Below are 47636 nucleotides of genomic sequence, written 5' to 3'. Positions count from 1 at the left end.
CGACCGCGACATGGCACCGGATGCCGTCACGCGCCTGCTGGAGCAGGCTCGCAAGGCCGGCGCACACGCGCTGATCCTCGAGAACGTCTCGCTCGATGGTGCCGCGCTGCAGGCGATCCGCCAATCGCTCGCCATGCAGGACCTGGCGCCGCGCATCCTGCAATCCCACGCCCGCGCCTGCCTCGACGCCACGCGTGATGCCGACGGCCTGCTGCGCGATGCGCTCGGCGCGAAGAAGCTGAAAGAACTGCGCCGCCAGCGCAATCGCCTCGCGGAACACGGCGATGTGACTTTCCACATCGCACGCACACCGGCGGAAATCGCTGCGACCATCGACACGTTCCTGACGCTCGAAGCCAGCGGATGGAAGGGCAAGCGCGGCACCGCCCTGATGCAGGATGCCGGCGACAGTGCCTTCATCCACAGCGCCACCAGGGCGCTTGCCGAACACGGCCAATGCGAGATCGTCACGCTGCGCGCGGGCAACACGCCGGTCGCCTCCGGTGTACTGCTCAGGCATCTCGATCGTGCGTTCTACTTCAAGCTTGGTGTCGACGAGCGCTTCGCCAAACTGTCCCCCGGCGTGCAACTCACGCTCGACGTGACGCGGCATCTCTGCGCCGATCCCGTGATCACCTGCGCCGACTCCACCGCCAATGCCGGGCACCCGATGATCGACCCGATCTGGCGCGGCCGCCTTGCGATCGGCGACGTGCTGATCCCGCTGCGCAAGCACGACCCGCTGGTCTCTCTGATCCACGGTGCACTCACCTTGCGTCGCGCGATCCGCGAGCCGTTGCGACGCGTCGCCCGCTCGATCCGAAACCGTCTCCGCTAGATATCCAGGGGGTCAATCATGAACGCTGCAACTGACGTCGCGCCGGTGATCTCGGCCGCCAATCAATCGCTCAAGAACGATTTTCCGCTGAAACCGTTCGCCATCAGGCACAAGCTCGCCGGACATCCGCTGCTGACGCTGCCGCGCATCGCGCAGCTCGCATCCGAGTTACCGCGCGATCTCATCGAATACAATTCGGGCAAGGTCGCGATCAGCCAGGACCCCGATGCGATCCCGTCGGTCGATCTCGACCCGGTCGAGGTGGTCAGGCGCATCGAGACCGCCGGCGCGTGGATGGTGCTGAAGCGGATCGAAAACGCGCCGGAATATCGCCAATTGCTCGAGAACACGCTGCTGTCGGTGGCCCGTGCCCGCGGCTTCAACAGCCTGCTCGATGCCGGCTTCGAACAGCTCGAAGGCTTCCTGTTCGTCTCCTCGCCGAATTCGACCACGCCGTTCCATCTCGACAGCGAGGATAATTTCTTCGTCCAGATCCACGGCGAGAAGTTCTTCACGATCTACGACAACAACGACCGCGCCATAGTCCCCGACGACGAGATCGAGCGCTCGATGACCAAGCATCGCAATCTCAAATTTGACGACAGTTTCGCGCCGCGCGCGGTCGAGTTTCACATGTTCGATGGCGACGGCTGCTACGTGCCCTATCAGTGGCCGCACTGGGTGCGCACTGCCGAGTCCTTCTCGATCTCAATGGCCATCACCTGGAAGACGCGCGAAGTGCGCCGCGTCAACGACCTGCACTTCTTCAACTCGATGCTGCGTGGCATCGGCTTCCCGCAGAAGCCGCCCGGGCAGCGGCCGGTACTGGATATGCTGAAGCTCGCCTTCTACCGGACCGTAACCACAGCGATCAAACCGCTTCGCGGCTCGCTGGCGATGCGCAAGATGCTGCGTCGCATCGCGCTCGGCAAGAAGGCGAATTATTATCTGAAGGGCGCGTAAGGCTCAAAGCTCGTCGGTCGGGATATCGGCTAGCTTCGCCAAGTGTCGCAGAAGCCCGGTCTTCAGGAGCTGATTTCCGTGGATTGGTACGGAAAGGCGAACTGTACTGCCCATTTTTCCATAGATGTGATGACTGCCGTTGATGCGTAATAACTCCCAGCCACGACGCTCGATCAAACGAGCGAATTCGCGGCCGGTCACGGACTTCATGCAGGCAATTCCAGCATCTGCTCCACCCCACCTGCGGCGGGTGGCTCGACCTCGACGGATAGACATCCCTCGATCGCTTCGCGGAGATTTTGCATGAGATCGTCCATACTGTCGCCCTGCGTGGCGCAGCCGGGGATCGCTGGGACTTCAGCCCAGAAACCGCCTTCTTCAGCCTGATGAACGACGATTTTGATCTTCATACGATCTCTCTAACAGAAAATGCCCCATTCAAAAAGGGATCCGAGCCAGAGTTCGAATCGCCCTACTCCGCCGCCTCGGCGTTCACTTCCGCCGACACCTGACGGATCGCACGTGCGAGCTTCTCGGCATCCTGGGCGCCGGACACGGCATATTTGCCGGCGAACACGAAGGTCGGCACGCCGGAGATGCCCTTGTCGGCGGCTTCCTTGGCATTGCCGGAAATCAGCGCGACATCCTCGTCGGTGGCAAGGCGCTTGCGGATCTCATCCGCATCGAGCCCGACGTCGGCTGCCGCCTGCACCAGCGTCTCGCTCTGGGTGAGATCGCCGCCATCGCGGAAATACAATTCCATCAGCCGCTGCTTGACCTCCGCCGACTTGCCGGAGGCTTCGGCCCAATGGATCAGCCGGTGGCAATCAATGGTGTTGGGCTGGCGCTTCACGCTGTCCGGCCGATAGGTCAGCCCTTCCTGCTCCGCCGCATCGACGACACGACCGGCGATGCCTTTATAGGCTTCGACCGATCCGAACTTGGTCTCCAGATAGGTCGAGCGATCGATGCCCTCGCGCGGAATCCACGGATTGAGGAAGAATGGCCGCCAATTGACATGCACCGGCACGTCGGGGACCAGCGCCAGCGCATTCTCGATCCGGCGCTTGCCGATATAGCACCACGGACACACGACATCGGAGACGATGTCGATCTGAAGCGGCTTCAAAGTGCTCATATGGGCGTGCTCCGTGCATGTGTTCCGCCCAGAGATAGGCGCCGCGGGCGTCGCGGGCAAGGCCGCTAGTTCCCGCTCCCAGCGATCTCCCGCAGCCTCGCCGAGGTCGCTTCATCCGCCGGAAAGAACGTCTCGATGGCGATTTCCGACAGGGTAATATCCAGCGGTGTACCGAAGGTCATGGTCGTCGACATGAAGCTCAGCACGTCGTCGCCGAGCTTCATGCGGAATGGCACCACGACGCTATCGGTTGCGATCGGCGCCGACCGCGCCGGCACCGGATAGGTCTTCAACTCCTGATACAGCTTGATCAGTTCCGGATCGGCCGTCGCCTCGCATTGCCGGTGCAGGCGCTCCAGCAGATGCGCGCACCATTCGCCGAGATTGACGGTGCGCGGGGCCAACGCCTCCGGATGAAAGCTCAGCCGCAGCACGTTGAAGGGCTGCCCGAGCAAGCGCGGCGCGATGCCTTCCAGCAGCGGCATCACCATGCGATTGGCCGCGACCAGATTCCAGTGCCGATCGACCGCCAGCGCCGGATTGGGCTCATGCGCCTTCAGCACCAGATCGATGGCCTGACGCGCCGAGGTCAGCGCGGGATCGTCCAGCGCCCGCTGCGGAAAGGCCGGCGCGAAGCCTGCGGCCACCAGCAAGACATTGCGCTCGCGTAGCGGCACATCGAGCCGCTCGGCCAGCCGCAACACCATCTCGCGCGAGGGCGCGGCGCGGCCGGTCTCGAGGAAACTCAGATGACGCGTGGAAATCTCGGCATCGCCGGCCAGATCCAGCTGGCTCAGGCGGCGGCGCTGCCGCCATTCGCGCAGATGGTGGCCGATCCCGGCGGGCCGGGATGTTGCGGAGGACGCTGCAAGCTGTGTGTTCATGGCAAAAAGCTAACACGCGAATTTCGCAGCTTCCATGACCTCACAGGTAATCGATTTGGCTCTGCGCGCCGGTCATCTTCGGCATATCGACAACGACCAACCGAAGGACATCGACCATGATCAATCCCTCTCTCCTGCTCCGCCGCGCCATCCAGATCGACGCCGTCGTCAGCGGCGCCATGGCGCTGCTGCTGACCTTTGCCGCGGCGGTGCTGGCACCGCTGCTGCATCTGCCTGAAGCACTGCTGCTGGAATCCGGCCTGTTTCTGATCGCCTATGCGGCGCTAGTCGGCTGGCTCGGCACCCGCGCGACCATGCCGAAACTGCTGGTGCTGGTCATCATCATCGGCAATGCGCTGTGGACGCTGGGCAGCATCGGCCTGCTGTTCTCGGGCGCGGTGACGCCGAACCTGCTCGGCCAGATCTTCGTGGCCGCACAGGCGATCGCAGTCGGCGTGTTCGCAGAGCTGCAATATATCGGGCTGCGCCGAAGCGCAGCGGCGCAGGCGGCCTAAGCCGCCTTGCTCTTGGCCTTGCCGGCCTTTGCCTTGCTAGCCTTGGCTTTGCTCGACTTGGCTTTAACGGACTTGGCTTTAACGGACTTGGCCTTGGTCGCTGCGGCGGTTTTCTTCGCGGCGGCCTTGGCCGTCTCGCCTTTACCCGAAGCACCCTTGCCGGAAGACTTGGCCTTCCTGGCCTTATCTTTGGCCCTCTTGGCCTTCGCCTTTTCTTCCTTCTTCAGCGCCTTGCGCTCGGCCTTCTCCTTGGCCTTCAGCTTCTCGGCACGGGCCTCGGCGCGCTTCTTCTTCCGCTTCTTCTCGCACGAATCACATTTGCAACCGATCGGCTTCAGGTATTCCTTGAAATACTCCGTGCCGTAATCGTAGTTGATCTCTTCGCCCGGCTCGATCTTCTTGATCGAGCGGATGGTGATCTTCTTCTTGGCCGCATTGACGTCGGACTCGGCGTTCGGCTTGCAGGCGTGGTTGATATAGCGCGCAATGTTCTTGCGGATCGAACCATCGACGGTCCAGCGCTTGCTGATCTGGAACAGATACTTGTTCTCGATCGCGTCGTGCTTCTCGTTCTTCGAATCCAGCAGGGGCCCGAAGTATTGGATGATCTTGACGCCCTTCTTGATCGGCTGGGTGGCGAAAAGACCGAGACCGGTTTTGGAACGGCCGATGCGATATGGCTTGGCGGAAGTCGAGGCGGGCATGGGGTGAGGAACTGACGCTGCTGGAGACAAAATGACGGCTGACCAAGCTGTCTAGCGTGATTCAACCAGCCCTGTCAGCCGCTTCCGTTGAACCTTCCCCAGCTTGTGAGCGTCAAACCAGCACCTTTCCCGTGCTGGATGCCCTTGAATGCCCCGCTTGCCCGCCCTCGCTGCCGCCCTGACGATCCTGCTCGGCGCCACCTCACTCGCCGCGGCCGACAATATCGGCAGCGTCTACAGCTCCGTGGCCGACAGGGATTGCCGCGGCGTCTCCAACTTCAAGATCGATGGCGACGACTATGCGCGAGAACAGGTCTGCAAGGGCCCCGCAGGCCTCGTCGTGTTCAAGAACGAAGATGATCTCCGCGAAACCATTTCGGCCGGCACCACGGCTGCGGCCGCCAACAGCGAGCCCGCAGCGTCGCAGGGCTTCGGCCCGTTCAACTCGACGACCAATACCATCGAATGGCGCATCATCGCCGGCAAACCATTCGCCATGATCCAGCGCTGGCACATCGCCGACAACGACGATCCCGACAAGGATGGACGGCCCAGGACGAAACAGATGCTGGTGGTGACACGCCTGCCGCCGGGTGCCGTGTGCCATGTCGCTTATATCGACGTGACAGCCAATCCCGACGCGAACGAGGTCGCGCGCAAGGCCGCCGATGAACTCGCCCGCGGCTTCGATTGCAAGAACGACAAGGTCAGCGTGGCCGGCACCGGCGGCCGGGCCACGGCACTAGCGATGGCATCACGCAATATCCCGGGCCTGGCCCGGTAGGATTCAAATCGATCGCGCGGTCAAAGCTTCGGTATTTTCGCCGCGTCGATCACCGCCGTCCATCGCGCGATTTCCGACGTGACCAATTCACGCATTTCCGGCGGCGTACTGCCGCGAACCTCGCCACCGATGGCCGTTTCAAGGCGGGTCCTGATGACAGGATCGGCCAGCGAGTCCTGAATCGCTTTATTCAGTTTCGCAATGATGGCTGGTGGCGTCCCCTTCGGCGCCAGAAGTCCGGCCCACGTCCTGACATCGAAGCCCTTCAGACCTGCCTCGCCGGCCGATGGAACATTCGGCAGCAAAGCACTCCGGGTCGATGATGTGACGGCGAGGCCGCGCACCGCACCACTCTCGATCTGCGGCGCAACAAGCACGCTGGTTCCAACGATCAGGGGCACATCGCCCGCGAGCAGCGCCGTGATCGCTTGGGAGTCTCCGCGATAGGGCACGTGCAGCACGTCGATGCCAGCTGCCGCTTTCAACAATTCGCCAGCAAGGTGATGCGTGCTGCCGAAGCCGACCGATCCGAAACTCAGTGATCCCGGCTTGGCCTTTGCGAGCGCGATGAGCTCTCCCAGCGTCTTTGCTTCATAGTCGCTGCGGGTAGCGACGACGAGCGCGTAATAGACGATCGTGGAGATCATCTCGAAACTTTCGACGGGTTGATAGGACAGCGATTTGTAAAGTCCTGCAGAAATCGCATGCCCCCCGGTCACAAGGCCGAGCGTGTATCCGTCAGGCGCAGCCTTGGCGACCGCGTCCGATGCGAGATTGCCGCCTGCACCAGGCTTCGCTTCGACGATGACGGTCTCATTGAGCTGTTTCGCCAGCCCGTCCGCAACGACGCGGGAGAGCGTGTCCGCGGCCCCACCCGATGCGAAACCGTGAACGATCCGAATGACACGATTTGGGTAGGCTTGCGCTGAGGCGCCAGGCACGTCGATCGACGAGACTATAGATATAGACACCGCGAGGCATGTGAGAACTCTGCCCCGAATAGATTTCGACAGCTGGCTCATTATTTCCTCCCCTTTTATTTCTTCAGCGTTGATCGCCGTGGTGCCGATCTGTCGCTTCATGGCGGCGACTTTGTCGGCAGCGATTTTACGTCGCCTTGCGTTTGAACTCCGCGAGCTCCGGCGATGGAGCGGGCCCCCAGATATCTCGGGGGAGACCTACCCAGACCTTGGGGCGCTGCGGACGATCGCGGTGCCATGGACGCGGCTCGAAATAACCGAGCTCTTCATCGATCATCTGATCGAGATCGAAGAACAGTTCGATGAGATGGCCATCGGGGTCGCGGTGATAGATCGCGACATTGTGACCCGGGCCATGACGAACCGGTCCCCACAGGATCTGCATCTTCTTGCGTCCGAGCAGGTCGCAGGCGCGATGCATGTGCGAGGCATCACGGAGCTCGAAGGCCGCGTGATGCAATCGCCGACCCGGGCCGCGCGCGAAATTGACGGAGTGATGATCGAAACCACACCGCATGAAGACGAAGGCGTCCTCGATCCAGTCCGACACCCGGAAATTCAGTACATCACCATAGAATTTCGACGCCTTCAGCGGGTCTTGCGTGTAGAGCGCGATATGGCCGAGGCGGTCGGCTGCAATGCCGCCGACAGGCTGCTCCGCGACAGCGAATGTCGGCCCCGCAAGCAGTTCGATCTCCATTTCCTCGAAGTCGCGGAACAACACCGAACGGGACACGCCAGGAAGCGGATCGGACTGGATCTGGGCCGCAATTCCAGCGCGCGACAGTGCTGTCACCAGATCGGCGAAATCCAGATCGGGCGCCACTTCGAAGGTCAATCGCCGACAGGCCGCCTGATCGCCACGCTGCAGGACGACGGCGAGTTCGTCCGAGTCGGTGGCCAGCGATGCGCGACTGGCGTCACGCGTCGCCACGCCGAGTCCGACCACCGTTTGATAGTAGTCGATCTGCCTCTCGATATCAGGCGTAACAAACGTCACATGCCTGATGCGTTTTACCTTGATCATGTGGTCCTCCGTATCTCGTTCCAGACCGATAGCCGTTCGCCTACGGGGTCATGATGATCTTGCCGAGTGCGCCTCCGGACTCCAGCAGCGTGTGAGCCTGCCGGACCTCGGATAATTTCAGCCGTGCGGAGATAGCGGGCTTGATCTCCCCGCGCCCGAGCAGCGAGATCAACTTCCCCATGATGGCACGGCGCGCATCGCGGTCATGGTCGTAGATGTGAAAGGAGAAGCAGCGCACGGCCGGACAGACGTCGAGATACTTCCGCATCTCTCCCATCAGGTTTTCTTCGGGAAGGCCGGCGAAGGCGTTGTAGGAGACCAGCGTCCCCCACTTGCCGAGCACGCCGAGATAGGAGACGAATTCGGGACCGCAAACATGGTCGAGCACGAGGCCGACGCCGCTCCCCCCGGTCAATTCGCGCGTCCGCGCGACGACGTCCTCGTTACGATAGAAAATAACATGATCCGCACCGTTGGATTTCGCGAACCGGGCTTTTTCGGGGGTGCTCACCGTACCGATCACCGTCATGCCTGCCAGCTTCGCCAATTGCACGATCGACGTGCCGACGCCGCCAGCAGCACCAATCACAAGCACATTGCCTGCGGGATTACGCCCACCGCATTCATGCAGCAGCGCCCAGGCGACTTGGTAGTTCGCAAGGCACACGGCGTCCTGCAAATCGACAGCATCGGGTAGCAAATGGATGGCGTCGGCCGGCGCGACCACATATTCGGCATAACAGCCGCCGCGCTGGGGCAGATCGCGGGCGCTCAGCAAAACCTTCTGGCCGACCGAGATGCCGACAACCCCGTGACCGACCGCGGAGATGCACCCTGCGACATCGTTCCCCGGATTGGCCGGCAGTGGCGGCATCCACTTGTAAACGCCGCGCCGGATCAAGACGTCCGGCTGGCCGACGCCAAACGCCTCAGCCTTGATCTGCACCTCTTTCGGGCCCGGAGCCGGAATGGCGACATCGACATAATCGAGCGCGTCGGGACCACCGGGACGATGAACCAGCACAGCCTTCATTAATCCACCCTGCAGAAGCTATTTTCGAAAATATGTCCTATTACGAAAATTATTGCAATAGCGGTCCTGCACCGGCATTCTGCGACCAGCCGGCGCCATCAACCGGCGGAATCCGAGGTCCATTCCATGACTGCTTCGGCCGTCAAATCGCGCAAAGAGTTCGGCAAAACACTCGCAGTCGATATCACGCACCGACTGCGTCAGGATATCGTCGCCTGCCGGCTCAAACCTGGCGAACCGCTAAAATTCGATGCCTTGAAGCTCGCTTTCGGCGCAAGCTTCACGACCCTGCGCGAGGCGCTGACGTCGCTGACGGCGGACGGCCTGGTCGTTGCCGAGGAGCAGCGTGGATTTCGCGTAGCGCCCGTTACGAGCGACGACCTGATCGACATCACCGAGACCCGGACCCTGATCGAGATCGAACTGCTCAGCCGCTCCATCGCAAATGGCGGAGATGACTGGGAAATAGCGGTTATGTCGACCCTGCACAGGCTGGGACGCATCGAGGAAAGGCTTCCCGGCAATCACGTCGAGAATCCGGAATGGCAGATCGCTCACCGCCAGTTTCACGAGGCGCTGGTGTCGTGCGGGCGCTCCCCGACGTTGCTCGGCATTCGGGCTTCGCTGTTCGAGCGCGCCGAACGCTATCGAAACCTGTCCGCTATGTTTCGCCCGCAACCACGCGACAAGGTCGGTGAGCATCGCGCCATCATGCAGGCCGCGATCGCCCGCGACACGGCGCTGGCCACGTCCCTGATCGACCGGCACATCCGCAGCACCTCCGACAATGTCGTGAAATACGCGTCTCATCTGCTGACCGAATCCTGAAACGGGATCGCCGGCCAGCCGGCGAAGAAACAGACCGTGGGCCTAAACTCCGACGTGGAAAGTCGCCACAGGCACCGAAAGCCCGCTTGCCAGGCTTTATTTTCGAAAATATAACGAACTTACGAAAGTCCGATATTCAGGATTAAACGGAAAGGCCCCATCATGAAGCTCTTGTCCTTCAGCCATCAGCAGCGCGAGAGCTGGGGAGCCGTCGTCAACGACGCGATTGTCGATCTTGGCAAGGCGCTCCCGCACTATCCGACGCTCGCTGATTTCATCGCCAGCCCCGACTTCGCCAAGCGCGACCAGATCGTTGCCGGACACAAGCCAGACCTGAAGCTCTCGGACATCAGCTACCTGCCGGTGATCCCTCGCCCCGAAAAGATCGTTTGCGCGGTGCGCAACTATCTCGACCACCACAAGGAAGCGGTGGCTCATGGCATGGACCGTCAGATCACCGAATTCCCACCGATCTTTCTACGGGTCTGGCGCTCACAGGTTGGCCACAACCAGCCGGTGATCCGGCCGAAAGTATCCACGCACCTGGACTGGGAAGGTGAACTTGCCGTCGTGATCGGCAAAGGCGGCCGCCATATTCCCGAAAGCAAGGCGATGGACCACATCGCGGGCTATTCGATTTATAACGACGTCAGCGTCCGTGATTATCAGCGACACGCGCAGCAGATCGCGGCCGGCAAGAATTTCGTCGGCACCGGACCGTTCGGCCCGTGGCTGGTGACCACCGACGAGTTGCCGGATCCCACCAAGCTCAAGCTCGAAACCCGCGTGAATGGTGACATCGTCCAATCCTCAGACACGTCCTTTTTGATCTTCTCGATTCCCCGGCTGATCAACTACGCGTCGGAAATCTTTGACCTCGTCCCGGGTGACGTCATTGCAACGGGAACGCCTGCCGGCGTCGGCTTTACGCGCAAGCCTCCAATCTTCCTGAAGGCCGGCGACATCGTCGAAGTCGAAATCGAGAAACTCGGCATCCTCAGCAACCCGGTTATCGACGAGTAGTCGGCGGACGACTTTCTCGCAACGCTCGCAAAACACGGACTGGGTCAACCATGACATCCTATGACATTCGCAAGACCCAGACTTCCGTCGAGACGGCCTGGCATGAACGCGGGCCACGTCTGGCACTACCGCTTCGCGTCGGCACGGCACTGGCGATTATCCGCAATCCTTTTGCTGGTCGCTACGAGCCCGACCTGATGGCCTTCCAGGCGGAACTACGCGAACTTGGACGCACACTTGCGGCCGAACTCGTTCAGGCGCTCGGCGGCAAGGAAACGATCGAAGCCTACGGCAAGGGCATGATCGTCGGCGAAGATGGCGAACTCGAACATGCGGCGGTATGGCACGAAGCCGGCGGCTGGGCGATGCGCGAGATTCTCGGCCAACCCAAGGCCATCGTGCCGGCTGCGAAGACCGTTGGCGGCATCGGCACACGGCTGATGGTCCCGCTCGGCCATATCGAAGCAGCCTATGTCCGCAGTCATTTCAGCACCGCTGAAATGACCATCTGGGATGGCCCGCGCCGCGACGAGATCGCCTTCGGCCTAGTGATGGCCACCGGCGGAAGACCCCATGCCCGTATTGGCGGGCTGGCAGCTTCCGATATCTCGGTGCATGACGGACAGCGATAACTCCCGCAAACAGCTCCTGCACGCGACGCCGGCACTTCGCAAAGAGTCTCGCTACTTCGTCTCCATCGCCCTGGCGACGGTGATCTTCAGCATCTCGACGAACAGCTTCTCCGCGTCGGTGCCGTCAGGCAGGCGGCGCAGGATGTCGGTGAGACGGCCATCGAGGGTCAGCATGGTGAAACCATGCACCAGCGACCATGTCCGTGCGATCTGCGCGGCCTGCTCGATGGTCAGCGCATCGGTGGCGACATTGCCCGGATGGTTCGCACCGACCACACTGGCAAGACCGGCGAAGGATGCATTGGCTGCCTCGCGCAAACTGGGCAAGGTCATGTCGAGCCGCTCGGTACGGAACATCAGCTGATACATGCCAGGCTGCGCGCGGGCATAAGCGAGATAGGCCTTGGCGCGGGCGAGTGCGCTTTCGAGGGGCGTGGCGCCGCTCGCACCAGCCGCAGTCATTGTGGCGTTGAAGTTGCGAAAGCCGATGGCCGCGAGTTCGCTGACGAGGCCGGTGAGATCGCCGAAGTGGTGCGTCGGAGCGGCGTGCGATACGCCGGCTTCGCGGGCAACGGCGCGCAGCGTCAGGCCAGATAGTCCGTCGCGCTCCAGCACGATTTCCGCGGCTTTCAGCAGTGCACCGTGCAAGTCCCCGTGATGATAGGGAGATTCAACGCCGGCGTTTTTCTTGGCCGCGGCCTTGGCTTGCGAACTTCTTGCTGCCTTCTTGCGGCGGTCTTGCGGCACGGCGCGCGGTTTCACGGTCTTGGTCTGCTTCGTCATATCGACAATATACCGCGCAATTTTGACACTGTAAAGATTTCGCTTGACGAACATGTCCTTCGGGACCTACTCATCTAGACAACGTAAAGATAACAGTATGGGAGACGACGATGGCGCTTCTGGACCCGATCGAGGCTGCTGATGACAATCTTGCGCCGATCCCGATGGAGTGCGACGCGCCGTTCCTGACCGTCGTCGGCGAGCTGCCGCGCGAGCTCAACGGCACGCTCTATCGCAACGGTCCCAATCCACAATTCGAGACCAAGGGATCGCACTGGTTTGTCGGTGACGGCATGCTGCACGCCTTTCACATCGAGAACGGCCACGCGAGCTATCGCAATCGCTGGGTCCGCACGCCGAAATTTTTGGCCGAGCACGATGCAGGCCGCGCGCTCTATCGCGGCTTCGGCCAGAAGCTGCCGGATGCCCCGGCTTCGCTCGGCAATGACTCAGGCGCGGCCAATACCAACATCATCTTCCATGCCGGTCGCCTGCTCGCGCTCGAAGAAGGCCACGCGCCAACCGAGATCGAACCGGGCACGCTGAAGACGCTCGGCTATCAGAACTATCGCGGGCGCATCGGCGGGCCATTCACCGCGCACCCCAAGATCGACCCTGTCACCGGCGAGATGAGTTTCTTCGGCTACAATGCCCGCGGCATCTTCAGTCCGACGATCTCGTTCGGCGCGATCGATTCATCGGGCATCGTGACGCGCTTCGAACGTTTCGACGCGCCCTATGCGAGCATGGTGCATGACTTCATTGTCACGGAGAACTACCTGCTGTTTCCGATCCTGCCGATCACAGGCAGTCTGGATCGTGCGCGTTCAGGCCGCCCGCCCTATGCGTGGGAGCCGGACAAGGGCTCATATGTCGGCGTGATGAAGCGCGGCGGCAGTGCCGATGATATCAGGTGGTTTCGTGCCGAGGCCTGCTACGTCTTTCATGTGATGAATGCGTGGGAAGAAGGCGAGTGCATCGTCGCCGATGTGATGCAGTCCGAAGAGGCGCCACTGTTCAGGCATCCCGACGGCTCGCCGACCGATCCTGCGAAATCCAGTGCCCGGCTTTGTCGATGGACCTTCGATCTGGCAGCCAATACCGATCGCTTCACCCGCACTTATCTCGACGACATGACCGGCGAATTCCCACGCATCGACGAACGGCGTTCGGGTCTTGTGAGTACGCAAGGCTGGTACGCCTGCGATAATCCGGCGCCGGGAGCCAGCAGCGCATTTTCGGGCCTCGTGCATGTCGGACGCGGTGGCGCGCGGCTGGCGCAATACATGCTGCCGCTCGGCGACAGTATTTCCGAGCCGGTCTTCGTCGCGCGCGGCAAGGACGCTGCCGAGGGCGATGGCTGGCTACTCGCTGTGGTCTGGCGCGCCCGGCAGAACCGCAGCGATCTGGCCGTATTCAATGCTGCCGACGTGGCGGCGGGGCCGATCGCCCTCGTCCAGCTCGGTCACCGGGTACCGGCAGGCTTCCATGGCAACTGGGTCGATGCATCATAAGCAGCTGGTTGAATGAAGTTTATCGATCCAGGCCCTTATAATTGTGACAGTGTAAAGATTTTTGTTGACGAACCCGTTCGCGAAGCCTAGAAAGAATCTTGACACTGTAAAGATGACTTGAGCGAAAACATTGAGGCGCCGTTTCTCATCAGCGCCCCGGTTGCCCAGGCCCCGTGAAACACCATGACAAATGCGCGCTTCCGACAACAAGCGCGCGGAACCGCCCATGATCAAACTCCTCCGCAAACTGGCTATCGGCTTTCTTTCCACCATCGCCTTCTTCGCGATGTTCATGATTGCCGGAGATGTACTGATCGCCGCTCTTGTTGCCATCGCAGGTGCCGGCGCGCAGTTCGTTCTCACAAGGATCGCGTATGGCAAGCCGGACGTGATGACCCGGACGGCAAGCTGGGCCAGCCTGGCCCTTCTGCTGGTCATGACCGGAACCTCGCTCGTAGGCGTCGACATACCCGACGCGGCGGCTTCGGCGTCCCATCACGATTTCACGCCGGCCAGCAATGTCTGCCCGCTCTCGCAGCGAGCCATTTGATCGCTGCGAGATGCGTTGCGACGCATGACTCCCGCCTTAGCGGCAGCAGCGCATCAGAACGGCACGGCGCGCGGCCTCGGAAGGTCCAGATCCGCACGTCGCTGCCGATGCCACCGAGTTCACCCCCGAAACGATCCTGCCGCCATTCGCAAACCGTGCACCCAGGCTACCGGACATCGAGCGTCGCGTTCGTGCCCTACCGTCGAAGCGCAGGCTACATGTCGAAACGAGACAATTTTGACAGTGTAAAGATTTTTGTTGACGAGCCTGCCGGCGAAGCATAGAAGCAATCTTGACAACGTAAAGATAACTTTGACTGGAAACGCCATGGCGTCCTTTCTCATCATTGCCCCGTTCGGTGCTTTTGCCATGCTGATGATGGTGACGTCCGTTACGGTCAGCCTGTTCGCCGCAGCAGCGCTGTCGTTCGGCATCGTGGTCTGGGACGTGATCCGCGGCGGCTCGCTGAAGATGCTGGCGGGAGGCTCGGTGCTGATCTTCAGTGCGCTGGGCTGCTACATCACACTGGTCGACGGCAACTGGACCCCGGTCGCTGTACGCCTCGCCGTCGATGGCGGCGTGCTGGCGATTGCGCTGCTCTCGCTGGCGATCCGCCTGCCCTTCACCCTGCAATATGCCCGCGAGAGCGTCGATGCAGAGACCGTGAAACTGCCCGGTTTCAAGAGAGCGAACTACATCATCACCTGGGCCTGGACCGGCGCCTTCGTGCTGATGCTGGTGGCGGACATGCTGATCATCTACATGCCCTCGCTGCCGCTGTGGATCGGCTTTGCGGTAGCCTTCGCCGCCCGCAATTCCGCCGTTGCCTTCACCAAATGGTATCCGCAATATCGCCGTGCCAAGTACGGTGCCGCGAAGCCCGCAGAGCCGCTGAAGCCCTGATTCCGGAAGCCCGATCTCTTTCTCGATTGCAATTTTGTGCCGTCACATCTCGATTGAATTTGGAGCACTGCGATGAAGGACGTATTCGCCAAACTCGGCCAGGATTTCTTCTCCACCATCGTCTTCCTGGTGCTCTATCTCGTCACTGGTGACGTCGTGCTGGCAACCTGCGTGGCGATTGCCGGCGCCATCACGCAGTTTGTTTATGCGCGCATCAAAGGCCAGACACTCGATATGATGACCTATGCCAGTCTCGCGCTGGTGGTCGTCCTCGGCGGCGCGACGCTGCTGACCAAGGATCCGCGCTTCGTGCTGGCAAAGCCCAGTATTGGGCATTTCGCCATCGGCGCCATCATGCTGCGCAAGGGCTGGATGCTGCGCTACATTCCTCCGATCGTCAGCGACACGGTTCCTGAATATGTGATCGCCGCGGGCTATGCTTGGGCTGCGCTGATGTTCGCGCTCGGTGCCGGCGTCATTGCCGTGGCCATGACAGGCGATATGAAGCTGTGGGCATTCTATGTGTCGGTCGTGGCTATTGGCGCCAAGGTGCTGGCTTTCGCGATCCAGTATGTCGTGCTGCGGGTGATCATCGCCCGCAAGCTTCGCGCAGCCGCCGCCGCACCGCAGATGTAATGCCTAGTCGTTGGCGCGTAGTTGCGAGCTTCGCAGATGCGCCACGCCGACATCCAGCGTGAACCTTGACGATGTGATCGGCGCGTGAATCGTGTCGCCCTCATATTCGGCGGTGATCCAGCGCGCGCCATCCGACAGCGCCGAGGTGGTGAATGACGCCATGCCGGCGCGATCGAGCCCGACATGAGCCGCGAGAACCTGCTCACCATCGCGAAACGTCACCGCCCCTTTCGGCACGCCGTCAGGGCTGGCAATCGCGGCAGTCAGCGTCACAGCCGCGCCGGGTGCGCAGGGATTGTCCGAAGACGACACTGCTACGGCCGGCATGACCCGTATGATCTCGGCCACCACCGCCGACTGGCTCGGCTGCACCACGACAGGCAGATAATCCGACGTCCCCATATAGTCCGCGCGGAAGCGATGTGGACCGGGCGGCAGTCGCTCCACCACCAGCCAGGGATGGGCCACATCGACCCAGCCGAGCACGGTGAGCGTCGTCTCATCGACAAAGCGGACAATGCCGCCGGGAACGCCGCCACCGCGCTCGCTCGTCACGGAGGCCGTGAGCGTCGTACGGCCGCTCGCATCGATCGATGACGCCAGCGTGGTGCGGGTCAGTTCGGAGTGGATGATGGATTGGGCGCGGACTGCGCTCGGGCTTGCAAGCATACATGCAGCGACAACGACCAGATGAAAATTGTTCACCTGTTACACTCCGGTTAGCCGCCCCGGAGGTGAGGCGTGCGGCCGGCGAAAAGGTTCAATGCAAAAGCAGGATGTGCAGAGGCCCCATGCCGATCCGAACAATTCGTCACAGATACTGATAAAATATGATTCCATTGACCGCACTGGCCGCGGCCAGCAACGTCACCACCGTCACATTCAGCTTCAGGGCATCCAACATGGTGCGGCCTCGAGTTCTGCGGTCTGACCGCTATTGGAACAGCGCCGCCTGAGTCGTCACCGCTTTTCTTTTTCATCCACATCCTTGCGGGTCACCGGAGAATCGAGTCCCGCGCAGGGGCCAGAATTCGGCCGATCCGCTGCAAGCCTGAGTCGCGTTTTGTCGAACCAAATCTCGGGAGCGGCGACACAAAACCATGACCCGAATCGCCATCCTGATCGCCGGCCTCATCACCGCCAGCACCGCATTTGCGCAGTCCGTGACACCCCCGCCCGAAATGCCCGATTGGTTTGCGAGCGCATATGCTTTCGTGCCGCCGGATCGCGTGGCGGGTCAGGTGTTTCATGTCGACACCACCAATCCGCAAGCGCCGATCGGCTATATCGCGGTCTATCCGGCCGACGCCGATGATCCGAAGACGACGGCGAGCGCGTTCGATGCCGGCGAGATGCTGGTCGCGCAACTGGCGCGCAGCGAAGGCAAGCTGACCACCCAGTCAGCCGAGTTGCGCCCGCGCGACGTCACATTGAACAGCAACATCCCGCGCGTGCTCAGCGCCGCACGTGACGACGACGAGTATCGCAACTTGCATGCCGAATTGCTGAAGACACGCGACAAGCTTCCCAATGGCACGATGCCTTGCGATATCCACGGCTGGTCGGAGGACCGCGACCCGAACGGATTGAACGTGCGTGCCGAGCCATCGGCGAAGGCAAAGATACTTGGCACATTGCCCGCGCCATACAAATTCAAGAGCAAGGGCGACAATGTTCCGGAAGGCGGCTGGCTGACGGAATTTTCCATCATCGGCTTCAAGGATGGCTGGTTCCTGATCGACGGCGCGCAGCCGCCAGGCAAGGAATACGAAGACGAGAGCGTCTATCCGCGCAACCACCCGAAGCCCTATAGCGGCCGTGGCTGGGTCGCGGCCAACAAGGTCGGCGCACAATATGCCAATGGCGATACCCGGATGGGCGGGCTGTTTCAGGCGCCCCATGTGGACGCGCAATGGACACCGGCCAAGGGCGAAGGCGGCAGCGAGATCAGCGCTGACGGCGGCCCGAAACGCATTCTCGCCTGCAGCGGTTTCTGGGCGCTGGTGGAAAGCCACGACGGCGTCCGCGGCTGGTGGCGCCGGCTGTGTTCAAGCCAGGTCACGAATTGCAGTTGAGCTAGAACCAGATCTGCATCGACAGCCCCTGCGCATCACGCGGTGCTTCGCCTTCAGGCACACAGCCCGCGCAATCGCGCGCCGCCAGCGCCACAGCACAGGCATCGAGCACGTCGTCCCGCTTTGCGCCGGTGCGCGTGCGCCTTGCAGTGAGCCAGTCGTCGATCTCGCTGAAGCCGTTCGCCAGCAACAGGTGACGGCGCAGGGCAAGCCCCTCCTCCGTGTGTTTGGACGGCAGCGGCGCATTGCCGTTCAGGCGGAGAAAAACGAGTTCGGGATGGGCTTCGCGAATATCCAGATCGCGATGCAACCGCACGAAGCCATCGACCTCCATGATCTTCAGCCCGAGATGCCAGAGCTGACGCGAGACTTTCTTCTGCTCGCGCCTCTCAGCTTCGGCGTTGGCGAGATCCGGATCGGTGAAGTCCTGCCACAGCCAGCGACGGCCGCCGGAGAATACGCGCGAGCCATGCGGGCTGAGCTTCTTGCGTGCAAGCTGATCGCAGCTCCGCACGCCGTCATCACCGAGACCGATGGGAATATCGATGGCCGCACGGTTAAAGCGCTGCGCCGCGAGCCAGGAGATGTCGCTGATGAAATCGATGGACCGCCGGTCGCCGTCGAGGGTGACGGCGACCCAGCCTTTATTGAAACCATCGAGCCCGATGGCGATCATCGGGCGCGCTTCGCGCCCTAGCCGAGGTTCAGTTCCTTGAAGAAGTCGTTGCCCTTGTCATCGATGATGATGAAGGCCGGGAAGTCGACAACTTCGATGCGCCAGATCGCTTCCATGCCGAGTTCGGGATATTCGACCACCTCGACCTTCTTGATGCAGTGTTCGGCAAGGTTCGCCGCCGAGCCGCCGATCGAGCCGAGATAGAAGCCGCCATGCTTCTTGCAGGCCTCGCGCACCGCGACCGCGCGGTTGCCCTTGGCGACCATCACCATGGAGCCGCCCGCCGCCTGGAATTGATCGACGAAAGAATCCATGCGGCCGGCCGTGGTCGGGCCGAATGCGCCGGAGGCGTAGCCTTCGGGAGTTTTAGCAGGGCCTGCGTAATAGACCGGATGGTTCTTGAAATAATCCGGCAGCGGCTCGCCCTTCTCCAGCCGATCGCGCAGCTTGGCATGCGCACTGTCGCGCGCGACGATCATGGTGCCGGTGAGCGACAGGCGAGTCTTGGTCGGGTACTTCGACAGCGTCGCAAGCACGTCGTTCATCGGCTGGTTGAGATCGATCTTTACCACCTCGCCGCCGAGCGCCTGCTCGACCTGCGGCAGATACTGTGCGGGGTTATGCTCGAGCTCTTCGAGATAGACGCCGTCCCTGGTGATCTTGCCGAGCACCTGACGGTCCGCCGAGCAGGATACGCCGAGGCCGATGGGCAGCGACGCGCCGTGGCGCGGCAGGCGAATGACGCGAACGTCGTGGCAGAAATACTTGCCGCCGAACTGCGCGCCGACGCCGGACGACTGCGTCATCTTGAGGATTTCCTGTTCCATCTCCAGATCGCGGAAGGCGTTGCCGTCCGGCGACCCTTGCGTCGGCAGCGCGTCGAGATAACGCGCGGACGCGAGCTTCACCGTCTTCATGCAGAGCTCGGCCGAGGTGCCGCCGATGACGATGGCGAGATGGTAGGGCGGGCACGCGGCGGTGCCCAGCGTCATGATCTTCTCTTTCAGGAAGGCAAGGAGACGATCCTTGGTCAGCACCGACGGCGTTGCCTGGAACAGGAAGCTCTTGTTGGCGGAGCCGCCGCCCTTGGCCATGAACATGAACTTGTAGGCGTCATCGCCCTCGGCATAGATCTCGCACTGAGCCGGCATGTTGTTGGCGGTGTTCTTCTCTTCATACATGGTCAGCGGAGCGACCTGCGAATAGCGCAGGTTGCGGCGCAGATAGGCGTCGCGCGCGCCTTCGCTAAGTGCAGCCTCATCGTCGCCATCGGTGATGACGTTGCAGCCCTTCTTGCCCATGATGATCGCGGTGCCGGTGTCCTGGCACATCGGCAGCACGCCGCCGGCGGCGATGTTCGCGTTCTTGAGGAAGTCGAAGGCGACGAACTTGTCGTTCGGGCTGGCTTCGCTGTCATCCAGGATATTGCGCAGCTGCTGCAGATGGCCGGGGCGCAGATAGTGGTTGATGTCGCCGAACGCGGCCTCAGAGAGCGCCTTCAGCGCGTCACGCGACACTACGAGCATGTCCCTGCCAAGCACCTTCTCGACTCGCACGCCCTCGGTGGTGACCTTCTTGTAGGGCGTGGTGTCCGCGCCCAGCGGAAACAGCGGGGTGTGCTTGTAGGGCGGTACGGGCTTCGGATCGGGGAAAGCGGTGGGGGCGTTCATAGGTGGGGCCTCAAAAAGGGAGGGAATTTGAGGCCCTTGTAGGCGGTTTCCGGACTGTTTTGAAGGGTTCAAAACAGGGGGACAGGCCCGCAATCCCGGGGACGGATGCCCTCCTCCCGCCAAGATCAACGGCGCCCGCCGCGCCTTGCATAAAATGGCGTCCCGCGTTTCAGTACGGCCGGGGATTGAGGAGAATTCTGGAATGTCTTTCGACCGTCTGCGCGGTATTTTTTCGGCTGTGGCCCTTCTCGCCACCGTAACCCTTGTCGCTTCACCTGCCCGCGCCGACCGCTGCGACGATCTCGCGCGTCAGCTCAAGAGTCAGATCGACGGGCTCAGCGTCGGGCGCACCGCGGCCAATGTGATCTACCTGTCGCATCCAGCGGCCAAGCAGCTGCGGCTTGGCTGCGCCAGCCGTAATTTCAGCAACGAGCTCTATGCGGCGTCCGCGACCCGCAAGCCGGCGCCGGCTTTCACTGATCTCGTCGCCAGCGCGGCAGCCGTCATCTTCACGATCCCCAAGCCGGATACGGTAAAGGGCACCACGCGATGTCTCGGCCGCATGGGGATCTTCCGCGGCGATGACGTGAAGCTGCGCTATCGCCGGCTCGATCTGCGGTGCACCCGCAGCAAGACCTCCGCGAATATCACGATCTCGCGCGGCAAGGACGAATGAGCGCTTCGTTCCAATTGTAGCGAAGTCGCACATACGACATTCACCACAGCCGGCGGTCCAGCCTGATTGCTGCAAATTGCAGCGCCTGATTCACCACTCCTTGTTGGCACGCGCCCATGGTCCGACTGCAAGTGTTGGACACAGGGAATTTGAGATGAGCGTTTCAAGCGTAAGCAGCGCGCCGCCGGTCACACAGGTGACGCCGATCGAGGCGAAGCCGCCGGAGCCGAAGAAGAACGACGACAACGATAGCCGCACCGCGCCGCCCCCGCCGCGCGCAGCACTGCCGCCCGGCCAGGGCACCCGGATCGATCAGCTCGCCTGAATCGACATCGCGGGACAGATCAGCCACCGATCGGCCTGACGCTCTGCCTGCCATACCGCTGCCGCGAAGCTGGTATCGGATGCCTGGCCTAGGGGTTCGGCATGATCGTTCGCCTCGTGATACGGACGCTGGTCTGGTTCAGCGTGATCGGCGTGGTTTTGTTCGCTACCGCCGGGACCTGGCAATGGCCGGCGGCGTGGTCATTTCTGGTCTTCATGATCCTGCTCGGCCTTGGTGGCGGCCTGTGGCTGATCCAGAGCGATCCCGCACTGTTTGAAGAACGCATGAGGCCGGTAATACAGCCGGGACAACCCTCAGCAGACCGTGTCTTCATGGTGGCATTCTTTGCCGTGGCACTGGCTTGGCTGATCGTTGCAGGACTGGATCAGCGCTTCGGCCTTTCGCAGATGACGGCTGGCCTCCAGATCGCGGGCGCGGCACTCGCATTCACGGGAATCGCCATCTCGTTCCGGGTACTGCGCGAAAACAGTTTCGCCGCACCGGTCATCAAGCTTCAACGCGACCGCGGCCAGCACGTCGTCGATACCGGTCCCTATCATTTTGTGCGTCATCCCATGTATAGCGGCGCCATCCTGTTTTTTCTCGGCACATCGCTCTGGCTTGGCTCCTGGTGGAGTGCTGCGCTGACGCTGATCATGACCGTACTGCTCGCATGGCGCACGACGGCCGAAGAGCGTATCTTGCGGGACGGTCTCCCCGGCTACACCGACTATACGACGCGCGTCCGCTATCGTCTGTGTCCGGGGCTCTGGTAACCCCGCCGCGCGAGCTGCGCGGCACTATTTATCCAGTGCCTTGTAGTGCCGGAAGATGCCGTCCTTGTTGAAGGCAATGCGGCGGTCGCTGTCGAGATAGGCCTTGATGTTCGGGCGAACCGCCACGCGGTTATGCAAATCGATCAGGCGTGGGATCTCCCGCTCGAATTTTTTCATGCGTTTCGGAAATGCGTAACGCAGTCCTTCAACGATCTGGAACAGTGACAGATCGACATAGGTCGCCTTGCGGCCCGTGACATAGGCGCCGTCGCTGGCCTTCAATATCCGCTCGAAATAGCCGAGATATTTCGGTACGCGCTCTTTCAGGAATTCGGCGCTGCGCTTTTTGGCGGGGCCTTTCTGATCCTCGTAATAGAGCGACACACCGATCGGGTGATGGGTGTCATGCACCTCGGCGACGAAATCGGTGATGGTCAGTTGCAGCTCATGCAGCTGCAGGCGCGCCGCTTCGGACTTCGGCGCCAAGCCATGACGCACGCCGAGATAGAACAGGATGTTGGCGGTCTGGCCGATCACCATATTGCCGGCCTTGAGGAATGGCGGCGCAAAGGGCGGAATGCCTTTCTTGATCTCGAGCATCCTGGTCATCGCGGCCATGCCGCCCTTGCCGCGCGCCATGTCACGGTAATCCGCACCGGCATCCTCCAGTGCAAGGCGCACGAACTCGCCGCGGCCCTGGATCGTCGGCCAGTAATACAGCTCATATCCCATGCGGAACCTCACCAAATGTCGCGTCAGGGGCAGTCAAGGTAACGGCTCACCGCAGAATTCGTTCGCCGCGCTCGTCTGGCGAGATCCCCTCTGTGAAGCACAGGTATCGTGTCCAGCTATCGCCGCAGCCCTCGCCATGGCCGGGACAGCCCGTCCATGGCGAATGCATTGCCGCTCGTCTACCGCAATGGAACTCAATTCGTCGCGAAGCAGTACAGCAGCCCGTCGCCGCCAGTGCTCTTCAGGTCGTTCTGCGAGCAGCCACCATCAGGACCGCGCGACGGGTGCGAGGTGTTCCACGATTTCGCCGGCGGCTCTTCATTCAACCCCGTACGGTCGATATGACCGACCATGGCGGCGCCTTGCGTGCTGCTCGTCCAGTTCTTGCAGGTGCGATCCTCACCGGCGGCGAAGGCTGTGCCGTCGGCCTGCGAGCCGGTCAGCACGTCATGGCGATTGGGCGTATCGCCACGGCCATTGATGACCTCGCCCTTCTCGCTGAGCGAGGTCTGCTTGGAGAGGTTGTTGCTTGCGCTGTGCAGGTCGGCGACATCCTTGGCGACGACGACGCCCTTGGCATTCTTCCATGGGCCGTTGCCGATGCGGTCCTTCGCATTGATGGCGGACTTGTCGTCGGCGGCCTGCGTCGAGAGATAAGCGTGCCAGGTCTTGGCGCCCGCACCCGCAGCCTGCGCCAGCGTCTGGCAGTGATTGTCGGCGCCGGCGAGGCCACCGAGATTGCCGCCATTGCCGATGCCATTGCTGGTGACGAAGAAGCTGATATCCGCGCCCTGCGCGAATGATGGCGACGTTGCTGCAAGCGAGACGGCGACAGCACCGGCACAGATACCGAGACGGGTCATGGTCAAGAGAATAGTGGGCATCGATTCCTCCAATTTGTTTTTGTAGCCACGCAACGCCAGTCGCGGTGGAACGCAACTGACCAACACGTCATCCGGCGGATTATTCCCGCTCTCTTACTGAGATCATCGCCTGGCAATGCACACGCACGGGGCAACAAAAAGCGCCGCGGAATGATCCGCGGCGCTTGTCTGATTTCTGTGACGCAAGGCTTACGCCTGCTGGATTGCCGACAGTTCCCAATCGGCGCCGCGCGGGCGCACAAAGGTCCAGATCTCGGTCGCTTCGATCGGCGTTTCGCTGCCGGCCACCAGACGATTGGTGCCACGCTCCAGCGTCTTGTCGACCAGCGAGAAGCGCATCGCGACGCTCGCATAGTCGGTGTCGCCTTCACGCCAGGCTTCCGCGAGGTCGCCCTGCAGCAGCTTCACATCCGTCACCTTGTTGATGTCGTTGCGCGCCTTGTTCTCGGCGAGATCCTTGGCGAAGTACGACACCATTTCCGGCGTCGACAGCTTGCCGAGCTTCTCCACATCTTCGTTCGACCAGGCGGCCTGGATTTCGCCAAGCAGACGCTCGAAGGTCTCGTAGTCCTGCGGCACGATGTCGAGCGGCTTGTCGTTCGAGCCGCCGCCGAAACCGAAGCCACCGAGACCACTGCGCGGGGTCGGCTGCGCGCCGTAACCCTGCTGCGCCTGGTTCATGTGCGCCTGGTTCTGGTCGGGAGCATTACCCGGACCCGTATAGGCCGAGCTGGCCGGACCGGCATAGGCCGACGCTGTCTGGTTGCGACGCTGCCACCAGGACATTGCGAGGCGGACGACGATGATGATCAGGCCGACCTGCAGCAGCAGGCCGATGATCGACGAGATACCGCCAAGGCCGCTGAACAGACCGCCGCCGAACAGCATGCCGAGCAGGCCTGCGCCGAGGAAGCCGGCTGCGAGGCCGCCGAGCATGCCCATGCCCGGACGGTTGAAGAAACCGCCCTTGCTGGCTGCGCCCGTGGTCGCGCCGTTCATGCCAGGCGAACCCGGCTGTTGCATCGTGCGGTTGAACGGCTGAGCCGCGTTAGGCGCCGTCGACGTGCTCGGCGGAGCCGAGAACGTGCGATTGCCGCGCGAGCCCGAGCTGCCGCCGCCGCCAACGCGGGCGTCGGCAGAGGAGATTGCAATCGTGAGCGGCATCGCCAGCGAAAGAACAACGGCCATCGTCTTGACGACGCCGCGCATGCTGAACGTGAAAGTCATGGTCATTCCCTCAATCCCCGGCAGGGGGAAAACACCCCTAACATGGCTACCCCAGCCTAAAATGGAAGCACCGTTAGATGGTAAACGCTGCGGCCCTCGGTCGCGGCTCGTCATTGAACCTTTGGCGCAGGAGTCACCTTGCTTTCAAATACTTATGCTGCATTGCGAAGTTCAACGCGCGTTTGAAAGCGAGACTGTTTTGTGAAGATGGCGCCTTAGTTCGGCGCCATGGTCTCTTTGACCTTGGCGATCAGCGCGCTCAGGGCGAACGGCTTGGCTAGGAAGGCGAATTGCTGGTTTTCCGGCAGGCTCTTTTCGAAAGCTTCCTCGGCATAGCCTGACACGAAGATGATGCGGATATCCGCATTGCGTGCGCGCATCTCCTTGAGCAGCGTCGGCCCGTCCATCTCCGGCATGACCACGTCGGAGACCACGAGATCGATGGCGCCATTCTGCTCGTCGAACAGTTCCATCGCCTCGACGCCGTTGCCGGCTTCCACCACCGTGTAACCGCGCGAGCGCAGACCACGGGCGTTCAGCGCGCGCAGGCCTTCCTCGTCCTCGACCAGCAGGATGGTGCCCTGCCCGGTCAGATCCGCACGCGGCTTGGCGTCGGCAGCGGCTTCCTTGGCAGCAACGGCGGCTGCGATCGCCGGATCGGGAGCAACTTCCTTTTCCTGATGATGGCGCGGCAGGAAGATCCGGAACGTGGTGCCTTTGCCCGGCTCGGAATCGACATAGACGAAACCGCCGGTCTGCTTGACGATGCCATAGACCGTGGAGAGGCCAAGGCCGGTGCCCTTGCCGACGTCCTTGGTGGAGAAGAAAGGCTCAAAGATCTTCTCGACGATATCGGCGGGAATGCCGGTGCCGGTATCGCTGACATCGATACGCACATAGTCCGATGGCGGCATGCCCTTGTAGGACAGCCGCCCGGCTTCCTCGGCCGAGACATTGACGGTGCGCACGGTCAGCGCGCCGCCATCCGGCATCGCGTCGCGCGCATTGACTGCGAGATTCACGATCACCTGCTCGAATTGCGAGATGTCGACCTTCACAGGCCACAGATCGCGGCCATGCACCACTTCGAGTTTGACCTTCTCACCGATCAGGCGCTTCAACAGCAGATCGATATCCGAGAGCGCATCGCCGAGATTGAGCACAGTCGGGCGCAGCGTCTGCCGACGCGAGAACGCGAGCAACTGGCGCACCAGCGTCGCCGCGCGCGTCGCGTTCTGCTTGATCTGCATGATGTCCTGGAACGACGGGTCGGTCGGCTTGTGCGCGTTCAGCAGGAAGTCATTGGCCATCATGATGGCGGAGAGCACGTTGTTGAAGTCATGCGCGATGCCGCCAGCCAATTGGCCGATGGTATCCATCTTCTGCGCCTGGTTGACCTGGTTCTCGAGCGTGCGGCGCTCGGTGGTCTCCAGCATGTAGACGATGGCAGCTTCGGTCTCGCGCTCGTTCTCTTCCACGGCGGTGACGAAGAACTGCCCCCAGCGTTCCTTGGCGCCTTCCAGCAGCGCTTCCACCGGCGGGATATCGCCCTGCCCCTGGGCGGCATGGCCGATGGCGGAGACCAGCTGGTTACGGTCGCGATCGCTGACGGCGGCGAGGATCGACTTGTTGACGGCGCCGGACGTATTCAAGCTCTGCGCCAGCTTGGCGAAGCGGGCATTGCCGCGCACCACGCGGCCATCGCGGTCCACCGTCGCAATCGCCATCGGCGTGTGGTCGAAGAAGCGCATGAAGCGCACTTCGGCGGCGCGCTGCGGATCGGAGCGCTCGTCGCGGGCGCGGCTGATCACAAGGGTGCGCGACGCACCGGGCACGCCATCGGCGCCGAAAGCGAGCTTGTGATAGAGCCGCACCGGCATGGTCTTGCCGTTGCGCATCCGCAGGTCGATATCGAAGACTTCGGTTTTGACCTCGCCAGGCATCGGCACGATGGACGTCAGCAACGACGCGCCGTCTCCGGAAACGATGTCCGTGAGCTTCAGGCCGCCGGAGCCGATCTCGGCGAGATCGTGATCGAGCCAGTTCGCCAATGTGGCGTTGACGTAAACCAGCTCGCCCTTTGGATTGACCGAAAAGAAACCGCAGGGCGCGTGATCGAGATATTCGATGGCGTGCTGCAATTCCTGGAATACGTCTTCCTGACGTTGCCGATCGCGGGAAATATCGGCCACCGACCACACCGTGGATTTGGCTTCGCGCTTGCCTTCACCCAGTGGACGCACGCGCATGCGTAGCCAGCGGCCGTGGCTGCCATCAGGAGCCGCAACACGGACCTCCTCCTGCTGGCGCTTGCCCTCGCGGGCAGCCTTGAGCAGCCGGAACACGGCTTCAGAGACATCGGGATTACCGATGAAGACCCGCTCGACCGGACGCGCGTCCTGCGCGGAGGCCGCGCCGGTCAATGTGAGATAGGCCGCATTGGCATAGACCACATGGCCCCGCGCATCGGTGACGGCGATACCGTCGAAGGCGTGATCCGCCACTGCACGCATGATCGGATCGTCGGAGGTGCGATCGGCAAAGCGGATGATACCGGCAGCAAAGGCGAACAACACGAACAGGCCGACCATCGCCAGCAGCGCCAGCAGGCCGAGGATATAAGGCTGCGCCTGGGCGCGGCCAAGAGTCATGAAGGCCACCGCGCAGGCGATGATCGCTGCGGCAATCAGCAGCACCAGCACGATGCTGCCGCTGCGCCGGGCCGGCTCGTGCAGCACCGGATTCTGCGCCGTCATCGATGGGCGATCGTGGTCGGTCTCGGCGGTCATCGGACGGTTCGTCGCCTGTTGGCAGTTGCGGCAGCGCGGGTTTGCGCGCCTCCTGAGTGCATCAATCGGCTGGCCTTGCGCAAGCGTTGCGTCGGCCTATTCGCTTCCAATCCGCCGATTCGCAACACGTTCCCGGCCCCCTGCCCGGCCCTTTGCCAGGCGCTTTCCCGAATCATGACGGGCGTCCAGACAGACCACGCTTCAGGCCCATGACGTAGCCGATGACTTCGGCCACCGCATGGTAGTGTTCGCCCGGAATTTCCTCATCGATCTCGACGGTGGCGTAAAGCGCGCGCGCCAGCGGCACGTTTTCGACGATCGGAATATCGTGCTTGCCGGCGACTTCCCTGATCTTCAGCGCGATGTTGTCGACGCCTTTGGCGACACAGATCGGCGCGGTCATGCCGCGCTCGTAGGACAGCGCCACGGCGTAGTGCGTCGGGTTGGTGATGATCACCGAGGCCTTCGGCACCGCTGCCATCATGCGCTTCTTCATGTTCTGCTGACGCAGCTGCTTGATCTTGCCCTTGATGTGGGGGTCGCCCTCGGACTGCTTGTATTCTTCCTTCACTTCCTGCAGCGACATCTTCAGCTTCTCGTACCAGGTGCGGTACTGGAAGAAGAAGTCGGCAATGGCGACGAAAGCGAGCATCGCCACCACCGAGGCCATCAGCTGCAGTGTCAGCGATGTCGTGATGCCGAGGATCGCCGACGGATCGATATGAACCAGCGCATCGAGACGAAACCGCTCCGGCCACAGCACCGCGCACATCACGGCGCCGAGCAGGACGAGCTTGAACAGGCCCTTCAGGAAATTGGCCAGCGCCTGCTTGCCGAAGACGCGCTTGGCGCCTTCCATCGGCGACAGCTTGCTGAACTTCGGCACCAGCCCTTCGGTGGAGAATACCAGCCGGTGCTGGATCAGGTTGCCGGCGAGCGCCGCGAGCACAAGAAACAGGATCGGCATGCCCATGGTGGACAGGACGGACACGCAGAGACTCTTGGCCAGCAGCAATAGTCCGGGCCCGTCGGTCCGTATCATCCAGGAATTTTGTAGAAGGTTTTTAAGCGGCGTTTGCAGCCCGCCGCCGACCGAGCCGTTGAAGGTCGACAATACCAGCGTGGCGCCAGCCAGCAGGAACCAGGTGTTGACCTCCTGGCTTTTGGCTACGTCGCCGCGTTCGTGTGCGTCGTCGAGCTTTTTTTGCGTGGGGTCATGTGTCTTTTCTGAGTCGTCGTCGGCCATCCGCGCGCCCCTATATCCGCGACATCATCTGCTGCATGACGCCGGTGACGTATTCGAGATAGGTGCCCATCATGGTGGTGAGGACCACGGCGAAGATCAGGAAGCCGATCATGATCGAAAGCGGCACACCGACGAAGTAGACCTGCATCTGCGGCATCAGCCGTGCCAGCACGCCAAGCCCCATATTGAAGACGAGGCCGAACACCAGGAAAGGCGCAGCAAGCTGCATGCCGATCTTGAACGCCGCCGCGAATGCATTGGTCGCGAGCTTGGCCACATCGCCCGACGACATGAATTCGCCCGGCGCAAAGATCTTGTAGCTGTCATTGATGGCGGCGATCACGAGGTGATGCGTGTCAGTGGCAAACAGCAGCGTAATGCCGAGCATCGTGAGAAAATTGCCGATCAGCACGCCCTGCTGACCCTGGGTCGGATCCACGGAGGTGACGAAGCCGAGACCGAGTTGCTGCGCGATGATCGATCCGGCGACCTGCAACGCCGACAGCGTGACGCGCGCGGTGGCGCCGAGCACGACGCCGATGATGATCTCATGCACCATCAGCACCAGCATCGGCACGATCGATCCCATATCGACGTTGTAGGCACCGCGATGCGCCGGCAGCATGATGAGGGTCAATCCCAACGCGATCGAGAGCTTGGCCCGCGCGGGAATGTTGCTCTCGCCGAACCCCGGCATCAACATCACCATCGTGCCGATGCGGGCGAAGGCCAACATGAAGGCAGCGGCGAGAGCGGGCAGAAGCGAGACATCGATGCGCATACGGGATTGTGCATCACCCCCCGATGATTCGCGACGATATCCGAAGCATATAGCTCGACAACGCGTCCCCCATGAACGGTAACGCGAGCATCATGGTGGCAAAGACGGCGAGAATCTTCGGCACGAAGACCAGCGACTGTTCCTGGATCTGGGTCAGCGCCTGCACCAGCGATACCACGACACCGACCAGGAGGCCCACGACCATCAGCGGACCGGACACGATCACAATCGTCCAGATCGCATCGCGGGCAACGTCGAGAGTTTCGGGGCCGGTCATTGCTGTAGTCCTTGTGTTACGCGGCGTTCGTGGTGAGGAGGATCAGATCGGCATCTTCATGATGTCTTCGTAGGACTGGATGACACGATCGCGCACCGAGACCAGCGTCGACACCGCGACGTCGGTTTCCGCAACGGCCGTGACCACGTCCATCACATTGGCCTTGCCATTGGCCATTGCGATGGTCTGCGCATCCGACTTGCGGCCGGAATCGAGCACGCTGCCGAGCGCGTCCTTCAGGACCGCGCCGAACGACTGACCGCCACCAGCATCCGCCGCCTTGTTGAGACCGCCACCGACGCCACCGCCGGCGTCCATGATGCGCGAGAGAGCCGAGTAAGCATTGGCGGCGACAGAGGGAGTTGCCATGGTTCAGCTGTCCTGTTCAGGCCTTGAGGATGTCGAGCGTGCGTTGGATCATCCGACGCGTGGCGCTGATGATGTTGAGATTGGCTTCGTAGGAGCGCTGGGCTTCCTTCATGTCCGTCATTTCCACCAGCGAGTTCACGTTGGGGTATTTGACGTTGCCGGCAGCATCTGCCGCGGGATTGCCGGGCTCGTAGCGCGTGGGAAACGCAGATTGGTCCGGCCTGATGCGGCCGAGGCCGACGATGCGGGCATCCAGTGAGCGGTCGAGTTCGGATTTGAAAGTCGGCACCTTGCGGCGATAGGGATCGCCGCCCGAAGTCTGCGCTGTAGACTGCGCATTGGCGATGTTTTCCGAAATCACCCGCATGCGGCCGGCCTGGGCGCGCAGACCGGAGGTCGCGATGCCCATGGAGCGCGAGAAGTCGCTGATATCGTCTGCCATGATGAGCTCCCTTTAAATGCGCGCCGCGGCGTCAGCGCTTGCCGATAGCGGTCTTCAACAGACCGAGGCTGCGGGTGTAGAGCGAGGTCGCAGCGGCATAGTCCATCTGGTTGGCCGAGACCTTGAGCATCTCGTCTTCCAGATTCACGGCGTTGCCGGCGGGGCGGGTCTCGTAGCCGACCCGGCCGCTCTGGTTGAAGGAGGCCGAGCCCCCGGTCGGCAGGATATTGGTGCCGGACGCCCGCATCATCGGCAGCGTGCCCATGCCGCCGGCAGTGACGGACGTGTTCCCGGCCTTGTCGAATTTCGGTTCCACGAGATCGCGGGGGCGGAAATTCGGAGTATCCGAATTGGAGATGTTTTCGGCCAGCACGCGCTGGCGTTCCTGATGCCACTGCATCTTGGTGCGCAGCGCCGACAACATCGGCATGTCGCTGATCGCCATCGGCCTTCTCCGCCCGCCCGGACGGAGCGTCCTGAGCTAGGCAGAATTTGCCGCCTGCATGGTTAATACGAAGTTAATTTCCGGTGGCACCTGTTACCGAATCGTAAATGAATGCTGCAAAATCGGCGTTTTTCGCAAATGCCAACGCTTTTTCGCCCGAATTGGCCGATTAACCATCCCCATCAGCCAAGCGACGGGGCGGCAGAAGTCGTTTTGGCTGCAGCGATTCATAGTTTATTATTAACCAACGGCAGGTTCTGCCGTGGGGCGTTAACAGATGGGGCGTGATTCACGCTGCGTGCGGCGCGTGCAGGGTTATTACACCTGCAGCTCTGGACGTGGACGTTGCAGCCACCCTGTCTGGCTGGGGACTTTATGATGCAATCATCGGTGCAATTTATCTTGGCCTTCGTCGTCGTACTGGCGCTGATCGGGCTTACCGCCTGGCTGGTGCGCCGATTCGGCGGCAACCGGCTGGGCAACAACGCCAGCCGCGGGCGCTTGCCGCGGCTCGCGGTGATCGACGCCGCCGCCGTGGACGGCCGCCGCCGCCTGGTGCTTGTCCGCCGCGACAATGTCGAACACCTGCTCATGATCGGTGGCCCGTCGGACATCGTCGTCGAGCCCAATATCGTCCGCGCCATGCCCGGCCGCGAGCAGGCGCCGCAGCGCGGTGGCCTCGCCGCCGATGTGGCAAGCCGTGCCCCGTCCCTGCCTGACGCCCCGAGCTGGGCGGAGAGTAACGACTCCGGCTTTGATTCCGAACCGCATGTGCCGGAGCCGGCGCCGCGTCCTGCGCGCCCCTCCTTTATCGAAGAGCCGCGCCGTCCCGTTGCGCCTTTGCCGGAGCGTCGTCCCGATCCGGTCGCCAGCCTCACGCCGGAACCCGCACCGCGCCCCGAACCCGCGCCACGCAGCGACCTTTTTCCGCAGCGGCCCGTTCCGCGAAGTGAAATGCCACGTGCCGAGATCCCGCGTAGCGAGACGCCGCGTAGCGAGCCAATGATGCCACGCCCGATGCGTGCCGATCCGCCGATCCGCACCATGCCGCAACCCCGCACACCGGACCGTGCTGTTGCCACACCGACACCGCCTGCTCCGGTTGTCGCCGCCCCGGCATCCGCCCCCGTCGTCGCACCACCCGCGCCCGCTCCGGCAGCCGCCGTGTCGTCGGCCGATCAGAACCTCGCGGACATGGCGCAGCGCCTCGAAGCAGCCTTGCGCCGCCCGTCGGGCGAGGCCCGTCCGGAGGCTCCGGAGCCTCGTATCGGCGCTCCGTCAGTGGCGCCTGAGGCACCCTCGATCCGTCCAGCCTCGCGGTCGCCGGACGTTTCGATCGCGAGCCCTCCCCGTGCTGAGGCGCCGCCAGTTGCCCCGCCGGTCAAATCGGGTTTTGAGAATCTCGAAGACGAGATGGCCTCCCTGCTGGGACGGCCGAAGTCCAGTTCGTGAGTTCGACGAACCTCCCGCGTAGAGTATTTTTCCTTTCAGTTCTGATCGCCGCCGGGACCCTCACGGGTCCCGCGATGGCGCAGGACATCAGCATCAATCTCGGCGGCGGTGGCGGCGGCGTCACCGAGCGTGCCGTGCAGATGATCGCGTTGTTGACGGTGCTGTCGATCGCACCGTCGATCCTGATCATGATGACGTCGTTCACACGCATCGTGGTCGTGCTGTCGTTGCTGCGAACCGCTTTGGGTACAGCGACCGCTCCGCCGAACTCGGTGATCATCGCGCTGGCGATGTTCCTCACGGCTTTCGTGATGGGGCCGGTGCTGCAACGTTCCTATGACGACGGTATCAAACCGCTGATCTCCAACGACATCACCGTCGAACAGGCCCTGGTGCGCGCATCCATTCCGCTCCGCGGCTTCATGCAGAAGAACGTGCGCGAGAAGGACCTCAAACTGTTCATGGATCTGTCGGGCGAACCGGTCCCCGCGACACCCGAGGACATGTCGCTGCGGATCCTCGTCCCGGCCTTCATGATCTCGGAGTTGAAGCGCGCTTTCGAGATCGGATTCCTGCTGTTCCTGCCATTCCTGATCATCGACCTCGTTGTCGCCTCGGTCTTGATGGCGATGGGCATGATGATGCTGCCACCGGCGGTGGTGTCACTGCCATTCAAGCTGATCTTCTTCGTGCTGGTGGATGGCTGGTCGCTGGTCGCCGGCAGTCTGGTGCAGAGTTACGGGCAGTAGCGAAGTTCTCGCCTACCGCGTCATCTCGATCTTGCGGACATTGACCACCGGCTGCGGCTTCAGCGAGCCGGTCGGCATCGGATCGGCGCTGGCACCGGGCAGGATCGCCTTGGCGCTGCTTTCCGGGAAGCGCGTCTTCATCTCGCGCAGGAAGCCGTCGAGCGTATCGACGGATGCGGCCATCTTGGCGATGGCCGCGAATTCCGATGAGTTGGTCGAAGTCGGCTTGCTCGCGGTATCGAAGGCAATCTTGTCGGCACCGACATTCATCAGCGGCGCATATTTTTCGCGGAAGCGCGCGAGACCGAGGGCGTCTTCCGCCAGCGCATAACCCACGACAGCACGGATGACGTCGCTCTTTTCGCTTGGCGTCAGCGGCGAGAAATCCCGCCAGCGGTCGCCGTAATAGAGTTCGATCTGTTCGGAGGCTTCGCGCCAACGCCGCGACGACCAGTAGATATCCGAGCGGAGCCGGATCGCTTCGCGCCCGCTCACATGAGAGATGATGTCCAGCGCCAGCTCGCGACGGCCGATATCGCTTTGTGCACGCGCTTCGAGGAGCAGCCGCTGCTGGCGCAGTTCGCCATTGAGATCGGCGATCCGTGTAGTACGCAGCGCAGCGATGGCGCGATCAGGCTTGCGGGCCATCAGATAGACCATCGACAAACGCGCAGCGACCTGCGAGCGCGCTGCCCCTTCGAGACGATGATCGACCTGGTATTGCAGAAGTTCAGCCGCCTGATCGAGCAGATCGACGGCCACGAGACGATCCGCAAGACGACGGATCATCTCGTCACCGCGGCGGCCGATCGGGGTCAGCTCGCGAAACTCGTAGAACATCGCCAGCGCATCGACGGGCGGCAGGCTGTCGCCCTTTGGCGACAGATAGATCTGCGAGAACAGCGCCTGCGCCTCGTCCTGCACCTGGCGCGCAGCTTCGCTGTGGGCCTGGCGTTCGGTGGCCGTGCGGGCGGCCAGCAGCGAGTCATTGTAGCGGCCGAGTTCGGCATACATGCGCGACAGGATCTGCAGCACCTGCACTTCAGTTCCATCGCCACGCCAGGTCACTGCCAGCACTTCGAGATCATGCAGCGCATCCTCGCCGCTGATCTCGTTGCGCTTCTGGCGCAAAACGACTTCACGCAGCTTGGCTTCCGCTGCAGATTGACGATCCACCGAACCGGTGACGTCCTGATACTTCGACAGCGCATCCTTCTCCCGGCCGAGCGCCTCGTCGAGCCAGCCGCTGAGCAGCATGGCCGCCGGCTTGATATCCGGCGTGACCCCCACCACTTCCAATTCGCTGCCGCGCGACGACGCGCCGGCATAGTCCTTCACTTCAAGCGAGGCGCGCAGCGCCAGCATCAAGGCCGCACGTTGCAGATCGGCCGGCAGCGCGGCGAGCATGAACTCGGCATTCTTGAAACGCTCGCGCGCCTCGACCCATTTTTCCTGTTTGGCGTAAGCGAGCGCCTTCCACAATTCACTATCGTAACCCGGCCCGAGCACCGGATTGGCGATATCCTTCAACGTCTGTTCGGGACGCCCCATCATCGCACTCGCGACCGCATGAACGATCAGCGCAACCGGGCTTTCCTCGCCGACCTTGGTGTCCGAGATAGCGAGATCGGCGACGCCCTTGGCCTCGTGATACATACCGCGCGCCATGTAGAACTTGGCCAGATCCATCCGCGCCTGCAGCAGCGAACTGGCCTCGGCTGATGTCATCGCGTTGATCAACTCGTCGAAGCGTGCGTTGAATGGGCCTTCCTGATCCTTGCGCCACTGGCCGACATCGAAGATCGGCCGAGCGACCGTCGAGGCACGTTGCGGTGCTGCGTCGGCGGCGGACAGCGTCAGGCCACCGGGCTTTGTAAGGATCACCTTGTCGATATTGGCCTCAACGGACACGTCGTCGGAGTTCACCTGAACCACAACGCCGTGGATCGATTCCAGCAACGAGAATTCGACGAAGTCCTGCCGGCGGATGAACCCGCGCGATGGCGGCAACGCGGTGATGATGTTGAGCGTATCGCCAGCATCCGGATCGATCAAACGATGCTTGATGCCGGGCTTGGCCAGCGGCACCTGCACGCTGGCGCGCGAAGGATCGGCGATGTTTCGCACAGCAGAAAGCGGCTGCGACGGCGTCTGACGTGTATCGGCCAGCATCAGCGACCAGGCCTGTCCCGCGCCGGCGGGGTCGTCGGTCGTGAGCGAGGCCAATTGTGGGCGATTGAGGCGGATGCGGATCGCCTGTCCCTTCTCCAGCGGGATCGTGCTCACATCGGCAATGATCGATCCGCTATCGCGGCGGATCGGCGCGGTATCGATGGGCCGCGTCGAATCTGCCACCAGCCACAGGATGTCGCCGCGGCGGAACAGGGCGACCGGCGTCGGCGATGCAAAGGCAAAGGCCATGCGCACGCCCTCACTGCTGCGCTTGACCTCGACCGGCATGCCCGCCGGTTCGGCCGATGCAGCAGCAACGGGTGCAGCAACAGGGACCGCCGCAACGGCAGGCGCAGGCGGCAGTGTTTCTTTCGCAGGAACTACGACAACAGGCTCAGCTGCCGGCGCAGGCCTGGGTGATTCAGCGACCTTGACCGCCTCGGGCTTTGGCTCTTCCGGCTTCGCTGTTGCGACGGGCGCTGCCGGCGCGGCCGCCGCAACCTCGACTTTCTTCTCCGGAACGATCTCTTTCGCGATCATCTCGGAGGTGGGAGGCACGATCTCGCCAGAGCGCTGTGCCGGAATGCTGGCGGGTTTCTCGACCTCGGGAGGCTTCGCCGCGACCGGCGGCTTCTCGTCCGCGGGAACGGCCACCGGCAGCTTGGCCAGCGGCGACGGCTTTTCGTTCTGCTGAAAGCCGATATCGACGACGTAGCTCTTGTCCTCGCGGAACGACTTCACATCGACGTCGCCGATCAAGCCGATCTCGACCGCGGTGCGGTTACCGTCCATCGCCTGACCGATCGACGCAACATTGGCGGGAGCGGACAGTTTGGCATCGGCGAGATCGAACACCAGACCGGCGTTGAAGGTCAACGTCAGCGTCTTCTCGTTCAACACTGACGACACACCGACGCCGCCGGTCTCGAACACGAAGCGCACGAAGGTCGGCTGCACGGATGCCCGCACCCGGATTGGCGGCTTCTTCTGACTTTCCGCGGCAGCGCGTTGCTGGCGCAAGGCGCGCTCTGCCGCGCGCGCACGCTCCGACAATTCCTTGACCACATCCTGCGGCAAACCGGGCGGCATGCCCTTCCAGGTATCGGGCAACAGATCGATGAAGATGCGCTCGCCCGCCGTCATCGAATTGACGGTCACCCTGCGTGATAGTGCGAGACGGATTGCCGTGCCATCGGGATCGCGGCGTGCGGAGCCGATATAGTCGGGCGCGGCGTCGCCGAGAATCTCCACGGGAATATCGACCGGCCGCTTGAAGCGGACGACGAGAATGGTGCCGGCCTGCGTCACCTCGGACTCCACGTCCTCGGCGAGCTTCAGCACGATGCGGGCATAGCCGCCCGACGTACCCATGCTGGCAGTGCCCCTGACAGCTTGCGCAGATGCGGCATCCGGGAACGACAGCGTAAGCCAGACAATGCCCGCGACGACCGCACAACGCCGAACGGCCCGCGTCCATGCGCGAGCTTGCGTCCAACATGCAACGGCAGCCGTCCGTGCCATTCAGAAGTGTCTCTCAGCCCGATGCTCGAAGGACGGTCGTCCGCCCTGTGTCGAATCTAGATTCCGCGCTCTAAGGATTTGTTAATTAATTTCTTTAATTCCGGCCCTGCTGGATCGGCCTGCCTTCGATCTTGGGCAATTCCACCGCCGCGGCAGATCGTTCGCCGCCCGAGGCGCGGCGCGCCAGTTCGACGGTGAGACGTTCAGCGGCCTCCGGCTGCATCAGACCGAGGATGTCGGACATTTTACGTGGCGCTATCTGCGAGGCGATCTCGAACAACACCGGCATTTCCAACCGGTCGAAGATCTTCGCGGCGTCCTTCGGCTTCATGCTTTCATACATGGTGACGATGCCCTTGAAGCGGGCGGCGTCGACTTCACTTTTCTGGTCGTTGGCCGTCTTGATACCGGCTTCGACGCCCTTCAATTCATCGACGCGGGTTTCGATGCGTTTCTCGGCGGCCTTCAGCAGGCTCTCGCGAATGTCGATCTCGCGTGCACGCGCTTCCAGCTCCTGACGGCGCGCTTGCAGCCGTTCGAGGATCGCGCGTTCGGCGGGCGAGACCTGAGGAGACAGTTCGATCGGCGGGTTGCTGGTCGGTTCGATCGCTGCAGGCGCTGCCACCGCGGGCTTCGGCTCTTCCTTCTTGGCTGACACCGAGCCGGTAATGTCGCCGTCTGCCGGCTTGCCGCCCGGGAAGTTGAACATCTCCTGCGCCCACGATCCTTTCGCAGGCTGCGGCTGCGGATCGTAGTTGAACACGTAGCCGCCATCGATCACCAGGCCGGCGATCTTGAGAATCGCCAGCCCGAAAACTGCCACCAACACGACAGGAAGAATACGAACGTCCCGAAAAGCTTTCATGCAGCGATGCCGTCAGGCCTCCTGCGCTCGGCGAACGCCTGCGCTGCCGCGGCATTGGCCCGCGCCGCGGACACCCGCGGTGCATCTGGGTCGGTTTCGGTGAGCGGCCGTGCCGCCACCGCTATCTTCGACAGCCGGCGCACGACAGCGTCGCCCTCGGCGAGCTGGGCTTTCAGTTGATCGGCCAGCGCGGTTGCCGCCGAAATCTGGCTGCCGAGATTCTCATTGACGTCCCGCACGGTATGCTTGAGGCCGCCGATCGCACGCTCGGCGATCTCGGTCACGGTAATGAGCTCGCCGATCGTCGCCTTCAGCGATTGTTCGTCAGCCTTGAGGCGCTTCAGGCGCTTATTGAGCAACATGCAATAGGCGATGGTCAGCATCAGAAGCACCGCAACCAGGCTCTCGATCACAATTCCTAATGAATGACTCATTGTGCCTCCATCAATTTGGTTTGCTCATCGGCCTTCTCAAACATGGCGAAGGTCGTGTTCGGCTTGCGCAATTGTTTCGTGACTCGAATGGCAACGCGGTCTCCGACGCGGCCCATGCGACCTTCAGTCAAGGTCACAGATCCACATCGTACGGCAACAAGGGCATCCGCCCGCATTTCCAGCGGCAGCGTATCGCCCACCTTGAGAAGCATCAGCTGCTTCAACGGGATCTCCGCCTCATACAACACGGCGTCGACGGCAATCTCGGCCTGAGCAATTTCAGTGGCGAGATGGCTTTCCCAGATCGGATCACGGCCGAATTTTTCGCCCATGAACATCTGCATGAGCACGGCGCGGATCGGTTCGATCGTCGCATAGGGCAGCAGCAATTCGATATTGCCGCCGCGGTCTTCCATATCGATATGCAGGCGCACCAGGATGGCGGCATTGGCCGGACGGCTGATGGCGGCGAAGCGCGGATTGGTCTCAAGCCGGTCGATGGTGAAGGCCACGGGCGACAGTGGCCGGAACGCCTGCTCGGCATCGGCCAGCACGACTTCGATCAGGCGCTTCACCAGATTGGTTTCGATGGTCGTATAGGGACGGCCCTCGATGCGCAGCGAGGCCTGACCACGACGGCCGCCGAGCAACACGTCGATCATCGAATAGATCAGGCTGGAATCGACGGTGGCGAGGCCGAAGTTTTCCCACTCCTCTGCCTTGAACACGCACAGCACGGCAGGCAGCGGAATCGAGTTCATATAGTCGCCGAAGCGCACCGACGTGATGCGATCGAGCGAGACCTCCACGTTGTCGGAGGTGAAATTGCGCAGGCTCGTGGTCATCAACCGCACCAGGCGGTCGAACACGATTTCGAGCATCGGCAGACGCTCATACGACACCATCGAGGAATCGATGATGGCGCGAATGCCGGAATTCTCGTCGAGATGGACCTCGTTGACGCTGAAACCGAGGAGGTTGTCGATTTCTTCCTGCGAGAGAACGCGCTCGCCGCCGTTCTTGCCGCCGCCGATATCGCGACCGCCGTCCTCGACCATGGCGGCCCATTGCTCCGCCATGGTGCCGGTGAGTTCGTTTTCGGCAGCCGCTTTCGCCGCCTCAACGGGATCCTCTGAATCCAGAGAAGCTTCCCATTCGGCGGCAATTGCGTCCTGATCGACCTGTTCGGTAGACATCAGCCTAAATCCAATTCCTCACTGAATGAGGATTTCCTTGAACAGCACAGCGTTCACGTGATGAGGAGAGATCGCGGCATTGACGCGCCGCGTCAGCTCTTCCTTCAGCCGAAACATGCCAACGGAGCCGTTCAGATCGGTGGTGCGGAGTTCGCGGAGATAAACCTGGAACATGTCGGTGATGCGCGGCATCGACGGCGTGATCTGCGCCACCAACGGCGCTTCCTTGACCTCGAGCACGATCTTGGCCTTGAGATATTGCACGCGCTCGCCGGGCTGACCGGCAAGGTTCACCAGAATCTCCGGCACATCGATGAAGGCGAGCGGCTTCGCAGCCGGCGCCGCCTCTTTCTTCTCTTCCTTGGGGTGCCCCTTCAGGAAGAACCAGCCGCCACCGCCCGCTGAAAGCACCAGCACGCCTACAACGATTGCGATCAGCCTAAATTTGCTCTTTGGAGCTGCCGCCTCGTCCCCGGCCGGGGGGTTTTCTGAAGTTTCCGTATCCGCCATCGCCTGCCCGTCCGGGGTTGGGATGAGCTCGATGCTGCAAAGCAGGCTTTAAAGACGCGATACAAATGCTGCCAGCGCCCAAGGCCCTGTGTGGTCGTGACGCTAGGTCGCAATGGTTAACGGAATCTTTCTTTTGACGCTCAACTAGGAAAATTCTGCCGGCAAATATGGTCAACAAGACCTTTCTGCCGCCCGTTTTCGCGCCTCAAAAACTACCAACAATTTGAAAAATATCACCTTTTTGGCTTGGCACGACTTTCGCTACTAAGTCTGCGAACCGCGGCTTGGGAGAGCTGTGCGGTTTACGGGATCCACGGCGAGCTTGGGAGAGCGAACCGCGGGAACTTAGGGGAGAACCACCGATGGAGAATATGCTTCTCGTCGGACTGTCGCGGCAGATGACGCTCCAGCGTCAGATGGACGTCGTGGCGAACAACATTGCGAATATCAACACCTCGGGCTTCAAGGCCGAGCGGACGATGTTCGAGGAGTATCTGAGCCCGGGCGCGCGCGAAGACAATTTCGTCGGCCGCGATCGCCGCGTGTCCTTCGTACAGGACCGCGCCACCATGCATGATTTCGCCGGAGGCGCCCTCGAACAGACCAAGAATCCGCTGGATGTCGCCATCGACGGCAACGCTTTCCTGGCCGTGCAGACCCCGAACGGCGAGCGCTATACCCGCGACGGCGGCCTGCAGATCAATTCGCAGGGCCAGCTCGTGACAGCGGCGGGCGCACCGGTGCTCGGCGCCAACGGCCCGATCGTATTCCAGCAGACCGACCACGACATCAACATCTCGCAGGACGGCACGGTCACGGTGCTCGAAGGCATCAACCGGATCGACTCCGTGCGCGGCAAGATTCGCATGGTCAACTTCGCGCAGCCCCAGCGACTGGTGAAGGAAGGCTCCAACCTGTTCTCGGCCGGTCCCGGCGCCAATCCGCAGCCGTCCACCACGTCGAAGCTCAATCAGGGCTTTATCGAAAAGTCGAACGTCAACTCGGTTGTCGAAATGACCCGGATGATCGACGTCACCCGCGCCTATACCGAGCTGTCCAACATGCTGCAGTCGCAGGGCGACGCGCGGCGCACCGCCATCGAAAAACTTGCCGACGTTCCGGCTTAAGGAATCTGACCCATGCGCGCTCTTTACACTGCAGCGACCGGGATGGCGGCCCAGGAACTCAACGTCCAGGTCATCTCGAACAATATCGCCAACATGCGCACGACCGGCTTCAAGAAGCAGCGGGCGGCGTTCCAGGACCTCATCTACGATCACGTCCGCCGCGTCGGCGCGCAGGCATCGGATCAGGGCACGGTCATTCCGGTCGGCGTCGATATCGGCGGCGGCGTGAAGACCGTCGGTACTCCGCGCATGATGACCCAGGGCACGCTGTCGGCAACCGGCGGCGACCTCGATATCGCCGTCCGCGGCGAAGGCTTCTTCAAGATCCAGCTCACCGATGGCACCTTCGCCTATACCCGCGACGGTACGTTTTCCACGGACCAGCAGGGCCGCATCGTCAACGCGCAGGGCAACTTGCTGCAGCCAACAATCTCGATCCCCCAGGCGTCGTCGCAACTCTCGATCAATGCGCAGGGCCAGGTCTCGGTGATCGTGCCGGGTTCAACGACCCCGACCGTGCTCGGCCAGATCAGCCTCACCCGCTTTATCAACAAGGCCGGCCTCAATTCGATCGGCGACAACCTGTTCACCGAAACACCGGCCTCCGGCCCACCGCAGGACGGCGTCGCCAATGCCGACGGCTTCGGCGACATGCAGCAGCGCAACCTCGAAATGGCCAATGTCGAAGTCGTCACTGAAATCTCGGACCTGATCGCCGCACAGCGCGCCTATGAGATGAACGCCAAGGTCATCAGCGCGGCGGACCAGATGCTGCAATCCACCGCCGGCATGTTCCGCTGAGGAGAATGATCATGACATCAGCCATGCGCTCGCTTCTCCTCGCCACCGCCCTGCTCGCTGCAGCGGCCACCGCTGCGCTCGGCCAGGCGCAGCGCGACGAGGTCATCGCATCGCCGATGCTACGCGCCAATGTCACGGTGTCCAGCGACGTGGTGCGGATTGGCGACGTCATCGACAATGCCGGCCCCACCGCGCAGATCGCGATCTATCGGGCGCCCGATCTCGGCACCGTCGGCACCCTGTCGACTGCGCAGGTGATTGCAGCGCTGCGGCAGCATCAGGTGATCGGCGTCGATACCCGCGAACTCAAGTCCATCACCGTAACGCGGCTGTCGCGCAGCATCGACAGCAAGGATATCGAAAACCAGGTCGCGCAGGCGCTGGAGAACCGCCACGGCCTTGGCGCCGCAGCCAATCTCAGCCTCACTTTCGACCGCGAAGTCCAGGGTCTGCAGCTCGACGCCAGCAATACCGGCGCGCTGCAGCCCATCGCAGTTCGGTTCGACGCGCGCAGCGGCCGTTTCGACGTCACCTTTGCGATCGGCAACGACTCCAACGTGTCTGCCACCAAGCTGCGCTTCACCGGCAGCGCCGTCGAGACCGTGGAAGCGGCGGTGCTGGTCCGCGGCGTCGAACGCAATGAAGTGCTGAAATCTTCCGATGTTGTCATCGAGCGTCGTCCGAAAGCCGAAGTCGGTAACGATGGGGTAACGCGCGACCGCGCCGTGGGCATGCAGAGCCGCCGCCAATTGCGCGCCGGTCAGGCAATCCGCAATGCCGACCTCGCCAAGCCTGACCTCGTCACCCGCGATCAGGCGGTGACGCTGATCTACGAAACTGCCGGGCTTTATCTTACGCTGCGCGGCAAGGCCATCGAAGGCGGCACCGAAGGCGACGTCGTCAACGTGATCAACCTCCAGTCCAAGCGCACCGTCTCCGGCGTCGTGGTTGGTCGCGGCCAGGTCGCCGTCTCCGCTCCGTCCCCGCGTCTCCCCGCGCAAGTCGAAACACCTGCTCCCGCTCCTACACCTTCCCGCGAGTCTCTCCCGTCCGAAAAAATCTCCCAGGCCAAACCTCCCCTGGCCAGCTCTCCCGCGGCCACCTCTCCCGTCGCTCTCGCTGCCAACGACCACGCGCCTGTCTCTCGAAAAGCTGAGTAAAGTTGATGTTCCAGTTCCATCGTCCCTTCGCCACCGGCGCTGCGCTTCTTACGGTCGGCCTTGCTGCCAGCGGCTGTTCGTCGATCGACCGTCTCGCCTCCATCGGCGAGAAGCCTGCGCTCACGGCGATTGAAAACCCGACGACACAGCCCGGCTACAAGCCGGTGCAGATGCCAATGCCAAAGCCGGAGGTCGCATCCTACAACGCCAACTCCCTGTGGCGCAGCGGATCGCGCGCATTTTTCAAGGATCAGCGTGCGCGCCAGATCGGCGACATTCTGACGGTCACCGTGAACTTCACCGACAAGGCCAATATCGCCAACGAGACACAGCGCAGCCGCACCAATACGGAAAACTCGGGCATCACCGACTTTGCGGGCAGCAAGCTGCTGACAGGTTCGGCCGCCTCGGTCCTGCCCGGCCGCCTGCTCACGGCTGATGGATCGTCGTCGAGCGACGGCAAGGGATCGGTGGCGCGGCAGGAAGCCTTACAGACCAGCGTCGCCGCTGTCGTCACGCAATTGCTGCCGAACGGCAATCTGGTGGTCGAGGGCAAGCAGGAAATCCGGGTCAACTACGAAATCCGCGAACTGATCGTCGCAGGTATAGTGCGTCCTGAAGACATTCAGAGCGACAACACCATCGACAGCGCGAAGATCGCGCAGGCCCGCATCGCCTATGGCGGCCGCGGCCAGATTTCGGACGTCCAGCAACCGCGCTACGGCCAGCAAGTGATGGACGTGCTGCTGCCCTTCTAACGTTATGAGCTCCCACATCTCATCGTGCTCCCACGCGATGAGATGTTCACGCGCGGCCTTCCGTCAGCTCCCCTGACGGAAGGCCGCGTCGTTCTGGGCAGAATCGAAACGCGGCCGGGCGAAGCGCAGAACGTCAGCCTTTGAAATCCACCTCGACGCTGCCGAGGCCGAGCAATTCCATCCGGACGTGATCTCCGGCATTGAGCCACGCGGTCTGCACCAGACTGCCAGTGAGGACGAATTCTCCGGCCAGCAACACCTTGCCGCTGGCTGCGAGATGGTTGGCCAACCATACCAGTGCGTGATGCGGATGGCCGAGTACATCGGCGCCAGTGCCGCGCCCCACTTCGACGCCGTTGATGACAGCGCGGCCGATCACCGACAGAAGGTCGGGCGCCTTGCCGCGTGTAACAGGCGCACCTAGAACACATCCTGCTGCAAAGAAATCATCCGCGATCAGTGTCGGCGCATCCATACTGCGCCAGTCTGCATAACGATCATCGACAATCTCGATGGCGGGATAGTACGCCTCTATCGAGGATGCGATCGTCTCCGCAGTGAACGGTTCATCGGACGGCACAGCATCGCGTCCAAGGCGGACTGCAATTTCGCACTCGACGCCGACATGGACATAGTTGCCATAGCGGAGAGATGCTCCGGTGGCATGCACGCCGCTCATATAGAGGCCGCCCGCGCAGGGATGCGGGATGCCGAGATATTGCTGCATCACCGGGCTCGTGCAGCCGATCTTGTGACCGACCTGCGTGCCGAAAACCGGCGCCAGCAAATCATGCAATGCGTCCTGTACCCAATACCCCTCGGTTTCGTCACGTAAGACCGCTTCTGGCGGCAATACCGACAACGGCGAGCGGTTGCGGCGTGCGTAAGCAAGAATCTCCGCAATCGCCAGAGCTTTGTCCATTGGAGGTCCCTTCGCCTGTCGGACGGCTAATGCCGAGACACAGGCAGAACGGGTACCGATCGCCATCAGGCTTTGCAACCTGACACGACATCGATGAATGATATCGACACGATCTCTATGCGGCGCCTGTCAAGATCTTGCAGCTCAACCGAAGACCTTGGTCAGGTCTTCATGAAGCCGACGCATCCCAGCGGGCCCGGTGAATATCTCCTTCACCTCGGCCAGAGCTTCCGTAGTCAGGACATCTTCGGAACGCCGGCCCTGCGCTGCAGTCGCCAGGATGCGCGACGCGATGGCTGCCTGATTGCAGGAGGTGCGGTGCTGCTCAGGCACCTTCGCGACCACCTTCTGGAGTACATTGCGCATCAACGCGATCGTATCGGGATCATAAGAGGCAGGCGCAGCCATAGTTCATCCTCCCTTTTTTCTGGATCCAGCCTACGTCCTATTGGGGAATGATGACGTTCATATTCGCGTGTTTTGGAATAGCATCGTGCTGCAGTGCAGTGATTGCAACATGCTGCAATGCACAGCTTGCGCAATGGCGCAGCATTCGGAATTTCAAAATGAAAACGGCCGCCCGATGGGCGGCCGTTTGGCATCTGAAAGACTATTCGTCGCGATAGACCTTTTCGCGCTTCTCGTGGCGCTCCTGGGCTTCCACGGAGAGTGTAGCGATCGGACGGGCTTCAAGCCGCTTCAGCGAGATCGGCTCCCCGGTCTCCTCGCAATAGCCGTAGGTGTTGTCCTCGATGCGTAGCAGCGCGGCGTCGATCTTGGAGATCAGCTTGCGCTGCCGGTCGCGCGCCCGCAGTTCGATAGCGCGGTCGGTTTCCGACGACGCCCGGTCGGCGAGGTCGGGGTGATTGACGTTCTCCTCCTGCAGGGTCTGCAGGGTGAGCTTCGATTCACGGAGGATTTCTTCCTTCCAGGCCAGCAATTTCGCGCGGAAATAGTCGCGCTGCCGGTCGTTCATGAAAGGCTCTTTTTCGGAGGGGCGATAGCTTTTCAACTTGTCCAAGGCCAATCCATCTATGCGTGCAAGGCGCCGGAAATGACCGGCCGCGCCGCAGCTTATATAGCTACGCCATGTGACAGACAATAACGTCCGGATACCTCCGGAATGGCCATCCACCGTGAGGTTTCACCCCCGGGAACTCCGCCGCTGCAGCGGGTAGAAGCTCCGGAGCCCGGCCTTGGTGACGGACCTGTTCGGGAGGCTATGAGCAGTAATTTGCGCGGCTTCCGGAGGCTCGGGACGACCTAAACCTGGCCAGCCTTGGCCAGCTCAACTTCGACCCGCAGTTCGATTTCGGACAGTACTGCGTCCAGACCGGGCTCGCCGGATGATTCCTTGAGGTTGGCTGCCGCACTGCGCAGCCGCGCCACCATGGCCGGATTGATCGAGCCCGTGAGCAGGCCGATCTTGAGTTCGTCAAGGACATCGAGCGCACCGCGGCCGCGCTTCACCGAGCGCTTGCGGCGCTCCATGGGATCTTCGACGCTCTGCATGGCCAGAAGCGCATCGATGCTGTTGGCCGCCCGGGGCGCTACCGTCGGTCGGGCCTCGGAGGTCGGGGTCGCATCCGGCAACGAGAACCCGCTCGAACTGGTTTTCTTCGCTCCTGACGACGGAGCACCGAATGTGGTGCCGTTCGGTCCGTAAATGCGCATCGGCGTGTCCAGCGAGGGTGATGGCCGATCCCGGCCCATGGCGGCGCGCCTTTCGCTCAGTACCATCGCGAGCGTAAATAGGCCTCCATTCGGAATGGTCGTCTTTTATGGTTAATCAATCGTAAACAGCCCGGCAAAATCTGCCGCGGGCGGCACTTTCGCCGGGGCGAAGGCAGGCACGCGCTCCAGCGAAATTCGTAATTAAATATACAATTCAATATCTTAGGTCTCATAAAATCACTGGCACGGCACTCGCATAGGGAAGGCTGGATCGTCGTCATGGGAGTGGCGAGCGGTCCAGTGAAGACCTCAGCGGGGAGCAGAGGATGCCGAGCCTACCTTCGATCCGATTCTGTCAGACGGCCTGTGCGGTGCTGCTCGTGCTGCTCGTGCAGGCGGTGTCGGCACATGCGACGTCGCGGATCAAGGATCTCGCCAATATCGAGGGCGTCCGGCAGAACCAGTTGATCGGCTACGGCCTCGTGGTCGGCCTCAACGGCACCGGCGATACCCTCAACAACATCCCGTTTACCCGTCAGTCGCTGCAGGCGATGCTTGAACGCATGGGCGTCAATATCCGCGGCCAGACGCTGCGCACGGGCAACGTGGCCGCCGTGATGGTCACCGGTAACCTGCCCGCCTTCGGCACTCAGGGCACCCGCATGGACGTCACCGTCTCGGCGCTCGGCGATGCCAAGAACCTGACCGGCGGCACCCTGCTGGTCACCCCCCTGCTCGGCGCCGACGGCAACGTCTATGCCGTCGCCCAAGGCTCCCTCGCCATCAACGGTTTTGCCGCCGAAGGCGCCGCCGCCAGTATCACCCGCGGCGTACCGACCGTTGGCCGCATCGCCAACGGCGCCATTATCGAGCGCGAGATCGAGTTCGCGCTGAACCGCCTGCCCAATGTGCGCCTCGCTTTGCGCAATCCTGACTTCACCACGGCCAAGCGCATTGCGGCCGCCGTCAACGATTTCCTGGGATCCAAGACCGCCGAGCCGATCGATCCTTCCACCGTGCAGATGTCGATCCCGCCGGAGTTCAAGGGCAACGTCGTTGCGCTGCTCACCGAGATCGAGCAGCTGCAGGTCGAACCGGATCTGGCCGCCAAGATCATCATCGACGAACGCTCCGGCATCATCGTGATGGGCCGCGACGTCCGCGTCGCTA

At 62.2% G+C, this 47636-nt stretch carries 53 protein-coding genes; 22 read left to right on the top strand and 31 right to left on the bottom strand.

Annotation, left to right across the window (positions count from 1 at the left end; all coding sequences use genetic code 11):
• Both ACEK02_RS22980 and ACEK02_RS22975 read left to right on the top strand, forming a co-directional pair.
• The coding region (locus ACEK02_RS22980; protein ID WP_371423854.1) for a GNAT family N-acetyltransferase at positions 1-838 on the top strand (838 nt) is incomplete at its 5' end.
• Positions 839-856: 18 nt separating this feature from the next.
• Positions 857-1801 (top strand): JmjC domain-containing protein, encoded by a 945-nt coding sequence (locus ACEK02_RS22975; protein ID WP_371423853.1) that lies wholly within the window; start codon positions 857-859, stop codon positions 1799-1801.
• A gap of 3 nt (positions 1802-1804) precedes the next feature.
• Here ACEK02_RS22975 and ACEK02_RS22970 read toward each other — a convergent pair whose 3' ends face one another.
• The 4 genes from ACEK02_RS22970 to ACEK02_RS22955 form a co-directional block, all read right to left on the bottom strand.
• On the bottom strand, positions 1805-2011 hold the full coding sequence (locus tag ACEK02_RS22970) for a type II toxin-antitoxin system HicA family toxin (protein WP_371423852.1): 207 nt from the start codon (positions 2009-2011) through the stop codon (positions 1805-1807).
• The gene (locus tag ACEK02_RS22965) at positions 2008-2211 is read right to left on the bottom strand and encodes a type II toxin-antitoxin system HicB family antitoxin (protein ID WP_371423851.1); all 204 of its coding nucleotides are present in this window, start codon (positions 2209-2211) and stop codon (positions 2008-2010) included. Before ACEK02_RS22965 ends, ACEK02_RS22970 begins: the two co-directional genes overlap by 4 nt.
• 62 nt (positions 2212-2273) lie before the next feature.
• Positions 2274-2939: a DsbA family oxidoreductase gene (locus tag ACEK02_RS22960; RefSeq protein WP_371423850.1), complete on the bottom strand. Its 666-nt coding sequence runs from the start codon at positions 2937-2939 to the stop codon at positions 2274-2276.
• A gap of 65 nt (positions 2940-3004) precedes the next feature.
• The gene (locus ACEK02_RS22955; protein ID WP_371423849.1) at positions 3005-3823 is read right to left on the bottom strand and encodes a helix-turn-helix domain-containing protein; all 819 of its coding nucleotides are present in this window, start codon (positions 3821-3823) and stop codon (positions 3005-3007) included.
• A 116-nt stretch (positions 3824-3939) separates the two neighbouring features.
• On the opposite strand from ACEK02_RS22955, the gene ACEK02_RS22950 reads away from it, so the two are divergent.
• Positions 3940-4338, top strand: a complete 399-nt coding sequence (locus ACEK02_RS22950; protein ID WP_371423848.1) for a hypothetical protein — start codon at positions 3940-3942, stop codon at positions 4336-4338.
• Here the strand turns inward: ACEK02_RS22950 and ACEK02_RS22945 are convergent.
• Positions 4335-5042, bottom strand: a complete 708-nt coding sequence (locus tag ACEK02_RS22945) for an SET domain-containing protein (RefSeq protein WP_371423847.1) — start codon at positions 5040-5042, stop codon at positions 4335-4337. The genes ACEK02_RS22950 and ACEK02_RS22945 overlap by 4 nt on opposite strands.
• 148 nt (positions 5043-5190) lie before the next feature.
• On the opposite strand from ACEK02_RS22945, the gene ACEK02_RS22940 reads away from it, so the two are divergent.
• Positions 5191-5826: a hypothetical protein gene (locus tag ACEK02_RS22940; RefSeq protein ID WP_371423846.1), complete on the top strand. Its 636-nt coding sequence runs from the start codon at positions 5191-5193 to the stop codon at positions 5824-5826.
• Between the two features lie 20 nt (positions 5827-5846).
• On the opposite strand, the gene ACEK02_RS22935 is transcribed toward ACEK02_RS22940, so the two are convergent.
• The 3 genes from ACEK02_RS22935 to ACEK02_RS22925 form a co-directional block, all read right to left on the bottom strand.
• Positions 5847-6797, bottom strand: a complete 951-nt coding sequence (locus ACEK02_RS22935) for a tripartite tricarboxylate transporter substrate binding protein (protein ID WP_371423845.1) — start codon at positions 6795-6797, stop codon at positions 5847-5849.
• A gap of 136 nt (positions 6798-6933) precedes the next feature.
• Positions 6934-7833, bottom strand: a complete 900-nt coding sequence (locus ACEK02_RS22930; RefSeq protein WP_371423844.1) for a VOC family protein — start codon at positions 7831-7833, stop codon at positions 6934-6936.
• 40 nt (positions 7834-7873) lie between these two features.
• The gene (locus tag ACEK02_RS22925) at positions 7874-8866 is read right to left on the bottom strand and encodes a zinc-dependent alcohol dehydrogenase family protein (RefSeq protein WP_371423843.1); all 993 of its coding nucleotides are present in this window, start codon (positions 8864-8866) and stop codon (positions 7874-7876) included.
• Positions 8867-8992: 126 nt separating this feature from the next.
• Here ACEK02_RS22925 and ACEK02_RS22920 point away from each other — a divergent pair, with 126 nt between their 5' ends.
• The 3 genes from ACEK02_RS22920 (at position 8993) to ACEK02_RS22910 (ending at position 11349) form a co-directional block, all read left to right on the top strand.
• Complete coding sequence (locus ACEK02_RS22920) at positions 8993-9694, top strand: GntR family transcriptional regulator (protein WP_371423842.1); 702 nt, start codon at positions 8993-8995, stop codon at positions 9692-9694.
• A 162-nt stretch (positions 9695-9856) separates the two neighbouring features.
• Complete coding sequence (locus tag ACEK02_RS22915; protein WP_371423841.1) at positions 9857-10717, top strand: fumarylacetoacetate hydrolase family protein; 861 nt, start codon at positions 9857-9859, stop codon at positions 10715-10717.
• Between the two features lie 50 nt (positions 10718-10767).
• Positions 10768-11349 carry an amino acid synthesis family protein gene (locus ACEK02_RS22910; protein ID WP_371423840.1) on the top strand — a complete coding sequence of 194 codons (582 nt, stop codon included), beginning with the start codon at positions 10768-10770 and terminating at the stop codon, positions 11347-11349.
• 51 nt (positions 11350-11400) lie between these two features.
• Here ACEK02_RS22910 and ACEK02_RS22905 read toward each other — a convergent pair whose 3' ends face one another.
• Positions 11401-12132: a TetR/AcrR family transcriptional regulator gene (locus tag ACEK02_RS22905; RefSeq protein WP_371423839.1), complete on the bottom strand. Its 732-nt coding sequence runs from the start codon at positions 12130-12132 to the stop codon at positions 11401-11403.
• Positions 12133-12242: 110 nt separating this feature from the next.
• Between ACEK02_RS22905 and ACEK02_RS22900 the strand changes: the two genes are divergently transcribed.
• The 4 genes from ACEK02_RS22900 (at position 12243) to ACEK02_RS22885 (ending at position 15735) form a co-directional block, all read left to right on the top strand.
• Positions 12243-13646, top strand: coding sequence for a carotenoid oxygenase family protein (locus ACEK02_RS22900; protein WP_371423838.1), 1404 nt, complete (start codon positions 12243-12245; stop codon positions 13644-13646).
• Positions 13647-13836: 190 nt separating this feature from the next.
• Positions 13837-14196 carry a hypothetical protein gene (locus tag ACEK02_RS22895; RefSeq protein ID WP_371423837.1) on the top strand — a complete coding sequence of 120 codons (360 nt, stop codon included), beginning with the start codon at positions 13837-13839 and terminating at the stop codon, positions 14194-14196.
• 327 nt (positions 14197-14523) lie between these two features.
• Positions 14524-15099, top strand: a complete 576-nt coding sequence (locus tag ACEK02_RS22890) for a hypothetical protein (protein WP_371423836.1) — start codon at positions 14524-14526, stop codon at positions 15097-15099.
• A gap of 72 nt (positions 15100-15171) precedes the next feature.
• Positions 15172-15735, top strand: a complete 564-nt coding sequence (locus ACEK02_RS22885; RefSeq protein ID WP_371423835.1) for an inner membrane-spanning protein YciB — start codon at positions 15172-15174, stop codon at positions 15733-15735.
• Positions 15736-15738: 3 nt separating this feature from the next.
• On the opposite strand, the gene ACEK02_RS22880 is transcribed toward ACEK02_RS22885, so the two are convergent.
• Positions 15739-16440: an Ig-like domain-containing protein gene (locus ACEK02_RS22880; RefSeq protein ID WP_371423834.1), complete on the bottom strand. Its 702-nt coding sequence runs from the start codon at positions 16438-16440 to the stop codon at positions 15739-15741.
• A 395-nt stretch (positions 16441-16835) separates the two neighbouring features.
• On the opposite strand from ACEK02_RS22880, the gene ACEK02_RS22875 reads away from it, so the two are divergent.
• Positions 16836-17810 (top strand): SH3 domain-containing protein, encoded by a 975-nt coding sequence (locus tag ACEK02_RS22875; protein WP_371423833.1) that lies wholly within the window; start codon positions 16836-16838, stop codon positions 17808-17810.
• A gap of 1 nt (position 17811) precedes the next feature.
• Here the strand turns inward: ACEK02_RS22875 and ACEK02_RS22870 are convergent, their stop codons facing one another.
• Both ACEK02_RS22870 and ACEK02_RS22865 read right to left on the bottom strand, forming a co-directional pair.
• Positions 17812-18486, bottom strand: coding sequence for a DUF429 domain-containing protein (locus ACEK02_RS22870; protein ID WP_371423832.1), 675 nt, complete (start codon positions 18484-18486; stop codon positions 17812-17814).
• 17 nt (positions 18487-18503) lie between these two features.
• Entirely contained in the window at positions 18504-20156 is a 1653-nt protein-coding gene (locus ACEK02_RS22865) for a fumarate hydratase (RefSeq protein WP_371423831.1), read from the bottom strand.
• Positions 20157-20358: 202 nt separating this feature from the next.
• Between ACEK02_RS22865 and ACEK02_RS22860 the strand changes: the two genes are divergently transcribed.
• From ACEK02_RS22860 to ACEK02_RS22850, 3 genes are all read left to right on the top strand, one after another.
• Positions 20359-20832 (top strand): hypothetical protein, encoded by a 474-nt coding sequence (locus ACEK02_RS22860; RefSeq protein WP_371423830.1) that lies wholly within the window; start codon positions 20359-20361, stop codon positions 20830-20832.
• A 154-nt stretch (positions 20833-20986) separates the two neighbouring features.
• Positions 20987-21157, top strand: a complete 171-nt coding sequence (locus tag ACEK02_RS22855) for a hypothetical protein (protein WP_371423829.1) — start codon at positions 20987-20989, stop codon at positions 21155-21157.
• A gap of 101 nt (positions 21158-21258) precedes the next feature.
• Positions 21259-21933 (top strand): isoprenylcysteine carboxylmethyltransferase family protein, encoded by a 675-nt coding sequence (locus ACEK02_RS22850; protein ID WP_371423828.1) that lies wholly within the window; start codon positions 21259-21261, stop codon positions 21931-21933.
• Between the two features lie 24 nt (positions 21934-21957).
• Here the strand turns inward: ACEK02_RS22850 and ACEK02_RS22845 are convergent, their stop codons facing one another.
• The 10 genes from ACEK02_RS22845 to flgB form a co-directional block, all read right to left on the bottom strand.
• On the bottom strand, positions 21958-22665 hold the full coding sequence (locus ACEK02_RS22845) for a glutathione S-transferase (protein ID WP_371423827.1): 708 nt from the start codon (positions 22663-22665) through the stop codon (positions 21958-21960).
• Positions 22666-22859: 194 nt separating this feature from the next.
• Positions 22860-23528, bottom strand: coding sequence for a lectin (locus tag ACEK02_RS22840; protein WP_371423856.1), 669 nt, complete (start codon positions 23526-23528; stop codon positions 22860-22862).
• Between the two features lie 210 nt (positions 23529-23738).
• A complete protein-coding gene (locus tag ACEK02_RS22835) occupies positions 23739-24776 on the bottom strand; it encodes a Tim44-like domain-containing protein (RefSeq protein ID WP_371423855.1) in 1038 nt (345 codons plus the stop codon).
• A gap of 215 nt (positions 24777-24991) precedes the next feature.
• On the bottom strand, positions 24992-27565 hold the full coding sequence (gene cckA, locus ACEK02_RS22830) for a cell cycle histidine kinase CckA (RefSeq protein WP_371423826.1): 2574 nt from the start codon (positions 27563-27565) through the stop codon (positions 24992-24994).
• 172 nt (positions 27566-27737) lie between these two features.
• Positions 27738-28811, bottom strand: a complete 1074-nt coding sequence (flhB, locus tag ACEK02_RS22825) for a flagellar biosynthesis protein FlhB (RefSeq protein ID WP_371423825.1) — start codon at positions 28809-28811, stop codon at positions 27738-27740.
• 10 nt (positions 28812-28821) lie between these two features.
• Complete coding sequence (gene fliR / locus ACEK02_RS22820) at positions 28822-29592, bottom strand: flagellar biosynthetic protein FliR (protein WP_371423824.1); 771 nt, start codon at positions 29590-29592, stop codon at positions 28822-28824.
• Between the two features lie 13 nt (positions 29593-29605).
• Positions 29606-29869 carry a flagellar biosynthesis protein FliQ gene (gene fliQ, locus ACEK02_RS22815; protein ID WP_092146438.1) on the bottom strand — a complete coding sequence of 88 codons (264 nt, stop codon included), beginning with the start codon at positions 29867-29869 and terminating at the stop codon, positions 29606-29608.
• A gap of 42 nt (positions 29870-29911) precedes the next feature.
• A complete protein-coding gene (gene fliE / locus ACEK02_RS22810) occupies positions 29912-30238 on the bottom strand; it encodes a flagellar hook-basal body complex protein FliE (protein WP_068735666.1) in 327 nt (108 codons plus the stop codon).
• A gap of 16 nt (positions 30239-30254) precedes the next feature.
• On the bottom strand, positions 30255-30680 hold the full coding sequence (flgC, locus tag ACEK02_RS22805) for a flagellar basal body rod protein FlgC (RefSeq protein WP_089265171.1): 426 nt from the start codon (positions 30678-30680) through the stop codon (positions 30255-30257).
• 31 nt (positions 30681-30711) lie between these two features.
• Positions 30712-31125, bottom strand: coding sequence for a flagellar basal body rod protein FlgB (flgB, locus tag ACEK02_RS22800; RefSeq protein ID WP_371423823.1), 414 nt, complete (start codon positions 31123-31125; stop codon positions 30712-30714).
• A 375-nt stretch (positions 31126-31500) separates the two neighbouring features.
• On the opposite strand from flgB, the gene ACEK02_RS22795 reads away from it, so the two are divergent.
• On the top strand, positions 31501-32577 hold the full coding sequence (locus tag ACEK02_RS22795) for a flagellar biosynthetic protein FliO (protein WP_371423822.1): 1077 nt from the start codon (positions 31501-31503) through the stop codon (positions 32575-32577).
• The gene (fliP, locus tag ACEK02_RS22790) at positions 32574-33326 is read left to right on the top strand and encodes a flagellar type III secretion system pore protein FliP (RefSeq protein WP_371423821.1); all 753 of its coding nucleotides are present in this window, start codon (positions 32574-32576) and stop codon (positions 33324-33326) included. The genes ACEK02_RS22795 and fliP overlap by 4 nt, the downstream gene beginning before the upstream one ends.
• 12 nt (positions 33327-33338) lie before the next feature.
• On the opposite strand, the gene ACEK02_RS22785 is transcribed toward fliP, so the two are convergent.
• From ACEK02_RS22785 to fliL, 5 genes are all read right to left on the bottom strand, one after another.
• Positions 33339-36869 (bottom strand): tetratricopeptide repeat protein, encoded by a 3531-nt coding sequence (locus tag ACEK02_RS22785; RefSeq protein ID WP_371423820.1) that lies wholly within the window; start codon positions 36867-36869, stop codon positions 33339-33341.
• Between the two features lie 244 nt (positions 36870-37113).
• Positions 37114-37884, bottom strand: a complete 771-nt coding sequence (locus ACEK02_RS22780) for a MotE family protein (RefSeq protein ID WP_371423819.1) — start codon at positions 37882-37884, stop codon at positions 37114-37116.
• Positions 37881-38318 (bottom strand): DUF6468 domain-containing protein, encoded by a 438-nt coding sequence (locus tag ACEK02_RS22775; protein WP_371423818.1) that lies wholly within the window; start codon positions 38316-38318, stop codon positions 37881-37883. The genes ACEK02_RS22780 and ACEK02_RS22775 overlap by 4 nt, the downstream gene beginning before the upstream one ends.
• Positions 38315-39514: a flagellar motor switch protein FliM gene (fliM, locus tag ACEK02_RS22770; protein WP_371423817.1), complete on the bottom strand. Its 1200-nt coding sequence runs from the start codon at positions 39512-39514 to the stop codon at positions 38315-38317. The genes ACEK02_RS22775 and fliM overlap by 4 nt, the downstream gene beginning before the upstream one ends.
• A gap of 18 nt (positions 39515-39532) precedes the next feature.
• Complete coding sequence (gene fliL / locus ACEK02_RS22765) at positions 39533-40024, bottom strand: flagellar basal body-associated protein FliL (protein WP_371423816.1); 492 nt, start codon at positions 40022-40024, stop codon at positions 39533-39535.
• A 362-nt stretch (positions 40025-40386) separates the two neighbouring features.
• On the opposite strand from fliL, the gene flgF reads away from it, so the two are divergent.
• From flgF to flgH, 4 genes are read left to right on the top strand one after another with little or no spacing between them, the layout of a single operon-like run.
• A complete protein-coding gene (gene flgF, locus ACEK02_RS22760; RefSeq protein WP_371423815.1) occupies positions 40387-41151 on the top strand; it encodes a flagellar basal-body rod protein FlgF in 765 nt (254 codons plus the stop codon).
• A 12-nt stretch (positions 41152-41163) separates the two neighbouring features.
• Positions 41164-41952 (top strand): flagellar basal-body rod protein FlgG, encoded by a 789-nt coding sequence (gene flgG / locus ACEK02_RS22755; protein WP_116662906.1) that lies wholly within the window; start codon positions 41164-41166, stop codon positions 41950-41952.
• An 11-nt stretch (positions 41953-41963) separates the two neighbouring features.
• Positions 41964-43112, top strand: coding sequence for a flagellar basal body P-ring formation chaperone FlgA (gene flgA / locus ACEK02_RS22750; RefSeq protein ID WP_371423814.1), 1149 nt, complete (start codon positions 41964-41966; stop codon positions 43110-43112).
• A 5-nt stretch (positions 43113-43117) separates the two neighbouring features.
• Positions 43118-43870 carry a flagellar basal body L-ring protein FlgH gene (flgH, locus tag ACEK02_RS22745; RefSeq protein WP_068736258.1) on the top strand — a complete coding sequence of 251 codons (753 nt, stop codon included), beginning with the start codon at positions 43118-43120 and terminating at the stop codon, positions 43868-43870.
• 133 nt (positions 43871-44003) lie between these two features.
• Here flgH and ACEK02_RS22740 read toward each other — a convergent pair whose 3' ends face one another.
• From ACEK02_RS22740 to ACEK02_RS22725, 4 genes are all read right to left on the bottom strand, one after another.
• Positions 44004-44792 carry a 2-keto-4-pentenoate hydratase gene (locus ACEK02_RS22740; RefSeq protein WP_371423813.1) on the bottom strand — a complete coding sequence of 263 codons (789 nt, stop codon included), beginning with the start codon at positions 44790-44792 and terminating at the stop codon, positions 44004-44006.
• A gap of 144 nt (positions 44793-44936) precedes the next feature.
• Positions 44937-45200: a hypothetical protein gene (locus ACEK02_RS22735; protein ID WP_158005716.1), complete on the bottom strand. Its 264-nt coding sequence runs from the start codon at positions 45198-45200 to the stop codon at positions 44937-44939.
• A gap of 202 nt (positions 45201-45402) precedes the next feature.
• Entirely contained in the window at positions 45403-45813 is a 411-nt protein-coding gene (dksA, locus tag ACEK02_RS22730) for an RNA polymerase-binding protein DksA (protein WP_116662903.1), read from the bottom strand.
• A 242-nt stretch (positions 45814-46055) separates the two neighbouring features.
• Complete coding sequence (locus tag ACEK02_RS22725; RefSeq protein ID WP_371423812.1) at positions 46056-46466, bottom strand: flagellar assembly protein FliX; 411 nt, start codon at positions 46464-46466, stop codon at positions 46056-46058.
• A 326-nt stretch (positions 46467-46792) separates the two neighbouring features.
• On the opposite strand from ACEK02_RS22725, the gene ACEK02_RS22720 reads away from it, so the two are divergent.
• On the top strand, positions 46793-47636 hold an 844-nt coding region (locus ACEK02_RS22720; RefSeq protein WP_371423811.1), incomplete at its 3' end, for a flagellar basal body P-ring protein FlgI.

Origin of the sequence: Tardiphaga sp., assembly GCF_041424195.1 — a bacterium.
GTDB lineage: Bacteria > Pseudomonadota > Alphaproteobacteria > Rhizobiales > Xanthobacteraceae > Tardiphaga.
Note: the sequence above shows the minus strand (reverse complement) of the source record. Positions and strands in the feature narration are given on the sequence as shown.

Excerpts from the sequence above, each read along its gene's own strand:
- ACEK02_RS22915 (WP_371423841.1), top strand. The coding sequence starts at position 9,857 with ATGAAGCTCTTGTCCTTCAGCCATCAGCAGCGCGAGAGCTGGGGAGCC.
- flgG (WP_116662906.1), top strand. The coding sequence starts at position 41,164 with ATGCGCGCTCTTTACACTGCAGCGACCGGGATGGCGGCCCAGGAACTC.
- ACEK02_RS22855 (WP_371423829.1), top strand. The coding sequence starts at position 20,987 with ATGAGCGTTTCAAGCGTAAGCAGCGCGCCGCCGGTCACACAGGTGACG.
- ACEK02_RS22960 (WP_371423850.1), bottom strand. The coding sequence starts at position 2,939 with ATGAGCACTTTGAAGCCGCTTCAGATCGACATCGTCTCCGATGTCGTG.
- fliQ (WP_092146438.1), bottom strand. The coding sequence starts at position 29,869 with ATGACCGGCCCCGAAACTCTCGACGTTGCCCGCGATGCGATCTGGACG.
- ACEK02_RS22795 (WP_371423822.1), top strand. The coding sequence starts at position 31,501 with ATGATGCAATCATCGGTGCAATTTATCTTGGCCTTCGTCGTCGTACTG.
- fliL (WP_371423816.1), bottom strand. The coding sequence starts at position 40,024 with ATGGCGGATACGGAAACTTCAGAAAACCCCCCGGCCGGGGACGAGGCG.
- ACEK02_RS22850 (WP_371423828.1), top strand. The coding sequence starts at position 21,259 with ATGATCGTTCGCCTCGTGATACGGACGCTGGTCTGGTTCAGCGTGATC.
- ACEK02_RS22780 (WP_371423819.1), bottom strand. The coding sequence starts at position 37,884 with ATGAAAGCTTTTCGGGACGTTCGTATTCTTCCTGTCGTGTTGGTGGCA.
- cckA (WP_371423826.1), bottom strand. The coding sequence starts at position 27,565 with ATGACCGCCGAGACCGACCACGATCGCCCATCGATGACGGCGCAGAAT.
- flgB (WP_371423823.1), bottom strand. The coding sequence starts at position 31,125 with ATGGCGATCAGCGACATGCCGATGTTGTCGGCGCTGCGCACCAAGATG.
- ACEK02_RS22905 (WP_371423839.1), bottom strand. The coding sequence starts at position 12,132 with ATGACGAAGCAGACCAAGACCGTGAAACCGCGCGCCGTGCCGCAAGAC.
- ACEK02_RS22900 (WP_371423838.1), top strand. The coding sequence starts at position 12,243 with ATGGCGCTTCTGGACCCGATCGAGGCTGCTGATGACAATCTTGCGCCG.
- ACEK02_RS22920 (WP_371423842.1), top strand. The coding sequence starts at position 8,993 with ATGACTGCTTCGGCCGTCAAATCGCGCAAAGAGTTCGGCAAAACACTC.
- ACEK02_RS22775 (WP_371423818.1), bottom strand. The coding sequence starts at position 38,318 with ATGAGTCATTCATTAGGAATTGTGATCGAGAGCCTGGTTGCGGTGCTT.
- ACEK02_RS22835 (WP_371423855.1), bottom strand. The coding sequence starts at position 24,776 with ATGACTTTCACGTTCAGCATGCGCGGCGTCGTCAAGACGATGGCCGTT.
- flgA (WP_371423814.1), top strand. The coding sequence starts at position 41,964 with ATGACATCAGCCATGCGCTCGCTTCTCCTCGCCACCGCCCTGCTCGCT.
- ACEK02_RS22930 (WP_371423844.1), bottom strand. The coding sequence starts at position 7,833 with ATGATCAAGGTAAAACGCATCAGGCATGTGACGTTTGTTACGCCTGAT.
- ACEK02_RS22885 (WP_371423835.1), top strand. The coding sequence starts at position 15,172 with ATGAAGGACGTATTCGCCAAACTCGGCCAGGATTTCTTCTCCACCATC.
- ACEK02_RS22840 (WP_371423856.1), bottom strand. The coding sequence starts at position 23,528 with ATGACCCGTCTCGGTATCTGTGCCGGTGCTGTCGCCGTCTCGCTTGCA.
- flgH (WP_068736258.1), top strand. The coding sequence starts at position 43,118 with ATGTTCCAGTTCCATCGTCCCTTCGCCACCGGCGCTGCGCTTCTTACG.
- ACEK02_RS22940 (WP_371423846.1), top strand. The coding sequence starts at position 5,191 with ATGCCCCGCTTGCCCGCCCTCGCTGCCGCCCTGACGATCCTGCTCGGC.
- ACEK02_RS22945 (WP_371423847.1), bottom strand. The coding sequence starts at position 5,042 with ATGCCCGCCTCGACTTCCGCCAAGCCATATCGCATCGGCCGTTCCAAA.
- fliE (WP_068735666.1), bottom strand. The coding sequence starts at position 30,238 with ATGGCAACTCCCTCTGTCGCCGCCAATGCTTACTCGGCTCTCTCGCGC.
- ACEK02_RS22950 (WP_371423848.1), top strand. The coding sequence starts at position 3,940 with ATGATCAATCCCTCTCTCCTGCTCCGCCGCGCCATCCAGATCGACGCC.
- ACEK02_RS22895 (WP_371423837.1), top strand. The coding sequence starts at position 13,837 with ATGCGCGCTTCCGACAACAAGCGCGCGGAACCGCCCATGATCAAACTC.
- flhB (WP_371423825.1), bottom strand. The coding sequence starts at position 28,811 with ATGGCCGACGACGACTCAGAAAAGACACATGACCCCACGCAAAAAAAG.
- ACEK02_RS22955 (WP_371423849.1), bottom strand. The coding sequence starts at position 3,823 with ATGAACACACAGCTTGCAGCGTCCTCCGCAACATCCCGGCCCGCCGGG.
- ACEK02_RS22865 (WP_371423831.1), bottom strand. The coding sequence starts at position 20,156 with ATGAACGCCCCCACCGCTTTCCCCGATCCGAAGCCCGTACCGCCCTAC.
- ACEK02_RS22925 (WP_371423843.1), bottom strand. The coding sequence starts at position 8,866 with ATGAAGGCTGTGCTGGTTCATCGTCCCGGTGGTCCCGACGCGCTCGAT.
- ACEK02_RS22975 (WP_371423853.1), top strand. The coding sequence starts at position 857 with ATGAACGCTGCAACTGACGTCGCGCCGGTGATCTCGGCCGCCAATCAA.
- ACEK02_RS22910 (WP_371423840.1), top strand. The coding sequence starts at position 10,768 with ATGACATCCTATGACATTCGCAAGACCCAGACTTCCGTCGAGACGGCC.
- ACEK02_RS22870 (WP_371423832.1), bottom strand. The coding sequence starts at position 18,486 with ATGATCGCCATCGGGCTCGATGGTTTCAATAAAGGCTGGGTCGCCGTC.
- ACEK02_RS22965 (WP_371423851.1), bottom strand. The coding sequence starts at position 2,211 with ATGAAGATCAAAATCGTCGTTCATCAGGCTGAAGAAGGCGGTTTCTGG.
- ACEK02_RS22740 (WP_371423813.1), bottom strand. The coding sequence starts at position 44,792 with ATGGACAAAGCTCTGGCGATTGCGGAGATTCTTGCTTACGCACGCCGC.
- ACEK02_RS22785 (WP_371423820.1), bottom strand. The coding sequence starts at position 36,869 with ATGGGTACGTCGGGCGGCTATGCCCGCATCGTGCTGAAGCTCGCCGAG.
- flgF (WP_371423815.1), top strand. The coding sequence starts at position 40,387 with ATGGAGAATATGCTTCTCGTCGGACTGTCGCGGCAGATGACGCTCCAG.
- fliR (WP_371423824.1), bottom strand. The coding sequence starts at position 29,592 with ATGCGCATCGATGTCTCGCTTCTGCCCGCTCTCGCCGCTGCCTTCATG.
- ACEK02_RS22735 (WP_158005716.1), bottom strand. The coding sequence starts at position 45,200 with ATGGCTGCGCCTGCCTCTTATGATCCCGATACGATCGCGTTGATGCGC.
- flgC (WP_089265171.1), bottom strand. The coding sequence starts at position 30,680 with ATGGCAGACGATATCAGCGACTTCTCGCGCTCCATGGGCATCGCGACC.
- ACEK02_RS22860 (WP_371423830.1), top strand. The coding sequence starts at position 20,359 with ATGTCTTTCGACCGTCTGCGCGGTATTTTTTCGGCTGTGGCCCTTCTC.
- ACEK02_RS22970 (WP_371423852.1), bottom strand. The coding sequence starts at position 2,011 with ATGAAGTCCGTGACCGGCCGCGAATTCGCTCGTTTGATCGAGCGTCGT.
- ACEK02_RS22845 (WP_371423827.1), bottom strand. The coding sequence starts at position 22,665 with ATGGGATATGAGCTGTATTACTGGCCGACGATCCAGGGCCGCGGCGAG.
- ACEK02_RS22725 (WP_371423812.1), bottom strand. The coding sequence starts at position 46,466 with ATGCGCATTTACGGACCGAACGGCACCACATTCGGTGCTCCGTCGTCA.
- ACEK02_RS22890 (WP_371423836.1), top strand. The coding sequence starts at position 14,524 with ATGGCGTCCTTTCTCATCATTGCCCCGTTCGGTGCTTTTGCCATGCTG.
- fliM (WP_371423817.1), bottom strand. The coding sequence starts at position 39,514 with ATGTCTACCGAACAGGTCGATCAGGACGCAATTGCCGCCGAATGGGAA.
- ACEK02_RS22875 (WP_371423833.1), top strand. The coding sequence starts at position 16,836 with ATGACCCGAATCGCCATCCTGATCGCCGGCCTCATCACCGCCAGCACC.